The 55,992-nt window shown below is 67.9% G+C and carries 47 protein-coding genes and 1 rRNA gene; 33 read left to right on the forward strand and 15 right to left on the reverse strand.

Annotation, left to right across the window (positions count from 1 at the left end; all coding sequences use genetic code 11):
- Positions 1-138 precede the first annotated feature (138 nt).
- The 11 genes from rrf to HFGMBDPB_RS00055 all read left to right on the forward strand — a co-directional run bounded on the left by rrf (position 139) and on the right by HFGMBDPB_RS00055 (position 10,054).
- A 5S ribosomal RNA gene (rrf, locus tag HFGMBDPB_RS00005) occupies positions 139-251 on the forward strand.
- A gap of 297 nt (positions 252-548) precedes the next feature.
- The gene (locus HFGMBDPB_RS00010; RefSeq protein ID WP_013800379.1) at positions 549-950 is read left to right on the forward strand and encodes a MerR family transcriptional regulator; all 402 of its coding nucleotides are present in this window, start codon (positions 549-551) and stop codon (positions 948-950) included.
- Positions 951-986: 36 nt separating this feature from the next.
- A complete protein-coding gene (locus tag HFGMBDPB_RS00015; protein WP_016452801.1) occupies positions 987-1,445 on the forward strand; it encodes a PaaI family thioesterase in 459 nt (152 codons plus the stop codon).
- Positions 1,446-1,488: 43 nt separating this feature from the next.
- Positions 1,489-2,676 (forward strand): isovaleryl-CoA dehydrogenase, encoded by a 1,188-nt coding sequence (locus tag HFGMBDPB_RS00020; RefSeq protein ID WP_013800381.1) that lies wholly within the window; start codon positions 1,489-1,491, stop codon positions 2,674-2,676.
- Positions 2,677-2,732: 56 nt separating this feature from the next.
- Positions 2,733-3,395 carry a carbonate dehydratase gene (gene can / locus HFGMBDPB_RS00025; RefSeq protein ID WP_016450015.1) on the forward strand — a complete coding sequence of 221 codons (663 nt, stop codon included), beginning with the start codon at positions 2,733-2,735 and terminating at the stop codon, positions 3,393-3,395.
- 33 nt (positions 3,396-3,428) lie between these two features.
- Positions 3,429-5,216, forward strand: coding sequence for a bifunctional isocitrate dehydrogenase kinase/phosphatase (gene aceK / locus HFGMBDPB_RS00030; RefSeq protein WP_212644657.1), 1,788 nt, complete (start codon positions 3,429-3,431; stop codon positions 5,214-5,216).
- Between the two features lie 44 nt (positions 5,217-5,260).
- Complete coding sequence (locus tag HFGMBDPB_RS00035) at positions 5,261-6,448, forward strand: acetyl-CoA C-acyltransferase (protein WP_016450017.1); 1,188 nt, start codon at positions 5,261-5,263, stop codon at positions 6,446-6,448.
- A gap of 180 nt (positions 6,449-6,628) precedes the next feature.
- Positions 6,629-7,252 (forward strand): pyridoxamine 5'-phosphate oxidase family protein, encoded by a 624-nt coding sequence (locus HFGMBDPB_RS00040; RefSeq protein ID WP_016450018.1) that lies wholly within the window; start codon positions 6,629-6,631, stop codon positions 7,250-7,252.
- A gap of 28 nt (positions 7,253-7,280) precedes the next feature.
- The gene (locus HFGMBDPB_RS00045) at positions 7,281-7,943 is read left to right on the forward strand and encodes an SDR family oxidoreductase (RefSeq protein WP_016450019.1); all 663 of its coding nucleotides are present in this window, start codon (positions 7,281-7,283) and stop codon (positions 7,941-7,943) included.
- 47 nt (positions 7,944-7,990) lie between these two features.
- Positions 7,991-9,121, forward strand: a complete 1,131-nt coding sequence (locus HFGMBDPB_RS00050) for an acyl-CoA dehydrogenase family protein (protein ID WP_017406484.1) — start codon at positions 7,991-7,993, stop codon at positions 9,119-9,121.
- Between the two features lie 141 nt (positions 9,122-9,262).
- Positions 9,263-10,054: an alpha/beta fold hydrolase gene (locus HFGMBDPB_RS00055; RefSeq protein ID WP_212644658.1), complete on the forward strand. Its 792-nt coding sequence runs from the start codon at positions 9,263-9,265 to the stop codon at positions 10,052-10,054.
- Positions 10,055-10,056: 2 nt separating this feature from the next.
- On the opposite strand, the gene HFGMBDPB_RS00060 is transcribed toward HFGMBDPB_RS00055, so the two are convergent.
- A complete protein-coding gene (locus HFGMBDPB_RS00060) occupies positions 10,057-10,554 on the reverse strand; it encodes a DUF421 domain-containing protein (RefSeq protein WP_212644659.1) in 498 nt (165 codons plus the stop codon).
- Between the two features lie 157 nt (positions 10,555-10,711).
- Here HFGMBDPB_RS00060 and HFGMBDPB_RS00065 point away from each other — a divergent pair, with 157 nt between their 5' ends.
- Positions 10,712-11,125, forward strand: a complete 414-nt coding sequence (locus HFGMBDPB_RS00065; protein ID WP_043790439.1) for a YchJ family protein — start codon at positions 10,712-10,714, stop codon at positions 11,123-11,125.
- Complete coding sequence (locus tag HFGMBDPB_RS00070; protein ID WP_212644660.1) at positions 11,109-12,980, forward strand: hybrid sensor histidine kinase/response regulator; 1,872 nt, start codon at positions 11,109-11,111, stop codon at positions 12,978-12,980. The genes HFGMBDPB_RS00065 and HFGMBDPB_RS00070 overlap by 17 nt, the downstream gene beginning before the upstream one ends.
- Here HFGMBDPB_RS00070 and HFGMBDPB_RS00075 read toward each other — a convergent pair.
- A complete protein-coding gene (locus HFGMBDPB_RS00075; RefSeq protein WP_212644661.1) occupies positions 12,950-13,687 on the reverse strand; it encodes a response regulator in 738 nt (245 codons plus the stop codon). The genes HFGMBDPB_RS00070 and HFGMBDPB_RS00075 overlap by 31 nt on opposite strands.
- 187 nt (positions 13,688-13,874) lie before the next feature.
- Between HFGMBDPB_RS00075 and HFGMBDPB_RS00080 the strand changes: the two genes are divergently transcribed.
- Positions 13,875-14,924: a hypothetical protein gene (locus HFGMBDPB_RS00080; protein WP_016450026.1), complete on the forward strand. Its 1,050-nt coding sequence runs from the start codon at positions 13,875-13,877 to the stop codon at positions 14,922-14,924.
- A gap of 99 nt (positions 14,925-15,023) precedes the next feature.
- Positions 15,024-15,716 carry an HAD family hydrolase gene (locus HFGMBDPB_RS00085; protein WP_016450027.1) on the forward strand — a complete coding sequence of 231 codons (693 nt, stop codon included), beginning with the start codon at positions 15,024-15,026 and terminating at the stop codon, positions 15,714-15,716.
- Positions 15,717-15,729: 13 nt separating this feature from the next.
- Here HFGMBDPB_RS00085 and HFGMBDPB_RS00090 read toward each other — a convergent pair whose 3' ends face one another.
- Positions 15,730-16,395: a glutathione S-transferase family protein gene (locus HFGMBDPB_RS00090; protein WP_017405399.1), complete on the reverse strand. Its 666-nt coding sequence runs from the start codon at positions 16,393-16,395 to the stop codon at positions 15,730-15,732.
- 75 nt (positions 16,396-16,470) lie between these two features.
- Positions 16,471-17,547, reverse strand: a complete 1,077-nt coding sequence (locus HFGMBDPB_RS00095) for an AraC family transcriptional regulator (protein ID WP_212644662.1) — start codon at positions 17,545-17,547, stop codon at positions 16,471-16,473.
- A gap of 136 nt (positions 17,548-17,683) precedes the next feature.
- Here HFGMBDPB_RS00095 and HFGMBDPB_RS00100 point away from each other — a divergent pair, with 136 nt between their 5' ends.
- A complete protein-coding gene (locus HFGMBDPB_RS00100) occupies positions 17,684-19,402 on the forward strand; it encodes an AMP-binding protein (protein WP_212644663.1) in 1,719 nt (572 codons plus the stop codon).
- Between the two features lie 44 nt (positions 19,403-19,446).
- On the opposite strand, the gene HFGMBDPB_RS00105 is transcribed toward HFGMBDPB_RS00100, so the two are convergent.
- A complete protein-coding gene (locus HFGMBDPB_RS00105; protein ID WP_016450031.1) occupies positions 19,447-21,180 on the reverse strand; it encodes a Na+/H+ antiporter in 1,734 nt (577 codons plus the stop codon).
- Positions 21,181-21,272: 92 nt separating this feature from the next.
- Here HFGMBDPB_RS00105 and HFGMBDPB_RS00110 point away from each other — a divergent pair, with 92 nt between their 5' ends.
- From HFGMBDPB_RS00110 to HFGMBDPB_RS00130, 5 genes are all read left to right on the forward strand, one after another.
- On the forward strand, positions 21,273-22,880 hold the full coding sequence (locus HFGMBDPB_RS00110) for a carboxyl transferase domain-containing protein (protein ID WP_212644664.1): 1,608 nt from the start codon (positions 21,273-21,275) through the stop codon (positions 22,878-22,880).
- 34 nt (positions 22,881-22,914) lie between these two features.
- Positions 22,915-23,700: an enoyl-CoA hydratase/isomerase family protein gene (locus tag HFGMBDPB_RS00115; protein ID WP_212644665.1), complete on the forward strand. Its 786-nt coding sequence runs from the start codon at positions 22,915-22,917 to the stop codon at positions 23,698-23,700.
- Positions 23,701-23,766: 66 nt separating this feature from the next.
- On the forward strand, positions 23,767-24,516 hold the full coding sequence (locus tag HFGMBDPB_RS00120; RefSeq protein WP_034363214.1) for a DUF4126 domain-containing protein: 750 nt from the start codon (positions 23,767-23,769) through the stop codon (positions 24,514-24,516).
- A gap of 51 nt (positions 24,517-24,567) precedes the next feature.
- Positions 24,568-26,586: an acetyl/propionyl/methylcrotonyl-CoA carboxylase subunit alpha gene (locus HFGMBDPB_RS00125; RefSeq protein WP_016452785.1), complete on the forward strand. Its 2,019-nt coding sequence runs from the start codon at positions 24,568-24,570 to the stop codon at positions 26,584-26,586.
- 70 nt (positions 26,587-26,656) lie between these two features.
- A complete protein-coding gene (locus HFGMBDPB_RS00130) occupies positions 26,657-27,577 on the forward strand; it encodes a 2-hydroxyacid dehydrogenase (RefSeq protein ID WP_212644666.1) in 921 nt (306 codons plus the stop codon).
- A gap of 9 nt (positions 27,578-27,586) precedes the next feature.
- Here HFGMBDPB_RS00130 and HFGMBDPB_RS00135 read toward each other — a convergent pair whose 3' ends face one another.
- Positions 27,587-27,955 (reverse strand): Bug family tripartite tricarboxylate transporter substrate binding protein, encoded by a 369-nt coding sequence (locus HFGMBDPB_RS00135; RefSeq protein ID WP_080945436.1) that lies wholly within the window; start codon positions 27,953-27,955, stop codon positions 27,587-27,589.
- A gap of 142 nt (positions 27,956-28,097) precedes the next feature.
- Positions 28,098-29,060 (reverse strand): 3-hydroxyacyl-CoA dehydrogenase family protein, encoded by a 963-nt coding sequence (locus HFGMBDPB_RS00140; RefSeq protein WP_212644667.1) that lies wholly within the window; start codon positions 29,058-29,060, stop codon positions 28,098-28,100.
- A gap of 91 nt (positions 29,061-29,151) precedes the next feature.
- Between HFGMBDPB_RS00140 and HFGMBDPB_RS00145 the strand changes: the two genes are divergently transcribed.
- The 7 genes from HFGMBDPB_RS00145 (at position 29,152) to HFGMBDPB_RS00175 (ending at position 35,068) form a co-directional block, all read left to right on the forward strand.
- Positions 29,152-30,060 carry a LysR family transcriptional regulator gene (locus HFGMBDPB_RS00145; RefSeq protein ID WP_212644668.1) on the forward strand — a complete coding sequence of 303 codons (909 nt, stop codon included), beginning with the start codon at positions 29,152-29,154 and terminating at the stop codon, positions 30,058-30,060.
- A 109-nt stretch (positions 30,061-30,169) separates the two neighbouring features.
- Positions 30,170-31,111, forward strand: coding sequence for a hydroxymethylglutaryl-CoA lyase (locus HFGMBDPB_RS00150; RefSeq protein WP_016452781.1), 942 nt, complete (start codon positions 30,170-30,172; stop codon positions 31,109-31,111).
- 2 nt (positions 31,112-31,113) lie between these two features.
- Positions 31,114-31,617: a YbaK/EbsC family protein gene (locus tag HFGMBDPB_RS00155; protein ID WP_012207760.1), complete on the forward strand. Its 504-nt coding sequence runs from the start codon at positions 31,114-31,116 to the stop codon at positions 31,615-31,617.
- Complete coding sequence (locus HFGMBDPB_RS00160) at positions 31,617-31,859, forward strand: DUF1289 domain-containing protein (RefSeq protein WP_017404204.1); 243 nt, start codon at positions 31,617-31,619, stop codon at positions 31,857-31,859. The genes HFGMBDPB_RS00155 and HFGMBDPB_RS00160 overlap by 1 nt, the downstream gene beginning before the upstream one ends.
- A 33-nt stretch (positions 31,860-31,892) precedes the next feature.
- Entirely contained in the window at positions 31,893-32,528 is a 636-nt protein-coding gene (locus HFGMBDPB_RS00165; protein WP_016450041.1) for a DsbA family protein, read from the forward strand.
- A complete protein-coding gene (locus HFGMBDPB_RS00170) occupies positions 32,529-34,382 on the forward strand; it encodes a putative nucleotidyltransferase substrate binding domain-containing protein (RefSeq protein WP_212644669.1) in 1,854 nt (617 codons plus the stop codon).
- Complete coding sequence (locus HFGMBDPB_RS00175) at positions 34,379-35,068, forward strand: 3'-5' exonuclease (RefSeq protein ID WP_212644670.1); 690 nt, start codon at positions 34,379-34,381, stop codon at positions 35,066-35,068. Before HFGMBDPB_RS00170 ends, HFGMBDPB_RS00175 begins: the two co-directional genes overlap by 4 nt.
- Here the strand turns inward: HFGMBDPB_RS00175 and HFGMBDPB_RS00180 are convergent.
- The 4 genes from HFGMBDPB_RS00180 to HFGMBDPB_RS00195 all read right to left on the reverse strand — a co-directional run bounded on the left by HFGMBDPB_RS00180 (position 35,044) and on the right by HFGMBDPB_RS00195 (position 38,773).
- Positions 35,044-35,892, reverse strand: coding sequence for an AraC family transcriptional regulator (locus HFGMBDPB_RS00180; RefSeq protein WP_017407741.1), 849 nt, complete (start codon positions 35,890-35,892; stop codon positions 35,044-35,046). The two genes, HFGMBDPB_RS00175 and HFGMBDPB_RS00180, sit on opposite strands and share 25 nt — an antisense overlap.
- Entirely contained in the window at positions 35,889-36,524 is a 636-nt protein-coding gene (locus HFGMBDPB_RS00185) for a YbhB/YbcL family Raf kinase inhibitor-like protein (protein ID WP_016450045.1), read from the reverse strand. The genes HFGMBDPB_RS00180 and HFGMBDPB_RS00185 overlap by 4 nt, the downstream gene beginning before the upstream one ends.
- A gap of 210 nt (positions 36,525-36,734) precedes the next feature.
- A complete protein-coding gene (locus HFGMBDPB_RS00190) occupies positions 36,735-38,468 on the reverse strand; it encodes a cation acetate symporter (protein ID WP_016450046.1) in 1,734 nt (577 codons plus the stop codon).
- Positions 38,465-38,773: a DUF485 domain-containing protein gene (locus HFGMBDPB_RS00195; protein ID WP_012207753.1), complete on the reverse strand. Its 309-nt coding sequence runs from the start codon at positions 38,771-38,773 to the stop codon at positions 38,465-38,467. The genes HFGMBDPB_RS00190 and HFGMBDPB_RS00195 overlap by 4 nt, the downstream gene beginning before the upstream one ends.
- 303 nt (positions 38,774-39,076) lie before the next feature.
- Between HFGMBDPB_RS00195 and HFGMBDPB_RS00200 the strand changes: the two genes are divergently transcribed.
- The 3 genes from HFGMBDPB_RS00200 (at position 39,077) to uvrA (ending at position 48,556) form a co-directional block, all read left to right on the forward strand.
- Positions 39,077-40,759, forward strand: coding sequence for an MFS transporter (locus HFGMBDPB_RS00200; protein ID WP_016450047.1), 1,683 nt, complete (start codon positions 39,077-39,079; stop codon positions 40,757-40,759).
- Positions 40,760-41,171: 412 nt separating this feature from the next.
- A complete protein-coding gene (locus HFGMBDPB_RS00205) occupies positions 41,172-42,161 on the forward strand; it encodes a porin (protein WP_212644671.1) in 990 nt (329 codons plus the stop codon).
- Between the two features lie 431 nt (positions 42,162-42,592).
- Positions 42,593-48,556: an excinuclease ABC subunit UvrA gene (gene uvrA / locus HFGMBDPB_RS00210; protein WP_212644672.1), complete on the forward strand. Its 5,964-nt coding sequence runs from the start codon at positions 42,593-42,595 to the stop codon at positions 48,554-48,556.
- Between the two features lie 3 nt (positions 48,557-48,559).
- Here the strand turns inward: uvrA and HFGMBDPB_RS00215 are convergent, their stop codons facing one another.
- A complete protein-coding gene (locus HFGMBDPB_RS00215) occupies positions 48,560-49,738 on the reverse strand; it encodes an MFS transporter (protein WP_133073113.1) in 1,179 nt (392 codons plus the stop codon).
- A gap of 129 nt (positions 49,739-49,867) precedes the next feature.
- Here HFGMBDPB_RS00215 and HFGMBDPB_RS00220 point away from each other — a divergent pair, with 129 nt between their 5' ends.
- The gene (locus HFGMBDPB_RS00220; RefSeq protein ID WP_046984096.1) at positions 49,868-50,833 is read left to right on the forward strand and encodes a LysR family transcriptional regulator; all 966 of its coding nucleotides are present in this window, start codon (positions 49,868-49,870) and stop codon (positions 50,831-50,833) included.
- Positions 50,834-50,855: 22 nt separating this feature from the next.
- On the opposite strand, the gene HFGMBDPB_RS00225 is transcribed toward HFGMBDPB_RS00220, so the two are convergent.
- The 3 genes from HFGMBDPB_RS00225 to HFGMBDPB_RS00235 all read right to left on the reverse strand — a co-directional run bounded on the left by HFGMBDPB_RS00225 (position 50,856) and on the right by HFGMBDPB_RS00235 (position 54,926).
- On the reverse strand, positions 50,856-51,716 hold the full coding sequence (locus HFGMBDPB_RS00225) for a hypothetical protein (RefSeq protein WP_046237941.1): 861 nt from the start codon (positions 51,714-51,716) through the stop codon (positions 50,856-50,858).
- Between the two features lie 180 nt (positions 51,717-51,896).
- Positions 51,897-53,225, reverse strand: coding sequence for an MFS transporter (locus HFGMBDPB_RS00230; RefSeq protein WP_047218440.1), 1,329 nt, complete (start codon positions 53,223-53,225; stop codon positions 51,897-51,899).
- A 48-nt stretch (positions 53,226-53,273) separates the two neighbouring features.
- The gene (locus HFGMBDPB_RS00235; protein ID WP_212644673.1) at positions 53,274-54,926 is read right to left on the reverse strand and encodes a GMC family oxidoreductase; all 1,653 of its coding nucleotides are present in this window, start codon (positions 54,924-54,926) and stop codon (positions 53,274-53,276) included.
- Positions 54,927-55,091: 165 nt separating this feature from the next.
- Here HFGMBDPB_RS00235 and HFGMBDPB_RS00240 point away from each other — a divergent pair, with 165 nt between their 5' ends.
- Positions 55,092-55,892, forward strand: coding sequence for an IclR family transcriptional regulator (locus tag HFGMBDPB_RS00240; RefSeq protein ID WP_212644674.1), 801 nt, complete (start codon positions 55,092-55,094; stop codon positions 55,890-55,892).
- Positions 55,893-55,992 lie beyond the last annotated feature (100 nt).

The raw sequence follows: 55,992 nt of genomic DNA on the forward strand, positions 1-55,992 counted from the left end.
GAGGCTTGACCCTATAACTTTGATGACGTGATCATCAAGGTGGTTATGCCAAGTAAGGCGCAGTCAAAATACAAAGCTGATTACAGACTCTATGAATTCGTTGTGTTGCTCACAAGAGCAGCATGACAACAAGTTATGCCTGATGACCATAGCAAGTTGGTACCACTCCTTCCCATCCCGAACAGGACAGTGAAACGACTTTGCGCCGATGATAGTGCGGGTTCCCGTGTGAAAGTAGGTCATCGTCAGGCTCTTACAGCCCAAGAAACCCCGTAGCCCAAAGCTACGGGGTTTTTTGCATTGGGGTGCAGGAAACGGGGAAACAGGCTGAACCGCCAAAACGGACGGCTCAACGGAACATCCGAAAATGGACAACCCAAAAAAGAGAGCGCTGACGCGCTCTCTTTTTATTCCTGCCAGGCTTCTTCGTCGCACCCGGATGCAACATCCGGCGCAGTTTCCTGAGGACAATTCCGCTAGCATTGACGTTAACGTCAACGTCGCATTCCCATGGCCGCCGGCTGTGGATGCCGGCGGACTCTCCAGCCATGTCGACCACCTACACCATCAGCGATCTTGCCAAGGAGTTCGATCTCACGACCCGGGCCATCCGCTTCTATGAGGACATGGGCCTGCTTGAGCCCGAGCGTGCCGGGCCTGGCGGACGCAATCGCGTCTACAGCGCGCGTGATCGCACACGTCTTCGCCTGACCTTGCGGGCCAAGCGGCTGGGACTGTCTCTGAACGAAGCCAAGGAGATCATCGATCTCTACGACAGCCCCCGTGACACGGGCGTACAACTGCGCAAATTCCTGGAGGTGCTGGCTGTGCACCGCCGCCAGCTCGAAGACCGCCTGGCCGATCTGCAGGCCAACCTGGCCGAGGTGCGAGAGCAGGAATCCGAGGCCCGCACTTTGTTGAAACACCTGGATGGGAAAAATGCTTCATAATTGACGTTTACGTAAACGTAATTTGTGAGGCTTGCCTTGACCGTGCCCCGCCTGGAACCTGCCAACAGCGACTTTGCCCGCCGTGTGCAAGACAGTTTTGCACGCCAGGGCGCGATGCACACCCTGGGCGCCGAGCTGTCCTTGCTGGAGCCCGGTGCCGTCGATGTCTGCCTGGACTGGGCGCCCGGACTGACGCAGCAGCATGGCTTTTTGCATGCCGGCATGGTTTCCACGGCGCTGGATTCCGCCTGCGGCTACGCAGGGCTGACCCTGATGCCGGCCGATGCTGCCGTGCTCACCATTGAATTCAAGATCAACTTGCTGGCCCCTGCCAAGGGCCAGCGCTTTCGCATGGAAGGCCGTGTGCTCAAGCCGGGCCGCACCATCACCGTGACCGAAGGGCGCGCCTACGCCATCGACGAAGGCCGCGAGAAACTGATTGCCACCATGGGCTGCACGCTGATGTGCGTGCAGGGCCGCGATCTGGCCGATTGAGCCGGGCGGCGTTCTTTCCCCCAATTTCCACAGGAGACATGAGATGAGCCTTTCCAACCTGCCGGGCCTGAACTTCCAACTGGGCGAGGACATCGACGCGCTGCGCGATGCCGTGCGCGAGTTCGCACAGGCCGAGATTGCACCGCGCGCCGGCGAGATCGACCGCGACGACCAGTTCCCCATGGACCTGTGGCGCAAGTTCGGCGACCTGGGCGTGCTGGGCATCACCGTGTCCGAGCAGTACGGCGGTGCCGACATGGGCTACCTGGCCCACATGGTGGCGATGGAGGAAATCTCGCGTGCCAGCGCATCGGTGGGCCTGTCCTACGGCGCGCACAGCAATCTTTGCGTGAACCAGATCAACCGCAACGGCAATGAAGCGCAAAAGGCGAAGTACCTGCCCAAGCTGATCAGCGGCGAGCATGTGGGCGCGCTGGCCATGAGCGAGCCCGGCGCCGGCTCGGACGTGATCAGCATGAAGCTCAAGGCCGAGGACAAGGGCGGCTACTTCCTGCTCAACGGCACCAAGATGTGGATCACCAATGGTCCCGATGCCGACACCTTGGTGGTCTACGCCAAGACCGAGCCCGAGCTGAACGCCCGCGGCGTGACTGCCTTCCTGATCGAGAAGGGCATGAAGGGCTTTTCCATTGCCCAGAAGCTGGACAAGCTGGGCATGCGTGGCAGCCACACGGGCGAGCTGGTGTTCGAGAACGTCGAGGTGCCGGCCGAGAACGTGCTGGGCGGCTTGAACAACGGCGCCAAGGTGCTGATGAGCGGCCTGGACTATGAGCGCGCCGTGCTGACCGGCGGGCCGCTGGGCATCATGCAGTCGGTGATGGACAACGTAGTGCCCTACATCCATGACCGCAAGCAGTTCGGCCAGAGCATCGGCGAGTTCCAGCTCATCCAGGGCAAGGTGGCGGACATGTACACCGTGCTGCAAGCGGGCCGCTCCTTTGCCTATACGGTCGCCAAAAACCTCGATCTGCTGGGAACCGAGCATGTTCGCCAAGTTCGCAAGGATTGCGCCAGCGTCATCCTGTGGTGCGCCGAGAAGGCGACATGGATGGCCGGCGAAGGCGTTCAAATCTATGGGGGTAATGGGTATATCAACGAATACCCACTGGGTCGCCTCTGGCGGGATGCGAAACTCTATGAGATCGGCGCCGGCACCAGCGAGATCCGTCGCATGCTGATCGGCCGCGAGCTGTTCGCAGAGACCTGCTGATCTTTCGCCTGCCTGCTGCGCCGTTCTTGAGTTTGACCCCAACAAAAGGATTGTTTATGAGCACAACCTCCATCGAAGAGCTGTTTGTCCACAACCGCGAATGGGCCCAGCAGGTGGAGCGTGACCGGCCCGGTTTCTTCACTGGGCTGATGGCGCAGCAAAAACCCCGCTACATGTGGATCGGCTGTTCCGACAGCCGCGTGCCCGCGAACCAGATCACGGGCCTGGAGCCCGGCGAGGTGTTCGTGCACCGCAACGTGGCCAACGTGGTCGTGCCCAGCGACCTGAACTGCCTGTCCACCATCCAGTACGCGGTGGACCAGCTCAAGGTCGAGCACCTGATGGTCGTCGGCCACTATGGCTGCGGCGGCGTGCTGGCGGCACTGGAGGATGTGCGCGTGGGCCTGGCCGACAACTGGATCCGCCACGTGAAGGACGTGCGCGACAAGCACCAGGCGCTGCTGGCCAGCTTGTCACCGCAATGGCGCCATGACGCGCTGTGCGAGCTCAATGCCATCGAGCAGGTGATCAATGTGGCGCAGAGCACGGTGATGCAGGATGCCTGGGCGCGCGGCCAGAAGGTCACGCTGCACGGCTGGTGCTATGGCCTCAAGGACGGCCTGATCACCAATCTGCAGATGACCGTGCCCGGTGTCGGCGGCATCGCCAACATCCATGCCGAGGCTGTCGAGCTGGTCGCCAGCCGCCAGCGCGACTGAGCGGCCATGGCAGGCGGGACCCCGGGAGACTTCATGCCGATGCCTGCCCAGGACACCCTGCTTGCCCATGACATCGCGCGGGCGATGATGGATGGCTTCAACCGCCATTACCGCCTGTTCCGCGCCGAATCGGCCCGCGCCAAGCACCGCTTCGAAACTGCCGACTGGCTGGGCCAGCAGCGTGCCCAGCGCGAGCGCATCGAGTTCTACGACCTGCGCGTGCGCGAATGCGTGCGCCGGCTTGAAAAGGAATTTGCGGCCGGCGCCCAGCCCATGCCGGTCTGGCAGCAGATCAAGCGCCACTACATCGGGCTCATGGTCAACCACCTGCAGCCGGAGCTGGCCGAGACCTTTTTCAACTCGGTCACCACCAAGATCCTGCACCGTACGCATTTCCACAACGACTTCATCTTCGTGCGGCCGGCCGTCAGTACGGAATACATAGAGAACCAGGAGCCGGCCGCACGCCCGGCCTACCTGGCCTTCTATCCCACGCGCGAGACACTGTCGCAGACGCTGCGCGAAGTCGTGGAGCAGTTCGCGCTGCAGCGCCCCTTTGAAGACCTGGAGCGCGACATCGCCCGCCTGGCCGAGCGCCTGGAGCCCCAGCTGCAGGCCATGCGCCTGTACGCCAACTTCCAGATCCAGGTGCTGTCCAGCCTGTTTTTACGCAACAAGGGCGCCTACATCGTCGGCAAGATCATCAACGGCTTTGCCGAGCTGTCCTGGGCCGTGCCCATCCTGCATGGGGACAACGGCCGGCTGGTGCTGCATGCGGCCCTGTTCGGCGAGAAGGACCTGCACGGCCTCTTCAGCTTTGCGCGTGCCTACTTCATGGTCGATACCGACGTGCCCAGTGCCTACGTGCAGTTCCTGCGCAGCCTCATGCCGCGCAAGCCGCGCGCCGAGCTGTACAACGCCCTGGGCCTGGCCAAGCAGGGCAAGACGCTGTTCTACCGCGACTTCCTGCACCACCTGCGCCATTCGCGCGACCAGTTCCGCATCGCGCCCGGCATCAAGGGCATGGTCATGCTGGTGTTCGACCTGCCCAGCTTTCCCTATGTGTTCAAGCTCATCAAGGACAGGTTCGCCGCGCCCAAGGAGATCACCCGCGAGCAGGTCAAGGCCAAGTACCGCCTGGTCAAGCAGCACGACCGCGTGGGGCGCATGGCCGACACGCTGGAGTACAGCCTGGTGGCCTTCCCGCGCGAGCGCTTCTCGGAGGCGCTGATCGCCGAGATCCTGGAGCACGCGCCCAGCCAGGTCGAGATCAGCGACCGCGACGGCGATGGCCGGCAGGAGGTCATCATCTCCCACCTCTACATAGAGCGGCGCATGGTGCCGCTGAACCTGCTGCTGCAGGAGTGCTTCGATGACGGGCTGGACCTGCCGGGACCGCGGCAGCGGCTGGAGAGCGCCGTGATCGAATACGGAAATGCCATCAAGGACCTGGTGGCCGCCAACATCTTCCCGGGCGACATGCTGTGGAAGAACTTCGGCATCACGCGCGGCGGCAAGGTGGTGTTCTACGACTACGACGAGATCGAATACCTGACCGACTGCCATTTCCGCCAGGTGCCTGCGCCGCGCAACGAGGAAGACGAGCTCAGCGGCGAGGTCTGGTATCCCGTGGGCCCGCGCGATGTGTTCCCGGAAACCTTCGCGCCCTTTTTGCTGGGCAATCCGGCCGTGCGCGAAGTTTTCATGCGCCACCATGCCGACCTGCTCGATCCCGCCTTCTGGCAGGGGCACCAGCAGCGCATCCGCGAAGGCCACGTGCACGACGTCTATCCCTACGAGCGCAGCCGCTGGCTGGCCTGACCCGTTTGTTTTCCCCTCACCATCACCACATCCAGGAGATAAGCATGCAAGACCCCATCGTCATCGTCGGCGCAGCCCGCACCCCCATGGGCGCATTCCAGGGCGACTTCGCCGATCTCGCGGCCCACGATCTGGGCGGCGCCGCCATCAAGGCCGCCGTGCAGCGTGCCGGCGTGGCGCCGGAGAAGGTGGACGAAGTGCTGTTCGGCAACTGCCTGATGGCGGGCCAGGGACAGGCGCCTGCGCGCCAGGCAGGCTTCAAGGGTGGCCTGCCGCGCAGCACGGGCGCCGTGACCCTGTCCAAGATGTGCGGCGCCGGCATGGAGGCCACCATCCTGGCCCATGACCAGCTGGTGGCGGGCAGCCGCGATGTGGTGGTCTCCGGCGGCATGGAGAGCATGACCAATGCGCCCTACCTGCTCAAGAAGGGCCGTGGCGGCTACCGCATGGGCCACGACAAGGTCTATGACCACATGATGCTCGACGGTCTGGAGGACGCCTACGAGCCGGGCCGCTCCATGGGCACCTTTGGCGAGGACTGCGCCGCCAAATACCACTTCACGCGCGAGCAGCAGGACGCCTACGCCATCGAAAGCGTCAAGCGCGCCCAGGCGGCCACTGAAAGCGGCGCCTTCGCGGCCGAGATCACGCCCGTGACCGTCTCCACGCGCAAGGGCGATGTCACGGTCAGCATCGACGAAGGCCCGGCCAAGGCCAAGCTGGACAAGATCGCCAGCCTCAAGCCCGCCTTCAAGAAGGACGGCACGATCACGGCGGCATCGAGCTCCAGCATCAACGACGGCGCCGCCGCCCTGGTGCTGATGCGCGAGTCCACGGCCAAGGAGCTGGGCTGCAAGCCGCTGGCGCGCATCGTCGCCCATGCCACGCATGCCCAGGAGCCCGAATGGTTCACCACGGCCCCCGTGGGCGCCACGCAGAAGGCCCTCAAGAAGGCCGGCTGGACGGCGGCGGATGTGGACCTGTGGGAAGTCAACGAAGCCTTTGCCGTCGTGCCCATGGCCCTGATGGCCGAGCTGGGCGTGCCGCGCGACAAGGTCAACGTCAACGGCGGCGCCTGCGCGCTGGGCCACCCCATCGGCGCCAGCGGTGCGCGCATCCTGGTCACGCTGCTGCACGCCCTGCAGGCGCGTGGCGGCAAGCGCGGCCTGGCCACGCTGTGCATAGGCGGCGGCGAAGGAACAGCCATGGCGATAGAAATGGTCACCCCCTGAGGCGCTGCGCGCCCTCCCCCTGAAAGGGGGACAACACCCTCGGTGCGGGGCGGCGCGGCCGGCGTAGGCCCTTCCTCGGTGTCTCTGATTTGCATTGCGCCAGTTTTATGGGCAGCGCCACAGACGTCCAGAGAGCTAGACTTGGATCGGCCGATCCGCTATTACTTTGACCTCTCGACCATGATCACCAGCGAAGAACAGTTGCGCAGCCTGTATGCCATGCCGGCCGAAAGGGCCTTGCTCAAGCAGCAGGTGGACCTGGACCGGCATTGCCTGCGCTTCATTGCGCTGTCGCCGCTGTGCATCGTGGCCACGGGGGGCGCGGCGGGCTCGCTGATGGATGCCTCGCCGCGCGGCGGAAAGCCGGGCTTCATCAAGGCGCCCGACAACCAGACGCTGCTGATCCCCGACTCGGGCGGCAACAACCGCCTGGACAGCTTCAGCAACCTGATCGCCGATCCGCGCATCGGCCTGCTGTTCATGGTGCCGGGCTTCGACGAGACGCTGCGCGTCAACGGCGTGGCCAGGCTGCGCGACGAGGCCCACTACACGGCGCTGTTCGCCAACGAAGGCTTCCGGCCCAAGATCGTTCTGGAGATCCAGGTGCAGGAGGCCTATCTGCACTGCGCCAAGGCCCTCATGCGCGCCCGGCTCTGGAAGCCCGAGTCCCAGGTGCCGCGCAACGTCATGCCGTCGGTGAACCAGATGGTCCACCAGCAGATCGGCCTGCCTGCGCCCACCGAGACGCAGGAGGCCATGGTCGAGCGCTACGAAAAACAGATCGCGGGCGAGCAGGGCCGCTGACCGCATTCCATTTGAAAGGTCGAAAGACATGGCAGTCACTCTGGTGTTGGGAGCCTCGCGCGGGCTCGGTTTTGCCTTGGTAGAGGCCTATACGGCCCAGGGCCGCAGCGTGGTCGCCACGGTGCGCAGCGAGGCCGATCGCGAGCGCGTCGAAGCCACGGGCGCCAAGGTGCTGCTGGTGGATGTGGCCGATCCGGCCAGCGTCAGCGGCCTGGCCTGGCAGCTCGATGGCGAGAAGATCGAGCTGGCGCTGTACGTGGCCGGCGTGTGGGATGCCCACAGCTCGGCCACGCCGCCCACGCGCGAGCAGTTCGACCGCGTCATGCACACCAATGTGCTGGGCGCCATGCAGGTGCTGCCCCAGGTGGCGCCGATGGTCGAGGCGGCGGGCGGCGTGTTCGGCCTGTTCTCCAGCGAGATGTCGCTGCTGGCTGGCGCCGAATCCGACGCCTGGCTCTACCGCGTCAGCAAGGCCGCGCTCAACATGGTCGTGGCCAGCGCCCAGCCGCAATGGCCCGGCGCCACCGTGGTCGCGCTGGACCCGGGCTGGGTGCAGACCGACATGGGCGGCGAGTCCGCCACCTTCACCGTGGAGCAAAGCGTGCAGGGTCTGGTCCGCACCCTGGCCGGCGTCACGCCGGCTGATCGGGGCCGCATGCTGCGCCACGACGGGCAGCGCATCGCCTGGTAGCTGCGGCCGGGACAACGAACAACGAAACAAGAATCAGGAGACAAGACATGCTGCTCAACGCAGACCAGGAAATGATCCGTGACGCGGTGCGCGACTTCGTGCGCACCGAAATCACGCCCCATGCCGCACGCTGGGACAAGGAACACCACTTTCCCAAGAACGTGCACCAGGGCCTGGCGGCGCTGGGTGCCTACGGCATCTGCGTGCCCGAGGAATACGGCGGCGCCGGCCTTGACTACCTGAGCCTGGCCCTGGTGCTGGAGGAAATCGCAGCCGGCGACGGCGGCACCAGCACGGTGATCAGCGTCACCAACTGCCCCGTCAACGCCATCCTCATGCGCTACGGCAGCGAAGCGCAAAAGCAGCAATGGCTGGCGCCGCTGGCGCGCGGCGAGATGCTGGGCGCCTTCTGCCTGACCGAGCCGCATGTGGGCTCGGACGCCTCGGCGCTGCGCACCACGGCCACCCGCGACGGCAACGACTACGTGATCAACGGCGTCAAGCAGTTCATCACCAGCGGCAAGAACGGCGACGTGGCCATCGTCATCGCCGTCACCGACAAGGCGGCCGGCAAGCGCGGCATGAGCGCCTTCATCGTGCCCACCTCCGCGCCCGGCTACCAGGTGCTGCGGCTGGAGGACAAGCTGGGCCAGCACAGTTCGGACACGGCCCAGATCCAGTTCGAGGGCTGCCGCATCCCCGCCGCCAACCTCATCGGTGCCGAGGGCGAGGGCTACAAGATTGCGCTGTCGGCGCTGGAGGGCGGGCGCATCGGCATTGCCGCGCAAAGCGTGGGCATGGCGCGTGCGGCCTTCGATTGCGCGCTGCAGTACTCCAAGGAGCGCGAGAGCTTCGGCCAGCCCATCTTCAACCACCAGGCCGTGGGCTTTCGCCTGGCCGACTGCGCCACGCAGATCGAGGCCGCGCGCCAGCTGATCTGGCATGCGGCCAGCCTGCGCGATGCCGGCCTGCCCTGCCTGAAGGAAGCGGCCATGGCCAAGCTGTTCGCCAGCGAAATGGCCGAGCGCGTGTGCAGCGCCGCCATCCAGACCCTGGGCGGCTATGGCGTGGTCAACGATTTTCCCGTCGAGCGCATCTACCGCGACGTGCGCGTGTGCCAGATCTACGAGGGAACGAGCGACGTGCAGAAAATTCTCATCCAGCGCGCCCTGGCCTGAGGCCCCTCACTATGCTGCGGGTCGGGCCGGATGGCCCCGTCACCCGCAGGGCTTAGCATGGAGCGTCGCCGGGACGGCGCCCGGGAGAGGCGGGCACCGGACTCCGGCAGGTTTGTGACCACCTTCGCAGGAGATCCCGACATGCCCATTGCTTCCGTCAACGGCCAGAACCTTTACTACGAGGACACGGGCGGGCGCGGCCCGGTCCTGGTGTTTTCGCATGGACTGCTCATGGACCACACCATGTTCGCTCCCCAGGTCCAGGCGCTGCAGGATCGCTATCGCTGCATCATCTGGGACGAGCGTGGCCATGGCCAGACGGCGGACCCCGGGCATTGCGCTCCCTTCGACTACTACGACTCGGCCGACGACCTGGCCGCCCTGCTGGCGCACCTGGGCGTGGAGCGCGCGGTGCTGGTGGGCATGTCGCAGGGCGGCTATCTGTCGCTGCGCTGTGCGCTCATCCATCCCGAGGTCGTGCGTGCGCTGGTGCTGATCGACACCCAGGCCATGCTGGAAGACCCCGAGCAGATGCCCCACCACGAGGCGTTGCTGAGGGCCTGGATGGAGCATGGCCTCAGCGACGACATGGCGGCCACGGTGGAGCGCACCATCCTGGGCCAGGGCTGGAGCGGCGCGGCCGCCTGGCGCGCCAAATGGAAGAAGGCCACGCCCATCAACCTGGGGCAGAGCTTTCTGGCGCTGGCCCAGCGCGATGACATCAGCCCGCGACTGCCCGACATCCATGTACCGGCACTGGTCATTCATGGCACGGACGACATCGCCATCACGCTCGACCGTGCACGCGCCATGGCCAAGGCCTTGCCCAGGGCGCAGTGGGTGGAGGTGCCGGGGGCCGGCCATGCGGCCAACCTCACGCATCCGCAGCCCGTGAACCTGGCCATCGAGCGCTTCCTGGAGCAGCTCGACTAGGCTCAGACCGGCGGATCGCCGTCGTTCTTGCTGTCGCGGCGGCGAAGGACGACGGTGATGCTGCCGTCGGTCTCCAGCGTGGCGCGCTCCACCTCTCTGAGGTGCAGGCAGCCGCCCGCACGCAGCGCGGCCTCGATATCGTCGCGTGTGATGCGTTCCTCGCGCATCAGATCCTTGTTCAGGTGGCCGTCCGTGATCAGGGCCTGGGCCTTGCCGTCGATGAGCCGCTCCAGCGCGGGAAAACGGAAAGTCAGCCAGGACAGCAGCAGATGGCACAGGATCAGCGTGGAAGCCGAGATCATGCCGCCGATCAGCGAGTTGTCCCCGGCATTCATGGAGTTCTGAACGGCATTCGACAGGATGAGCAGCAGCACCAGGTCAAAGGGCGCGTACTGCCCCGTCTGGCGCCGCCCCGTCAGCCGAAGGAACACCAGCAAGAACAGGTAGACGGCCACGCCGCGCACCACGAACTCCCACCACGGGACCGACATTGAAAACATGGGCTCTCCTTACAGGCCCGAAGGCCCGCGGTCAGTATCATGGCCCGCCTGTCCTCCATCAAGAACCCGGTCGCAGCAAGGCGGCCGTGACTGACATGCACTCCTGCTCCCCCGCCGTCCTCTCCCAGGTTCCGCAAGTTCCGCAGGGCCAGCCGCTATGAGCGCGGCCGCCACCTCCCCGGCCTGTCCCTGTGGCCAGCACGATGCCAAGGGCCGGTCCCTGGCCTTCGATGCCTGCTGCGGCCGCTACCTGGACCATTTCGACGACTGCCCCGCACCCGATGCCCAGGCCTTGATGCGCTCGCGCTACAGCGCCTTCGTGCGTGAGGACGCCGCCTACCTGCTGGCCACCTGGCACGCCAGCCAGCGGCCCGCCACGCTGGACTTCGAGCCCTCGGCGCGCTGGCTGGGGCTGGCGGTCAGGGACTTCCGAAGCACCGGCGAGGACCGCGCCGAGGTGGAATTCGTCGCGCGCTACCGCGTGGCGGGCCGCGCCGTGCGCCTGCATGAGCGCAGCCGCTTCGTGCGCGAAGGCGGGCGCTGGTTCTACGTGGATGGCGACCAGTTCTGAACACGGCGGCGGCCCTGCGGAGCCGCTGTGGAAGCTGCAGCAGCGCCAGCGGCTGCTGCTGTCCATCGCATCGCGGGGCTCGTCCGAGGCGGCGGCCCTCATCATCCCCGGCATCGTGGTCTGGCTGCAGCGGCACGAAACGGGTGCCTTCCAGGTGCCGCTGCTGCTGTGGTGGCTGGGCATGGCGCTCATGGCCTGCGTCTTCGTTGGTTTGCGGCGCCAGTTGCGTCGGGACCTGGGCGCTGCCGTGCCCTCGGCCGAGTTGCCAGCGCGGCTGCAGCGCTGGGAGCGCGTGATGGGCCGCATGGCCTTGCTCAACGCCGGCTCCTGGGCGCTGGCCATACCGCTGACCCATGGCAGCGGCCATGAATTCCGGCTTTTCATCTACCTGGTGCTGTGCGGCGTCGTGGCCTCGGCCGCCACCTTCCTGGCGCCGGCGGCTGCCGTGTTCAAGCGCTTCTTCGGCGTGCTGTACGGCGCCATGCTGCTGGCCGTGGTCTGGTACTTCCCGAACAGGGGCCTGTACCTGCTGCCGCTGCTCATGCTGTATGGCGCCACCATCGCGCGCCATGCCTGGGGGGCGCGCCAGCTCATGCAGCAGCAATGGGCGCAGGAGCGTGACCGCCAGCTGCTGGCCGAGCGCTACCTGGCGGCCAAGGAGCAGGCCGAACAGGCGCTGGAGGCCAAGAGCCGCTTCCTGTCGGCTGCCAGCCATGACCTGCGCCAGCCCCTGCATGCCCTGGGCCTGCTGGTGGAGACCGCCCGCCAGCGCAATGCCGACGGCGCGCTGGCGGGCGTGCTTGACGATGCCCAGGCCTGTGCCCAGTCGCTGGGCACCATGTGCAACGACCTGCTGGACCTGTCGCGGCTGGAGAACGGCACCTGGGAGCTGCGCGCCCAGGTGATGGACCTGCGCATTCTGCTGGGCGATGCCACGCGCCTGTTCGCGGCCGAGGCCCGCCAGCGCGGGCTGGTGCTGCGCTGGCGCGTGGCGCGCGGCATGGATAGCCTGGTGCGTGCCGACGAGGCCCTGCTGCGCCAGATGGTGTTCAACCTGCTGCACAACGCCCTGCGCTACACCCAGCGCGGCGGCGTGCTGCTGGCCGCCCGCGTGCACGGCGGGGGCTGGCGCATCGAGGTCTGGGATACCGGCCTGGGCATTGCGGCCGAAGACCGGCCCCATGTCTTCGCACCGCACTTTCGCGCGCGTTCCGGCCAGGCGGCCCGGCGCGCGGCCCAGCCTGCGGCCGAGCACCTGCCCGGCGTGAGCAGCCAGGGCCTGGGCCTGGCCGTGGTGGCCGCAGCGGCGCGCCGCATGGGCGTGGAGCATGGTCTGCTGTCCACGCCGGGACGGGGTTCGTGCTTCTGGCTGCAGCTGTCGCCCAGCCTGAGCGTGCAAGCGGACCTGCCTCTGGGGCACGCGCAGGCGCAGGCAGGGGCAGGGGCCGAGGCTGCCGCGAATCCGCCAGGCCGCCCCCTGCTGCAGGGCAGGTGCTGGGTGGTCGATGACGATGTGCAGGTGGCACAGGCCCTGGCCGGCCTGCTGCGCGGCTGGGGGCTGACCGTGGACGTGGCGGCTTCGGGCCGCGAGGCGCAGGCCTGGCTGGCGGCGGGGCAGCATCCCGATTTCGTGCTGTGCGACCACCAGCTGGCCCAGGGCGAGAACGGCTTTGCGCTGCTGCAGAACGTGCTGGCGCAATCGCCGCAGGCGGCCGGTGCCCTGCTCAGCGGCGACCCTTCCGCTGCGCTGGAGCAGCAGGCGCAGGAACTGGGCTATCTGCTGCTGCGCAAGCCCGTGGATCCGCTGGCGCTGCTGGCCCTGCTTCAGCGCAGGCTGGCCGTGGCCGGCGCCTGAACCGTATCGGTCGGCGGTACGGAGGGCGGCAGCTCCAGCGCAATGCCCTGCATGCGCGTGATGGCGTCGATGCGGCTGTGCACGCCCAGGCGCTGCATGGCGCCTGCCACATGCTCCTTGACCGTGTGGGGCGACAGGTGCAGCAACCGGGCAATGCTGGGATTGGGCAGGCCGCGCAGCACCAGGTCCAGCACCTGGGCCTGGCGCGGGGTGAGGCCCAGCTCGGCCGCCGTCATGCGGATGGCATGGGCGCCGCCCGGCGGCTGCGGCGCCAGCGGGGCGGCGGGGAACCAGGTCTCGCCGCGCAGCAGGGCCGCCACGGCCTGCTGCAGCACCTGCGGCGGCTGCGACTTGAGCACAAAGCCATGGGCCCCCGCCGCGCGTGCCTTCAGGGCAATCGCGCCATGCGTGTCGCCGCTGGTCATGAGCACGCGGCAGGCGGGCGCCAGCGTGCGGATTTCGCGCACCACGTCCGTGCCTGCGCTGGCACCCAGCCAGAAATCCACGATGGCCAGATGCGGCGATCCCCTGGCGGCCATGCACTGCAGGCCTTCGCCCGCATCGGCCACGGCATGGACTTCGGACAGGCCGAATTGTTTCAGGAACTCGGACACGCCCATGGCCGTCAGCGGGTGGTCGTCGATCACCAGGGCATAGCGCCCCGATTGGAGACAGGAGGAATCGGTCAGGAGGGAATGGCTGTGCATGGTCCGCGCGAAGGCATGTCGAAAGGGCTGGAGCGCCAGGGCGCGCCCGGATACACCTTGCGCACATCGTAACGATTACCCCCCGGCCGGGGGGTGACCGGATGTCGGCCAACTCCCCAAAATCGCCGCCGATGCCCTGAGATTCCGCATGGAACGGGCATGTATTCAACGAGAAGGGGAGATAGTCATGAAGATGGTACAGCTCACGCGCCGCAGCGCGGCATTGATGCTTCTGGGAACCCTGGCCGCCTGTGGCGGCGGCGGTGGTGGTGGATCGGGAGAACCGGGCGGCGGAGATCCCGGCAATGGCGGAAATCCTGGCAACCCCGGTACGCCCGGCAACCCCGGCGGCACGCCCACGCCGGTGACCGGCCAGTACCGCATGGAGACCGGTGCGGAGAACTTCGACGCGGCCCTGTCCGCCATGAACGCGCTGGGGGCGCAGGGCTATGCCTTCACCTACAGCCTGGCCTCGGGCGGTACCGCCTTCCCCGTTCCCATCGGTGACTTCTACGTCACCGACACGGCCCACACCGGCACGCGCCTGGACTACCGCATGGTGCCGGACGTGGCGGGCGTCTCGGCCCTGGTGGCCCAGCTCAACGCACAGGGTGCGCAAGGCTACCTGTACAAGTCGGGCATGGCGTTCCCCAGCAGCACGCAGGACCTGCGCAACCTCTATGTGCGCAGCAGCAGCGCCGCCGCCACCTACAGCTACGAGACGCGCCCCGCCGTGGGTGCGCTGGACACGTCCGGCTTCACGCAGCAACTGGCCGAGATGAGCGGCCGGGGTTTCCGCTACATGGGCCCGCTGATCTCGGGCAACGAGATGTTCAACCTCTACGTCAAGGACTCCAAGGCGCCGGCCTTCGAGTACGCGGTGTTCGCATTGGCCGCGCCCTTCGGCATGGCCAACGGCACGGCGCTGAAGCAGCGCCTGGACGAGATGGGTGCCAAGGGCCACCTGCTGCGCGGCGCCCTGGTGCTGCGCGGCAATACCGAAGGCGTGCAGCTGTACGAAAAGAGCGGCGACCAGCAGGGCGCCATCGAGTACCGCGTCGAACCGGTGTCCCAAAGCGCCAGCCTCGCGCAGCGCCTGGAGCAGTTCAACCGCAATGCGGCCGAAGGCTTCTTCGCCTTCGGCGACGTGGTCACCGACGATGGCCGGTTCCATTCCATCTCGGTGCGCAACGTCCGCCGCATGGTGCATCCGCTGGCCGGTGCCTCCTTCCCCTGAGCAGGGCACAGGCATGCGCGGCCGGCGCATAATCCGGCCATTTTCCGCAGCAAGGGCGCCCCAGGGCGCCCTTGCTCAGTTTGTTTCGAGAATCCATCCATGACTGCTTTCGAGGCCGTGCTCTTCGACTGTGACGGCGTGCTCGTCGACAGTGAATCCATCACCAACCGCGTGCTGTGCACCATGCTCAATGAATCGGGCTGGCCCATCAGCACCGAGGAATGCCTGCGCGAATTCATCGGCAAGACCGTGCGCAGCCAGGCCGCGCTGATCGAGGCGCGCACCGGCAAGCCGCTGACCGACGCATGGATGGCCGCCTTCTACGAGCGCCGCAACGCCGCGCTGCGCGCCGAGCTGGTGGCCATTGACGGCGCGCTGTCCGCCGTCAGCCAATCCCATGCGCTGTGCGCTGGCCGCATCGCCTGCGCCTCGGGCGCGGACCGCGCCAAGGTGGAGATGCAGCTGGCCCAGGTCGGCATGGCCCCGTATTTCGAGGGCCGCGTCTTCAGCGGCCATGAGCTGCCGCGCAGCAAGCCCTTTCCCGATGTGTACCTGGCCGCCGCCGCCGCACTGGGCGTGGAGCCGGCGCGCTGCCTGGTCATCGAGGACACGGTGACCGGCGTCACCGCCGGCGTGGCCGCAGGCGCCACGGTCTGGGGCTACTTCCCGGCCGACCAGGGCCACGCATCGGCCGAGCAACTGCTCGAGGCCGGCGCCAGCTGCGTATTCGGCGACATGGGCGAGCTGCCGGCCATGCTGCGCGCCATCGGGCAGGCCAGCGCCAGCGCTTGAGCCTGAGCCGGCCCTAGCGCAGCCGCGGCGAAGGCGTCTCGTCCACGGCCTGCGCACGCGCGGCCTGCTGCTCGGCCTGCAGTGCCCGCTGGAAGGCGGGCCGCTGCTGCAGGCGCTGCCAGTAGGCCTGCGTGGCAGGCCCCCATTGCGGCTCCATCTCCAGGTGCGCCGACAGCATCAGCGCATAGCCCACGGCCACGTCGGCAGCGGTGAAGCGGTCTGCCGCGAGCCAGTGGCGCTGCTCCACGGCCTGCTCCACGGCGCGCAGCCGCGCGAGGAACCAGCGCTGGTAGTCCTGGGCCACCTGGGGCTGGCGCCGTTCGGCTGGCTCGAAGTGGGTGTAGCGCAGCACCAGGGTCTGCGGGAAGGTCAGCGTGGCATCGCTCATGTGCAGCCAGTTGAGGTAGGCGGCGAAGTCTGCCTCCTGCGGCTGCACGGACAGGCCCGCCCCGGGGTGCAGGGCGGCCAGGTATTCGCAGATGGCGGCTGACTCGGTCAGCCTGGCCTCGCCGTGGCGTAGCAGCGGCACCGTGCCCAGCGGGTTGAGTTCCAGGTAGCTGCGCTGCAGCACGCGCGGCGGAAACGGCAGCATGTGCAGCGTGTAGGGAAGCTGCAGTTCTTCGAGCATCCACAGCGCGCGGAAGGAGCGCGCGCTGACGCAATGGTGGAGATGGTGCATGCGCAAAGCCTAGGCCAGATGCGCTGACGGCGGCAGTCGCGCAGGATGCAAATCGCGCCAGGATGCGCACGGCCCTCACTCGGGCCGGGCTCGCGCGCTCTTGCGGAATTCGGAAGGCGACAGCCCCGTCCACAGCCGGAAGGCGCGGATGAAGCTCTTGTCGTTGAGAAAGCCGCAGGACTGGGCGATGCGCTTGATGGGCCGGCTGGTGCGCAGCAGCAGGGCCACGGCCCGCTCGCGCCGCACCTCGTCCTTGAGCGCCTGCAGCGAGGCGCCTTCTTCCTTGAGCTGGCGATGCAGGCTGCGCTGGGACAGGTGCAGCTGGCGCGCCAGCGTGTCGGCCGTCTGCAGGCATTCGGCGTCGGCCGCCAGCAGCTGGCGCACGCGCTGCACCAGCTGGCGCTCGCGCCGGTAGGGGCGCACCTGCAGCGGCAGGGCGCGCTGCAGCATGCGCTGCAGCGCGGGCTCGTCGCGCGTCAGCGGCATATCCAGAAAACGCGCGTCGAACTGGAGGCAGGCCCGGGCCGCGCCAAACTCCACCTCGCCCGGCGGGAACAGCAGCGCATACACGCCCGCATGCGGCGGGGGATCGAAGGGAAAGCAGGCGCGCCGCAGTGGCAGCGGCTCATCGATGAACCAGCTGGCCAGGCCGTGGATATTGCGCAGCACCGACAGCAGGCAGAACTCGCGCATGGCGCCCAGCGTGGACAGCTCCTCGATGGCCAGCGTGGCCAAACCGTCTTCCTGCGTCAGCGTGAGGCGGATGTCGTCGGCCAGCAGGCCATGGTGGCGGCACCAGCGCGCCAGCGCCAGGCCCAGCTGCTCGCTGCCCATGCTGGCGCGTGCCAGCATGCCGTAGCTGCCCCAGGGCAGGCGCCGGGAGAACCAGCCCAGGGACTCGTCGTCGAGTTCGCGCATGGCGGCATCGGACAGTGCCTCCATCTGCAGCGCCGTGATGCACTCGTTGCGCTCTTTGACGGAGTCTGGCGCAATTTGTGCCTTCTCCAGGGCGGACAGGGCGCTGATGCCCCGGCGTTCGTAGGCCAGCATAATGGCCTGCACAAAGGCCATGGGCGTGACTGCAGGGTGTGCGGAGGCCATGGTGGCGGCCGCCTGGGGCAGGGGGGTCTTGACCAGCGAGGGGGTGAACATGCTGGCAATTATTGCAACCTTCGTGGCCTGTTCTGCTCGGGGTTGGCCCTTATGCTGCCACGCAATAGCTGCCGTGACGGGGCAGGCCACTGCATTTGCCCGTCCCAGGCGCCGCCGACGACACAGGAGACAACGCATGCCCGCCCAGAACGCCCCGCTCGCTTCCAGCCATGCCCAAGGCCGCACCGATGTGCCGCTGATCGAGCAGACCATCGGCGATTTCTTTGCCGACATGGCGGCCCGCCAGCCCGATCGCGAGGCCCTGGTCAGCCGCCACCAGGGCCTGCGCTACAGCTATGCCGGCCTGCACACCGAGGCGCGCCGCCTGGCCAGCGCGCTGCTGGGCCTGGGGCTGGACAAGGGCGACCGCGTCGGCATCTGGTCGCACAACAACGCCGAATGGGTGCTGATGCAGCTGGCCACGGCCCAGGTCGGCCTGGTGCTGGTCAACATCAACCCGGCCTACCGCACCTCCGAGGTGGAGTACGCGCTCAACAAGGTCGGCTGCAAGGCCCTGGTGACCATGGCGCAGTTCAAGACCAGCGACTACCTGGGCATGCTGCGCGAACTGGCCCCCGAGCTGGCCACGGCCGAGCCCGGCCGCCTGCATTGCGCGCGCCTGCCCCAGCTGCGCAGCGTGGTCTGGATCGACGTGGAAGGGCAGTGCGAAGAGCAGCCCGGCATGCTGCGCTTTTCCAGCCTGCTGGCGCGCGGTGATGCGCAGGATGCGCGCATCGACGCCGTGGCCGCCACGCTCAAGAACACCGACCCCATCAACATCCAGTTCACCAGCGGCACCACGGGCTTTCCCAAGGGCGCCACGCTGACCCACCGCAACATCCTGAACAACGGCTTTTTCATCGGCGAGTGCATGCGGCTGACGCCCGAGGACCGGCTGTGCATTCCCGTGCCGCTGTACCACTGCTTCGGCATGGTGCTGGGCAACCTGGCCTGCTTCACGCATGGCTCGGCCATCGTCTACCCGAATGACGGATTCGATCCGCTGCTGGTGCTGGAGACCGTGCAGGCCGAGCGCTGCACGGGCCTGCACGGCGTGCCCACGATGTTCATCGCCGAGCTGGACCACCCGCGCTTCAAGGAGTTCGACCTGAGCACGCTGCGCACCGGCATCATGGCCGGCTCGCCCTGCCCCATCGAGGTGATGAAGCGCGTGGTCAGCGACATGCACCTGTCCGAGATCACCATCGCCTACGGCATGACCGAGACCAGCCCCGTCAGCTGCCAGAGCGATGCCGACACGCCGCTTCAGCGCCGCGTGTCCACCGTGGGCAAGGTGCAGCCGCACCTGGAGGTGAAGATCGTCGACCCGGCCACGGGCGAGGTGGTGGCGCCTGGGGTCTCGGGCGAGCTGTGCACGCGCGGCTACTCGGTCATGCACGGCTACTGGGGGGACGAGGCGCGCACGCGCGAGGCCATCGACGACGAGGCCTGGATGCACACCGGCGACCTGGCCACCATGGACGAGCAGGGCTACGTGAACATCGTCGGCCGCATCAAGGACATGGTGATCCGCGGCGGCGAGAACATCTACCCGCGCGAGATCGAGGAATTCCTCTACCGCCATCCGCAGGTGCAGGACGTGCAGGTCGTCGGCGTGCCCGACGCGCGCTATGGCGAGGAGCTGTGCGCCTGGATCATCGTCAAGCCCGGCCAGGCGCTGACCGAAGACGGCGTGCGCGACTTCTGCAAGGGCCAGATCGCCCACTACAAGGTGCCGCGCTACATCCGCTTCGTCGAGGCCTTCCCGATGACGGTGACCGGCAAGATCCAGAAATTCAAGATCCGCGACGAGATGATCGCCATGCTGGATCTGCGCCCGGCCAGGACCGCCTGAGGGCTGCTTTCATGCGCTGCCGCCAGCTGTCCACCGCGTGCCGCCTAGGGCGTGCCGCCCTCGGGCGCGGCCATGGCCGAGGCTGCAGCGCGGCGCGCCACGACCAGGCGCTTGCGCAGCGAGATCTCCTGCATGTCCAGCTCGCTGACCAGGCGGCGCAGCGACTCGTCGTTGATGCGGTGGGCCTGGCGCTCGGCGTAGAGCGCGTCGCGCTCCTGGTGGATGCAGCGCAGGCGCAGCTCGATCTCCAGCAGGTAGCGCAGCTTGCGCTGGCGCACGACTTCGGGCGCCTCGCGCTGGATCTCGATGCTGGAGGCCGTGCCGCTGCCGTCGTCCAGCAACTGGACGCGGTTGCGGTATTCCTGCGTCAGGTGGCCCATGACCTCCTGGTGCATGGCCACCCATTCGGGCGTGTGGCCCTGGATCTCTTCCTCGCTCAGCGTCAGCCCGCCAATGGCGGACTGGCAGGCGGCCACGCGCGCCAGGCGCTCCTCGCGCACCGTGGGCGATTCGCCGGGCTGGGGCATGCGGCGCAGGATCAGCGGCAGGGCGATGCTGCCCAGCACCAGGGTGAACAAGATGGTGCCCGTGGCCAGGAAGACCAGCATCTCGCGGCCGGGGAAGGGCTGGCCGTTGTTCAGCAGCATGGGCACGGACAGCGCGCCGGCCAGCGTCACGGCGCCGCGTATGCCGGCCATGGTGGTGGCCAGGTTCAGCAGGTGCGAGGGGCGCTCTGCCATCTTTCCCTGGAAGTGGGCGCGAGCCAGGCTGCGCTGCACGCCCAGCGTCAGCCAGATCCAGCGCATCAGCAGCAGCGCGCTGGAGATGATCACCACATAGCCCACCAGCACCCACCATTCGCTGCCCGCATCGTGCAGCGTCACGCCGATGATGGAGGGCAGCTGCAGGCCCAGCAGCAGGAAGATGGCGCCGTTGAACGAGGCTTCCACCATGCTCCAGGTGCCCTCGGTCTGCAGCCGCTCGCTGATGTAGCTGCTGCGCTCCAGGTCGGCGAAGTTGGTGGCAATGCCCGCGGCCACGGCCGACAGGATGCCCGACACGCCGATCTTTTCGCCCACGATGTAGGCGGCGAAGGGCAGCAGGATCAGCAGCAGCACCATCTGCGTGGCCGCCACGTCGCCCAGGCGGCGCGTGATGGTGCTGCGCGCATAGGAAAAGCCCCAGCCGATCAGCGTGCCCACGCCCAGGCCGCCCAGGGCCATCCACATGAAATCCTTGGCCACCTCGGTCCACGAGAACAGGCCGGTCAGCGTGGCCGCGATGGCGAATTTCAGCGCCACCAGGCCCGAGGCGTCGTTGAGCAGGGACTCGCCCTCGAGGATGTGCATGGTCTTCTCGGGCATGCCCAAGTTGCGCGTGATGGCCGAGACGGCCACGGCATCGGTGGGCGAGACCACGGCGGCCAGCGCAAAGGCCACGGTCAGCGGCATGCCGGGCACCAGCCAGTGGATCAGCCAGCCCAGCCCCACCACCGTGAACAGCACCAGGCCCAGCGCCAGGCGCAGGATGGGGCGGTACAGCGCAAAGAACTCGCGCTTGGGGATGCGCCAGCCGTCGGCGAACAGCAGCGGCGGGATGAACAGCAGCAGGAACAGCTCGGGATCGAAGGCGATGTGCAGGCCCTTTTGCGGCCAGGCCATCAGCGCTCCCAGGGTGATCTGGATCAGCGGCAGCGGGATGGCGCGCACGTAGCGCGCGGCAATGCCCGTCAGCGCTCCCAGCAGCAGGACGAGCAAGACGATTTCAACGGTGTGCATACGGCATTTTCCCCAGGCCGGACCGCCGTTCTTTGCAGGACATTCGGAAAAACCAAGCGCCCGCATCGGGCAAACACAAGAAGAGGCCACACATGAGCATTCTGGGCACCCAACTCAATCCGCGTTCGGCGGACTTCCTGGCCAATGCCGCGGCCATGCGCGCCGTGGTCGAGGACCTGCAGGCCCAGGTGGCCAAGGTCGCCGAGGGCGGCGGCGAGGCCGCGCGCGCCAAGCACGTGGCGCGCGGCAAGCTGCTGCCGCGCGACCGCGTGGCCATGCTGCTGGACCCGGGCACGCCCTTCCTGGAGATCGCCCCGCTGGCTGCGCTCAACATGTACCGCAACGATGCACCCGGCGCGGGCCTGATCGCCGGCATCGGGCGCGTCAGCGGCGTGGACTGCATGATCGTGTGCAACGACGCCACGGTGAAGGGCGGCACCTACTACCCGATGACGGTGAAGAAGCACCTGCGCGCCCAGGAGATCGCCGCGCAGAACCGCCTGCCCTGCATCTACCTGGTGGACTCGGGCGGCGCCAACCTGCCCAACCAGGACGATGTGTTCCCCGACCGCGAGCACTTCGGCCGCATCTTCTTCAACCAGGCCAACATGAGCGCCGAGGGCATTGCCCAGATCGCCGTGGTCATGGGCTCGTGCACGGCCGGCGGCGCCTATGTGCCGGCCATGAGCGACGAGTCCATCATCGTCAAGAACCAGGGCACCATCTTCCTGGGCGGCCCGCCGCTGGTGAAGGCCGCCACGGGCGAGGTGGTCAGCGCCGAGGACCTGGGCGGCGGCGACGTGCACACGCGCCTGTCGGGCGTGGCCGACCACCTGGCCCACAACGACACCCACGCGCTGGCGCTGGCGCGCCAGGCCGTGGCCAACCTCAACCATGCCAAGCAGCCGGCGGCCGGCGACCTGCCGCCCGAGGCGCCGCTGTTCGACGGCGGCGAGCTGTACGGCGTGATCCCCGTGGACACGCGCAAGCCCTTCGACGTGCGCGAGATCATCGCCCGCGTGGTGGACGGCAGCCGCTTCGACGAGTTCAAGGCCCGCTTCGGCGCCACCCTGGTCTGCGGCTTTGCGCGCATCGAGGGCATGCAGGTGGGCATCATCGCCAACAACGGCATCCTGTTCAGCGAATCGGCCGTCAAGGGCGCGCACTTCATCGAGCTGTGCTGCCAGCGCAAGATCCCGCTGGTCTTCCTGCAGAACATCACGGGTTTCATGGTGGGCCGCAAGTACGAGAACGAAGGCATTGCCCGCCACGGCGCCAAGCTGGTCACGGCCGTGGCCACGGCGGCCGTGCCGAAGTTCACCATCATCATCGGCGGCTCCTTCGGCGCGGGCAACTACGGCATGTGCGGCCGCGCCTACTCGCCACGCTTCCTGTGGATGTGGCCCAACGCGCGCATCTCGGTCATGGGCGGCGAGCAGGCGGCCAGCGTGCTGGCCACCGTCAAGCGCGACGGCATCGAGGCCAAGGGCGGGCAGTGGACGGCCGAGGAGGAAGAGGCCTTCAAGGCCCCCATCCGCCAGCAGTACGAGGATCAGGGCCACCCCTATTACGCGACGGCGCGCCTGTGGGACGATGGCGTCATCGACCCCGCCGACACGCGCCGCGTGCTGGCGCTGGGCCTGGCGGCCACGCGCAACGCGCCCATAGCGGACACGCGCTTCGGCGTGTTCCGCATGTGACGGCGGCTTCCCTTTCCTTGCAGCGAGGTACTTCATGAAAACCACCGCACTGACCCTCGAATTCCAGGGCCCCCTGGCCACCATCACGCTGACCCAGCCCGAAGTGCGCAATGCCTTCAGCGACGAGGTCATTGCCGACATCACCCACGCCTTCCACGCCGTGGGCAAGCGCAGCGACGTGCGCGCCGTGGTGCTGGCCGCCGAGGGGCCGGCCTTTTGCGCGGGCGCCAACCTCAACTGGATGCGCCGCATGGCCGACTACTCGCGCGACGAGAACCGCGAGGACGCCGGCCTGCTGGCCGAGATGCTGCGCGTGATCTACGAATGCCCGCAGCCCACCATCGCGCGCGTGCAGGGCGATGTCTATGCGGGCGGCATGGGCCTGGTCGCGGCCTGCGACATGGCCGTGGCCGCCGAGGGCGCGGGCTTTTGCCTGTCCGAAGTGAAGATCGGCCTCATCCCCGCCACCATCAGCCCCTACGTGATCCGCGCCATGGGCGCGCGCGCCGCCCACCGCTACTTCCTGACCGGTGAGCGCTTCGACGCGGCCGAGGCGCTGCGCATCGGCTTCGTGCACCGCGTGGTGGCGGCAGACGAGCTGGACAACGCCGTGGACGGCCTGCTCAAGCACCTGGTCAGCGCCGGTCCCGCCGCCGCCCGCGCCTGCAAGCGCCTGGTGATCGAGGTGGCCGAGCGCGAGATCAACGAGCAGCTGATCGCCGCCACCGTCGAAGGCATCGCCGACATCCGGGCCAGCGCCGAGGGCAAGGAGGGCGTGCAGGCCTTCCTCCAAAAGCGCAAGCCGGCCTGGCTGGCCTGACACGCGCAGGCTGCCCATTCATCGCGCCACCACCGAGCAACGCCGAGCCAACGCCGAGCCAACACCATGAGCACCCTGACCGACTCCCTCGTCCAGTGGCTGCAGTCCGTGGGCCTGTACCCGGGCCCGGCCGTGCACCACACGGTCAGCGAGGCGGCTGGCGAAGTGGCCGAGCGCGTGGGCCAGGCCACCAGCGGCATGGACATGGCCGGCCTGCTGGCGCTGGCCGCCGCACTGGGCTGGGCCAGCGGTTTCCGGCTCTACGCCGTGGTGTTCGTGACCGGGCTGCTGGGGGCGCTGGGCTGGGTGGTGCTGCCGGGCGGGCTGCATGTGCTGGAGCATCCGGCCCTGCTGTTCGCCAGCGGAGCGCTGCTGTTCGTGGAGTTCTTCGCCGACAAGATCCCCGGGGTGGACTCGGTCTGGGACCTGCTGCAAAGCGTGATCCGCATCCCGGCGGGCGCGGCGCTGGCGGCCGGTGTCTTCGGCGCCGACAGCGCGACCATGGCCACCATGGCGGCCCTGATGGGCGGCTCGCTGGCCCTGTCCAGCCAGGTGGCCAAAAGCACGACGCGCGCGGCCATCAACACCTCGCCCGAGCCGTTTTCCAACGTGGGCGCCAGCCTGGTGGAGGACGGCGCCTCGGTGGGCGCGATCTGGCTGGCGCTCACGCACCCGCTGGCCTTCGCCGCCGTGCTGCTGGTCGTGGTCATCGCGCTGTGGCTGCTGACCTGGGCGCTGTGGCGCTTTCTCAAGGCCGTGGTGCAGCGCCTGCGCGCGCTGTTCGGCGGGTCTCCCGCGATGAATCAAAAACCATAGCCGCCGGTCGCCGAATGACCGGGGCTGCAGAGAAAACACTGGAGATAACGCATGTTCAAGAAGATCCTGATCGCCAACCGCGGTGAAATCGCCTGCCGCGTCGCGGCTTCCGCCCGCCGCATGGGCGTGCGCACCGTGGCCGTGTACTCGGACGCCGATGCCCGCGCCAAGCATGTGCAGGCCTGCGACGAGGCCGTGCACATCGGCGGCAGCGCCCCCAAGGACAGCTATCTGCGCTGGGAACGCATCCTGGAGGCCGCCAAGGCCACGGGCGCCCAGGCCATCCACCCCGGCTACGGCTTTCTCAGCGAGAACGAGGAATTCGCCCAGGCCTGCGCCGATGCCGGCCTGGTCTTCATCGGCCCGCCGCCCTCGGCCATCCGCGCCATGGGTCTGAAGGCGGCCTCCAAGCAGCTCATGGAAAAGGCCGGCGTGCCCCTGGTGCCCGGCTACCACGGGGCCGACCAGGACCCGCAGCTGCTGCAGCGCGAGGCCGACCGCATCGGCTACCCGGTGCTGATCAAGGCCAGCGCCGGCGGCGGTGGCAAGGGCATGCGCCTGGTCGAGCGCAGCGAGGACTTTGCCGCCGCCCTGGCCAGCTGCCAGCGCGAGGCCATCAACAGCTTCGGCGACGACGCCGTGCTGGTCGAGAAATACGTGCTGCGCCCGCGCCATATCGAGATCCAGGTCTTTGGCGACACCCAGGGCAACTGCGTCTACCTGTTCGAGCGCGACTGCTCGGTGCAGCGCCGCCACCAGAAGGTGCTGGAGGAGTCCCCCGCGCCCGGCATGACGCCTGCGCTGCGCCAGAAGATGGGCGAGGCCGCCGTGGCCGCCGCCCAGGCCGTGAACTATGTGGGCGCGGGCACGGTGGAATTCATCGTCGAGCAGCCCGGCGGCTACGACCAGCCCGAGGCCATGAAGTTCTACTTCATGGAGATGAACACCCGCCTGCAGGTCGAGCATCCGGTGACCGAGGCCATCACGGGCGAGGACCTGGTGGACTGGCAGCTGCGCGTGGCCAGCGGCCTGCCCCTGCCCAAGCGCCAGGACGAGCTGCGCATCACCGGCCATGCCATCGAGGCGCGCATCTGCGCCGAAAACCCCGACAACGGCTTCCTGCCCGCCACCGGCACCCTGCATGTCTACCGCAAGCCCGACTGCGCCAGCTTCCATGTCGGCGACGTGCGCGTGGACGACGGCGTGCGCGAGGGCGATGCCATCAGCCCCTTCTACGACTCCATGATCGCCAAGCTCATCGTGCATGGCGACACGCGCGAACAGGCGCTGGCGCGGCTCGATGCCGCCCTGGCCGAGACACGCATCGTGGGCCTGGCCACCAATGTGCAGTTCCTGCGCCAGGTCATCGCCAGCGATGCCTTTGCAACCGCCAAGCTGGACACGGCGCTGATCGAGCGCGAGAAACAGCATCTGTTCCACCAGCAGCGCCTGCCGCAGGCCCAGGCCGTGGCCGCCGCCGTGGCCCAGGTACTGCAGGCCGAGCGTGCCCAGGAAACCGCCGACCCCTTCAGCCGCCGCGACGGCTGGCGCTCGCACGGCGTGGCCGAGCGGCGCTGGGACTTCCGCCAGGGCGAGGCCGCCGTGCCCGCGCGCCTGCGCTACCTGCATGACGGCGCGCTGCAGCTGGCCGTGGGCGAGGGCGAGTCACTCGCCGAGGGCCTGTTGTCCTGGCAACAGGCCGGGGACGGCGCCTTCGACGTGCAATTCGCGGGCCAGCGCCTGCGCGCCCAGGTCCATGTGCTGGGCGAGCAATGCCATGTGTTCGCTCCCCAGGGCGCGGCCGTGCTGGGCCTGGCCGATCCGCTGGCCCATGCGGGCGATGTGCATTCGGAAGGCGGCCGCCTGACGGCGCCCATGCCGGGCAAGGTGGTCTCCTTTGCCGTCAAGGCCGGCGACAAGGTCAGCAAGGGCCAGCCGCTGGCCGTGATGGAGGCCATGAAGATGGAGCACACCATCGCCGCGCCCGGCGACGGCGTGGTGGCCGAGCTGCTGTATGCGCCCGGCGACCAGGTGACCGAAGGCTCCGAGCTGCTGCGCCTGGAAAGCTGAGCCCGCAGACAAGACAGTTTTGCGCAAAAGTCGCGCGTGGGCGTCGCCAGGCCGTTAGGCTTGGCCACCTATGCGAGTGACTTTCTGCTGCGAAGACACCAGGCCCGACGCCTGGCTGCAAGGACTGCGCGCGGCCCTGCCGGGCGCCGAGGTGGACATCTGGTCGCCGGGCGCGCCGCAGGCCGACTACGCCCTGGTCTGGGCGCCACCCCAGCGCTTCATCGACGAGCAGCCGGGCCTCAAGGCCCTGTTCAACATCGGCGCTGGCGTCGATGCGCTGCTGCCGCTGCGCCTGCCGCCCGACCTTCCCGTCTACCGCCTGGAGGACGCCGGCATGGCCGTGCAGATGGCCGAATACGTCAGCCAGGCCGTGATCCGCTTCTTCCGGGGCCTGGACGGCTACGAGGCCGACATGGCCGCCGGCCTGTGGCAGCACCGGCCCAATCCCCGGCGCGCCGACTACCCCGTGGGCGTCATGGGACTGGGCCGCATGGGCGAGCGCGTGGCGCGCGCGCTGGCGGTGTTCGATTTCCCCGTCAACGGCTGGAGCCGTACGCCGCATGCCATCGACGGCGTGCGTGGCTTCTGCGGCCCGCAGGACTTCGACGCCTTTCTGCGCGCCACCCGCATCCTCGTCAACCTGCTGCCGCTGACCCCCGAGACCGACAGCATCATCGACGCGCGCAGCCTGGCCCTGCTGCAGCCGGGCGCCTATGTCATCAACGTGGGACGCGGCGGCCATGTGGCGGACGAGGACCTCATCGCCGCCATCGACGGGGGCCATGTGTCCGGCGCGTTGCTCGATGTGTTCCGCACCGAGCCGCTGCCTGACGGCCATGCCTTCTGGCGGCATCCGCGCATCACGCTCACGCCCCATACCTCGGCCCGCACCCTGGCGCGCGACAGCGTGGAGCAGATCGTGGGCAAGGTCGCGGCGCTGAGCCGGGGCGAGGCCGTGAGCGGCCGCGTGGACCTGCGGCGCGGCTACTGACGGGCGTGCTCAGTCCAGCGTCACGCCGGTGCTGCGCACCAGTGCACCCAGGCGCTGGGAGTCGCTCCTGATCAAGGCACCGAATTCGGCCGCCGTGCCGCCCACGGCCGGCGTGCCTATGGCCTCCCAGCGCGTGCGGAAGGCCGGGTCCTTGAAGATGGCGTTGACCGTGGCATTGAGTTTGTCGATGGCGGCGGGCGGCGTGCCCGCGCGCACGGCAATGCCATGCCAGCCCGTGATCTGGTAGCCGGGCGCGCCGGCCTGGGCCATGGTGGGCACATCGGGCAGCACCTTGCTGCGCTCTGCCGAGGTGACGGCCAGCGGGATCAGGCGCCCGCCCTGGATGTGCTGCAGCGAGCTGCCCACGATGTCGAACATCACGCCCACCTGGCGGCCAGCGCCTGCGGAGTGACCGGCAGGGCTCGGTGGTCGGCCGGCTGCTAGTAGGCGCCGTTGGGGGCCACGGTGATGATCAGTGGGTCGTTCCACTGCGACGTGTTTGACGTGGGGACCGGCGTGCTCATGGCGTGTCCTGTGCCTGCTCCGGCACCGGCAGCTCGCTGGCCAGCAGGGCCAGGCCCTGGCGCAGCAGCGCGTCGTAGCGTGCACGCTCGGCCAGGCGGCGGTCCTCGGGCCAGTCGAAGAAGCCCTTGCCGGTCTTCATGCCCAGATCGCCGCGCGCCACGCGATCGCGCAGGGCCTGGGCCGGCACATCGGTGTTGGACAGCGTGGGGTACATGGTGGCGGCGGCCGCGCAATGCACCTCGATGCCTGCATGGTCGCGCTGCAGCACGGGGCCGGCCGCCAGGAAGCGGAAGCCGAAGCCGAAGCGCACGGCGGCATCCACGTCCTCGGGCGAGGCAATGCCCTCGTCGATGAGGGCGAAGGCCTCGCGCGACAGCGCATGCTGCATGCGGTTGGCCAGAAAGCCGGGCTGGTCCTTCTTCACCAGCACCGGCACGCTGCCGCAGCCGCGCATGAAGGCGTGCAGCCACTGGCCCAGGGCCGGGTCGCTGCGCTCGCCCAGCACCACCTCCACCAGTGGCACCAAGTGGGCGGGCATGAAGAAGTGCAGGCCCAGCATGCGCTGCGCCGTGGGCAGGCCGCTGGCGATGGCGCTGATGGGAAAGCCCGAGCTGTTGCTGGCCAGCACGGCGTCGGCCGGCGCATGCGCCTCAAGTTCGGCGAACAGCGCCTGCTTGGCATCCAGCCGCTCGGTGATGCATTCCACCACCAGGGCCACGCCGTCCCAGGCCACATCCTCCAGCGCCGCGCAGACCGAGACCTGGGACGCGCACCGGGCAAAGCCGGCCGTGGCCAGCTCGATGGCAATGTGCTGCAGCAGCAGCTCGCGCCGTGCCGCGCCGGGGTCGACCACGGTCACCAGGGCGCCGCCCCGGGCCAGGACCACGGCCACATCGGCACCCATGGTGCCTCCCCCGACGACCACCGTGCGCGCGTGGCGCGGCGAACTGCTGTGCATGCTGTCTCCTGCTGATTTCATGGATTTGAGGCGCAGTCTAGGCAGACGTCATTGAACGGTAAAGACGCATTTTTCGATAAACTGATCGGCCATGAAGATCAATTGGTCGGCCCGCGAGGTCGATGTCTTTCTGGCGCTGGCCGATTCGCTGAGCTTTCGGCGCACGGCGCTGCAGATGCACCTGTCGCAGTCGGCCGTCTCGGGCACGCTGGCGCGGCTGGAAGAGATGCTGGGCGCGCGCCTGTTCGAGCGCACCACGCGCGCCGTGGAACTGACCCAGGCCGGCGAGGTCTTCGCCGAGCAGGCGCGCATCCTGCGCCACCAGATGGACGAGACCGTGCGCCGCGTGCAGGAGGTGGCCCAGGTGCAGGTGGGCCGGCTGGCGCTGGCGGCCCTGCCTTCGCTGGCCGCGGGCCTGCTGCCCCGCGTGCTGGCGCGCTTTGCGGCCGAGCATCCGGGCGTGCACCTGGAGCTGTTCGACAGCCTGGCCGGGCCGGCCTTCGACATGGTGCGCGCGGGCCGCGTGGACTTTGCGCTCACGGCGGCCAACCCCGCCTATGCCGACCTGGACTACCTGCCCCTGGCCTCCGACCGCTTCGTGCTGCTGCTGGGCCGCGGCCATGCGCTGGCGCGCGGGCGCGGCGATCTGGGCTGGGCCGACGTGGCCCATCTGCCCCACATCTCCATGCCGGCCGGCACCAGCGTGCGGCAGTACGCCGACGAGGCCCTGCTGGCCCACGGCATACGCTTTGCGCCCCAGTACGCCGTGGAGCACCTGGCCACCATCGCGGCCATGGTGGCTGCCGATCTGGGCGTGAGCGCGCTGCCGCTGCTGGCCGCGCAGGTGGTGCAGCGGCCGGAGGTGGTGGCGCGCCCGCTGGCACGGCCGGTGCTGCGCCGCCCCATCGGCCTGGTGCGCCTGAGCGGCCGCCGCCTGTCGCCGGCTGCCGCGCGCATGGTGGAGATGCTGCGCGATGAAATGGCGGCCCTGCCGGGCTGAACGGGGCGCTGGCAGCCGTTGTGCATGGCCCGGCAGGATATGGGGTGGTGCCCGGGCCTGCAAGCCTGGACAATAGGGGCCGTACCCGTCATCCCGGTGAGAACACCCCATGAGCATTCCTTCCCGCGTCAAACTCGTCGATGTAGGCCCCCGCGACGGCCTGCAGAATGAAAAACAGCCCGTGCCCGCCGCCGTCAAGATCGAGCTGGTGCACCGCCTGCAGGAAGCCGGCCTCAAGGAAATCGAGGTCACCAGCTACGTCAGCCCCAAATGGGTGCCGCAGATGGCCGACAACGCCGAAGTCATGGCCGGCATCGTCCGCCGCCCCGGCGTGCGCTACAGCGTGCTCACGCCCAACATGAAGGGCCTGGAGGCCGCGCTGTCGGCGCCGCGCGAACTGTGGCCCGACGAGATCGTGGTCTTCGGCGCAGCCAGCGAGGCCTTCAGCCAGAAGAACATCAACTGCTCCATTGCCGAAAGCATCGAGCGCTTCGCCCCCGTGGCCGAGGCCGCACGCGCCCAGGGCATCTACGTGCGCGGCGCCATGAGCTGCACCGTGGGCTGCCCCTATGAAGGCGAGATCGCCCCCGAGCGCGTGGCCTACCTGGCCGGCCTCATGAAGGGCATCGGCGTGCAGCATGTGGGCGTGGCCGACACCATCGGCGTGGGCACGCCCGTCAAGGTGCGCAAGGCCATCGAGGCCACGCTGCAGCACTTCGCCATCGACGATGTCTCGGGCCACTTCCACGACACCTACGGCCAGGCCGTGTCCAACACGCTGGCCGCGCTGTCGCTGGGCGTGTGGCAGTTCGACACCTCGGTGGCGGGCCTGGGCGGCTGCCCCTACGCCAAGGGCGCCACGGGCAATGTGGCCACCGAGGACGTGGTCTACATGCTGCAGGGCATGGGCATAGAGACCGGCATCGACCTGGACAAGCTGATTGACGCTGGCCAGTTCATCAGCGACCACCTGGGCCGCCCCACGCAGTCGCGCGTGGCCAAGGCACTGCTCACCAAGCGCGCCAGCGCGTCTGCATGCGAGGCGGTGTGAGCATGTGCGGATCTGAACTCCACCATCTTCCCGAAGGCGTGCAGCGCGTGGCGGCCTTCCTGCAGCAGGCCGGCCATGGCGAGGGGCCGCGCATGCTGGACGGCGCGGCGCGCACGGCCCAGGAAGCGGCCGACCAGCTGGGCATCCTCGTGGGCCAGGTGGCCAAGAGCATCATCTTCCGCCGCCGCAGCGACGGCGTGGCCGTGCTGGTCGTGGCCTCGGGCGACCGCCGCGTGGACGAGAAGAAGGTCGCTGCCCTGGTCGGCCCCGTGGGCCGTGCCGACGCCGATTTCGTCAAGGCGCAGACGGGTTTTTCCATCGGCGGCGTCAGCCCCGTGGCCCATGCCAACACGCCCGTGACCCTGGTGGACCGGGAGCTGCAGCGTTTCGACACGGTCTGGGCTGCCGCCGGCCATCCGCATGCGGTGTTCGCGGCCACGCCGGCCGCGCTGCAACTGCTGGCCGGCGCGCCCTGGGCCGACGTGGTGCAGGAGGTGGCGGCATGATGGGCCCCAAGGAAATGCTGGCCCACAAGGCCGGCGCAGCCTTCGCTGCGCGCGCTGACGACGAGCCCGTGCCATCGCCCTGCATCTCGGTCTGCCGCATGACGCCGGACCGCAGCCATTGCGAAGGGTGCTTTCGCACCATCGACGAGATCCGTGCCTGGTCCAAGTCCGATGCGTCCCAGCGCCTGGTCATCTGGAACGCGCTGCTCGAGCGTGCGGGCATCACGGTCGCCGTCCCCTAGACCCCCTGGACTGCACTGCAGGAGCCTGCCGCCATGAAGCAGATCACCTTCCATCTCGACTTCGTCTCGCCCTATGCCTGGCTGGCCTTCGAGCAACTGCCTCAGGCCCTGCAGGGCATCAGCCACCACATGCAGTACCGCCCCGTGCTGCTGGGCGCGCTGCTGCAGCGCCATGCCAACCCGGGGCCGGCCGGCATCGCGGGCAAGCGCGAGTGGACCTACCGCCATGTGAGCTGGCTGGGCCATGCCACGGGCGTGGGGCTGGACATGCCGGCCCGCCATCCGTTCAACCCGCTGCCGCTGCTGCGCCTGGCGCTGGAATGCAGCGACGACGGCACGGTCAACCGCTTCGTCGCGGGCGCGGTGCTGCGCCATGTCTGGCAGGGCGGCGCCGACGCGCTGGACCCGGCGCGGCTCGACGCCCTGCGCGCCACGCTGGCGCCACAGCTGCGCACGGATGCGGCGGACAACGCCAAGCGCCTGCTGCGCGAGAACACCGACGCCGCGGCCGCGCAAGGCCTGTTCGGCGTGCCGGCCTGGGAAGTCGACGGCCGCCTCTTCTGGGGCCTGGACAGCCTGCCCATGCTGCGCGCCTACCTGGAAGGCGACAGCTGGTTCGACAGCGGCTGGGACGCGGCTGCAAGCGTGGAGCAAGGCCTGAAGGTTTGAATGGCGGGGCTGGAACAACGGCCCCGCCCCATGCCCAACGCCTTCAACTTCGCCGCCTCGCCCTTCGACTGCCTCACGCCCGACGAACAGGCGCTGGTGCGCGATGGCGTGGACATCGCCTACTTCCCCGAAGGCGCCGTGGTGCTGGACGCGGGCTCGGCGCCCACCCACCTCTTCGTCATCATCAAGGGCCATGTGGTGCAGACCGAGGGCGACGAGGTGCTGGCCAGCTACGGCCCCGACGACAGCTTCGACGGCCGCGCCCTGGTGGCCGGCCGCACGGGCAGCCGCTTCACCGTGGCGGAGGAGCTCATCGCCTACCAGCTTGCGCGCGAAACCGTGGGCGAGCTGATCGCGCGCAACACGGCCTTTGGCGCCCTGCTGTTCTCCGACCTGGGCCACAAGCTGGGCACATTGGCCCAGCGCGCCGACCGGCACGAATTGCAGTCGCTGACGCTGGCGCGCGTGGACCAGGCCTATCTGCGTGCCGCCCATGTGGTGGATGCGGCCACCGACATCGTCTCCGTGGTGCGCCTGTTCCATGCAGAGCGCACGACCAGCGTGCTGGTCTCGGGACTGCCGCAGGGCGGCCTGGGCATCTTCACGGGCACCACGCTGCAGCGCGCCATCCTCGACGGCCGCCCGCTGGAGCGGCTGGCCGTGGGCGAGTTCGCCAGCCAGCCCGTGTTCACCGTGCGCGCCGACGACCAGCTGGGCGACGCCCTGGTCGTGCTGCTGCGTGCGCGCGTGCACAGGCTGGCCGTGCTCGATGCACAGGGCCAGGTGCTGGGCATCCTGGAGGCGCTGGACCTGTTCAGCTTCCTGGCCAACCACTCCCACCTGATCACCGTGCAGATCGAGCAGGCCGCCGACCTGCAGGCGCTGGAGCAGGCCGCCGCCCAGATCACGCGCCTGGTGGCCGCCCTGCACCGGGGCGGCACGCGCATTGCCCTCATGGCGCGCCTGGTGCAGCAGCTCAATGCCCGTTTGTTCGAGCGTGCCTGGCAGATGCTGGCGCCGCCGGACCTGGTGGCCCACAGCTGCCTCTTCGTCATGGGCAGCGAGGGGCGCGGCGAGCAATTGCTCAAGACCGACCAGGACAACGGCCTGCTGCTGCGCGACGGCTATGCGCCGCCCCAGGACCTCGATGCGATCTGCGCGCGCTTTTCCGCGCAGCTGCAGCGCTTCGGCTACCCCGAGTGCCCGGGCGGCATCATGCTCAGCAATCCGCTGTGGCGCGGCACGGTGGCCGACTTTGGCCGTCGTGTGCGCGAATGGCTGATCCTGCCCAGCCCGCCAGGGCTGATGCACCTGGCCATCTTTCTGGACGCCCACGCCGTGGCAGGCGATGCAGCCTTGCTGGCGCAGGTTCGGCGGGACCTGATGGCGCTGGCCCTGGACAGCGACGCCCAGGTGGCGCGCTTTGCCTCGGCCGTCGACGCCTTCGCGCACGAGCCGGGCAGCTGGTGGGAGCGGCTGCTGGGCCGTGGCGACGAGGGGGCGCCCGTGCACCTCAAGAAGGCCGGCATCTTTCCCATCGTCCACGGCGTGCGCAGCCTGGCGCTGGCCCACCACATCGCCGCCACGGGAACGGCCGAGCGCCTGGCGGCCCTGGTGGCCGAAGGCGTGCTCGATGAAGTCCAGGGCCGCGAACTGCTTGAAGGACTGCACTTTCTCATGGGCCTGCGCCTGCAGGCGGGACTGGCCGAGATCGACCTGGGCCGCCCCGTCACCGGCCATGTGGACCCGGCGCGCCTGAGCAGCCTGGAGCGTGACCTGCTCAAGGACACGCTGGCCGTGGTGCGGCGCTTCCGCGAACTGCTGCGCCAGCGCCTGCGGCTGGACGCCGTATGAGCGCGGCGCCCTTGCAGCGCTGGGTGGCGGGCCTGCGGCGCAACTGGCAGCGGCGCAGGCTGGCGGAACCCGCCTATGACTTCCTTTTCGGTGCGCCGCCGCCCGGCGAATGGGTGGCGCTGGACTGCGAGACCACGGGCCTGGATGTGCGCTGCGACCAGATCATCTCCATCGGCGCCGTGCGCATCTTGGGAGATCGCATCCTGTCCAGCGAGCGCCTGGAGCTGCTGGTGCGCCCCTCGCGCAGCGTGCCAGCGGACAGCGTGCGCATCCACCGCCTGCGCGAGCGCGACCTGGCCCGGGGCCTGGCCATCGAGGACGCGCTCGCGCAGCTGCTGCGCTTCATCGGCAGCCGCCCGCTGGTCGGCTACTACCTGGAATTCGACGTGGCCATGATCGAGCGCGTGCTGCGCCCCTGGCTGGGCACGGGCCTGCCCAACGAGCGCATCGAGGTCTCGGCCCTGTACTACGACCACCGCTTCCGGCAGCTGCTGCCCTGGCAGCAGCAGGCGCCCGAGATCGACCTGCGCTTTGCCACGCTGATGGCCGATCTGGGCCTGCCCCGGCGCGAGGCCCACGACGCGCTCAACGACGCCGTGATGGCGGCGCTGGCCTTCATCAAGCTGCGCAGGCTGGCTGGCGGGACGCCGGCCGCGCTGCATCAGCGCAAGGCGGACGGCGAATAGCCGAAGCGCGCACGGAAGCGCTCCGAAAAGCGCGCACGCGACTGGTAGCCACAGGCCTGGGCGATGTGTTGCAGGCTCCAGCCGGTGGTCTGCACCAGCAGCATGGCGTGGTGCATGCGCGTGTCCACCAGCAGTTCCTCGAAGCGGACGCCCTCGCCGGCCAAGCGCCGGCGCAGCGTGGCCTCGCTCATGGCCAGCGCGCTGCCGGCGCTGTGCGCTGTCCAGTGCTGCTGGGGCGCCTGGGCAATGAGGGTGCGCAGGCGCGAGGCCGTGCCGGGCGGGCCCGCGCGGCGCAGGATGTGGCCGCGCTCCGCGAGCGCGGCGAGCAGGTCCATCAGCCGGTAGCGCAGCCGTTCGTCGCTGAGAGTCGGCGACGGCACGCTGGCCAGCACCTGCCGCAGAGCGTCTTGCAGGTCGTCGTCCAGCGGCAGTTGCCGAAAGGCCTGCTCGTCCAGCGGCAGCGCTGCGGGCTGGGCGCGTGTGCGGTGGAACGCCTCCAGCAGCTCGGGCGACAGTGCCAGCAGCACGGAGCGAAAGGGCTGTCCGCCGCTGCCCGGTGTCTTCATCAGATCGGCGCTGGTATGCGCCTGCACCAGCAGCAGGCAAGAGGGCGTGTCCACCGTGGTCTGGTGGCTGCCGTCGTGCAGGTCCAGCCTGCCTGCCGCCACCAGCAGCAGGCAGGCTTCATGGAACAGGAAGCGCGGCGTATGCCGGGCCTGGCGCAGGCTGGGCTGCGCCAGGCTGCACAGGCCGGCCCGCACCACGGGGGCGGCAGAAGGCAGCAGCCAGTGGCTGCCGGGCACCGGGTCGCCGTTCAGGTTCAAGCGGCGCAGACCGCAGGGTTCAGGCTGTACAGGCCGGTGATGCTGGCCTTGCCCAGCACCTGGCCGGCTTGCAGCGCCGCGCGCACATTGGCGCCGGTCAGTTCGCCGGAGACCGCCAGCGTGGGCGTGGCCAGCGCATAGACGGTGAAGACGTAGTGGTGGACGATGCTGTCGTTCCACGGGGGGCAGGGGCCGTCGTAGCCGTAGTAGTCGCCCTTCATCTGCTCGTCGCCCGCGAACCAGCCCGTGTAGTCGTTGATGCCGTGGCGCAGGCCGCCGGGGGCGGCGGGGCCGCTCTTGCCGCGCGGCGTGACGCCGTCGGACTGGGCACCTGCCGCGATCTCGGTGGTGGCGGCCGGAATGTCCAGCAGCAGCCAGTGGAAGAAGTCCACGCGCGGCAGGCTGGCCGGCACTTCGCGGCCTTCCTGGTTCACATCGTCGCCGCGGCTGGGCACGTCGGGATCGTGGCAGACCACGACGAAGGACTGCGTGCCCGCCGGTGCGCCGCTCCAGGCAAGGTGCGGATTGCGGTTGGACGACAGCGCCACGTGGGATGCCGCATCGGGCACGGCGAACGCGAATTCGCCGGGGATGGCCTGGCCGTCCTGGAAGCTTTGGCTGGTGAGTTGCATGTCGGATGGATCCTGTGCGTTGAAGAGAGAAGTCATGCTGCACGAAGCGCTCGGCAGACCCCCGAGTCTAGGGGCGGGGAAAACGCAGGACATCGCCCATCCGCTCAAAAGGCTTCTCCAGCCGATCAAACTGAGTGTCTCTGGTGTGGCGAGGGATGAAAAAAAGCCGGGCGCATGGCCCGGCTTGTGCGTGGTTGCCGCTTCGGCAGCTCAGTGGCCGGAGGCGCCCGAAGCTCCCAGACCCGTTTCCGAACGCACCTGCTGCGCGGGGAACACGGCGCGTTCCCTGGCGGCCTGGGCACTCTTGTCGAGCACCGAGAACAGCCACACGCCCACGAAGCCGATGGTCATGGAGAACAGCGCGGGCGATGCATAGGGGAACCATGCCGAGCCTGCGGGGTTGCCCAGCGTGGCTTCCCAGACCGGGGGCGAGACGATGGTCAGGCCCACCGAGGACGCCAGGCCCATGAAGCCGCCGATCACGGCGCCCTTGGTCGTGCAGTCCTTCCACAGCACCGACAGCAGCAGCGGGGGGAAGTTGGCCGAGGCCGCGACCGCGAAGGCCAGCGACACCATGAAGGCAATGTTCTGCTTCTCGAACACGATGCCCAGCAGCACGGCGATGGCGCCCAGCGTCAGCGTGGTGATGCGCGAGACGCGCAGCTCGGCGGCGCTGTCGGCCTTGCCCTTCTTGATCACGGTGGCGTACAGGTCATGCGACACGGCCGAGGCGCCCGACAGCGTCAGGCCCGCGACCACGGCCAGGATGGTGGCGAAGGCCACGGCCGAGATGAAGCCGTAGAACACGTCGCCGCCCACGCTCTTGGCCACCAGCACGGCCGCCATGTTGGCCGTGCCCGCGCCGCCGTGGATCACGCCCTTGACCGTGTCGGCCATCTCGGGGTTGGTCAGCACCAGGGTGATGGCGCCGAAGCCGATGATGAAGATCAGCACGTAGAAGTAGCCGATCCAGGTCGTGGCCCAGAACACGCTCTTGCGCGCTTCCTTGGCGTCGGGCACGGTGAAGAAGCGCATCAGGATGTGGGGCAGGCCCAGCGTGCCGAACATCAGCGCCATGCCGAAGCTGATGGCCGAGATCGGGTCCTTGATGAAGCCGCCCGGGCCCATGATGGCCAGGCCCGCCTTGGCGGCGGCCGAGGGGTCGGCGCCGTTGTTGGCAGCGATCTCGGAGCGCACGCGCACGCCTTCGGCGAACAGCGCCTCGGGGCTGAAGCCGTACTTGGCCAGCACCATGAAGCCCATGAAGGTCACGCCGGCCAGCAGCATGCAGGCCTTGATGATCTGCACCCAGGTCGTGGCCGTCATGCCGCCGAACAGCACGTAGATCATCATCAGGCCGCCCACCAGCACCACGGCGATCCAGTAGTCCAGGCCGAACAGCAGCTTGATCAGCTGGCCCGCGCCCACCATCTGCGCGATCAGGTAGAAGGCCACCACCACCAGCGTGCCGCTGGCCGCGAAGGCGCGGAACGGCGTCTGGGAGAAGCGGTAGCCGGCCACGTCGGCGAAGGTGAACTTGCCCAGGTTGCGCAGGCGCTCGGCCAGCAGGAAGGTCAGGATGGGCCAGCCCACCAGGAAGCCGATGGAGTAGATGAGGCCGTCATAGCCGCTGGCCATGACCGAGGCCGAGATGCCCAGGAAGGAGGCGGCCGACATGTAGTCGCCCGCAATCGCCAGGCCGTTCTGGAAGCCCGTGATGCCGCCGCCGGCCGTGTAGAAATCGGCCGCCGACTTGGTGCGGCCCGCGGCCCATTTGGTGATCCACAGCGTGGCCACGACGAAGGCCGTGAAGAGAATGATGGCGGTCCAGTTGGTGGCCTGCTTGGCGGCCACGCCGACATCGCCGCCGGCGGCCAGCACGGGCCCCGTCAGGGCCAGCGCCACGGCGGGCGCCAGCAGCATGCGTTGTGCGGAATTCTTCATTTCGTGGCGTCCTTCAGGATGTCCTGGGTGAGCTTGTCGTACTCGCCATTGGCACGGCGCACGTAGAGGCCGGTGACGATCACCGAGAACACGATCACGCCCATGGCGATAGGAATGCCCAGCGAGGTCACGCCCGCGCCAATGGGCTGGGCCAGAAAGGATTTGTCGAAGGCAATCAGCGCGATATAGCCGTAATAAACGACCAGCATCAGCAGCGTCAGAAAAAGGCCCAGGCGATTGCGTCTGGACCGCAGCTCCTGGTATTTGGGATGGCGCTGTATCTTGTCTACCACCGGATCGGTCATGGTTTGTCTCCTGAAGTTGGAATCGCGGCGGCAGCCCCATGGATCTGCAGCCTTGCGGCGCATTCTGGAAAGCGCTTCTGACCGAGTGCTTACGCAGTGCAGCATGGTTCGCCAGGGTTTTTACGGTGCTTTTCACATGGAAAAAGACGGCATCAGGGTTGCTGCTGAGTTAGTAAGAAATCGTTCAGTTCGCCGTCAATTTCTGTAAGAGGTGAGTCAGATTCGCGTCAGCAGGCAGGCGGATAGTGAATCGGCGGGCCTATGGCAAGCCCGCTAAATATTCAATAAATCAAGGAGACAGACATGGCTATCAACGCATCGCAAGGCGCGGGGGTCAAGGCGACCCCGCGGCCCATGACTCCGGAAGAACGCAAGGTGATCTTTGCCTCGTCGCTAGGCACGGTATTCGAGTGGTACGACTTCTATCTCTACGGATCGCTGGCGGCCATCATCGCCAAGCAATTCTTCAGCGGGCTCGATGCGGGATCGGCCTTCATCTTCGCGCTGCTGGCCTTCGCGGCCGGCTTCATCGTGCGGCCCTTCGGCGCACTGGTGTTCGGGCGGCTGGGCGACATGATCGGCCGCAAGTACACCTTCCTCGTGACCATCCTGATCATGGGCCTGTCGACCTTCATCGTCGGCATCCTGCCCACCTACGCCAGCATCGGCGTGGCGGCGCCGGTGATCCTCATCGGCCTGCGCATGCTGCAGGGCCTGGCCCTGGGCGGCGAGTACGGCGGTGCGGCCACCTATGTGGCCGAGCACGCGCCGCACGGCAAGCGCGGCGCCTACACCTCGTGGATACAGACCACGGCAACGCTGGGCCTGTTCCTGTCGCTGCTGGTGATCCTGGGCGTGCGCACCTCCATCGGCGAGCAGGCCTTCGCGGACTGGGGCTGGCGCATTCCCTTCCTGCTGTCCATCGTGCTGCTGGGCATCTCGGTGTGGATCCGCATGACGCTGTCCGAGTCGCCAGCCTTCCAGAAGATGAAGGCCGAGGGCAAGGTCTCCAAGGCTCCGCTGTCCGAGTCCTTCGGCCAGTGGCGCAACCTCAAGATCGTGATCCTGGCGCTGATCGGCCTGACCGCCGGCCAGGCTGTCGTCTGGTACACGGGCCAGTTCTATGCGCTGTTCTTCCTGACCCAGCAGCTCAAGGTCGATGCGGTGACGGCCAACCTGCTGATCGCGGCGGCACTGATCATCGGCACGCCGTTCTTCGTGATCTTCGGTTCGCTGTCCGACAAGATAGGCCGCAAGCCCATCATCATGCTGGGCTGCGTGCTGGCCGTGGTGACCTACTTCCCCGTGTTCAAGGCGCTGACCGAGGCGGCCAACCCCGACCTGGCCGCGGCCCAGGCCAAGAGCAAGGTGGTGATCGTTGCCGATCCCAAGGAATGCTCGTTCCAGTTCAATCCCACGGGCACTTCCAAGTTCACCAGTTCCTGCGACGTGGCCAAGCAGCTGCTGGCCGCCGGCTCGGTCAGCTATGACTCCGAGGACGCAGCGCCCGGCAAGACGGCCTTCATCCGCATCGGCAGCACCGAGATCCCCTCGTTCTCCGTCAAGGGCCTGAGCCCCGAGGAAGCCAAGGCCAAGGACGCCGAGTTCAAGAAGACCGTGGCCAAGGTGCTGGCCGAGGACGGCTATCCCACCAAGGCCGACCCCGCGAAGATGAACAAGGTGATGATGGTCGCCATCCTGACCTACCTGGTCATCCTCGTGACCATGGTCTACGGCCCCATCGCCGCCATGCTGGTGGAGCTGTTCCCCACCCGCATCCGCTATACCTCCATGAGCCTGCCGTACCACATCGGCAATGGCTGGTTCGGCGGCCTGCTGCCCACCATGTCGTTCGCCATCGTGGCCCAGACCGGCAACATGTACAGCGGCCTCTGGTATCCCATCGTCATTGCCGGCGCCACGGCCATCATCGGTACGCTGTTCCTGCGCGAGACCAAGGATGTGGATATCTACGCGAATGATTGAGGGCTCCCCCTGAGGCGCTGACGCGCCTTCCCCCGTATGCACGGCGCCTTCTCTCGCTTCGCGGGAGGGGGACGACGCCATCGCCGCGAGGCGGCTCTTGCTCGGCGTCTCTGAGTTGGGCCGCGCCGGTTGCATGCGGTGTGCGCAGTATCCGACTGTGTTTTGTGGCGCTGCATTGACGAAAGCCCATGGCGGTTTGCCATGGGCTTTTTTCGTATGGCGCTTCTACTGGTTTTCCATGTCATGCCTGTGGCAGCAAAGCATCAGATCGCGCATTTTCAGAGGCGGCCGTACATTTTTTGACATGCCCGCACCTAGAATTCGCAGCAGCCGCAAATGGCACTGATCTAGAGCCGGAGTCGGCCCTGAGATTTCAAGAATACCCACTCAACAATCCCAAGGAGATGCCGAGATGATCAAGATGAACCGCGTTGCCCTGGCCGTGCTGGCCGTGCTGGGTTCCACCACCGTGATGGCGCAAAGCAGCGTCACGATCTATGGCCGTATCAACACCACGATCGAGCGCCAGAAGATCGGTGACGAAAGCGTCAGCAAGATGGAGAACAACTCCTCGCGTTGGGGCATGCGCGGTGTCGAAGATCTGGGCGGCGGCCTGAAGGCCGGCTTCGTGCTGGAAAGCGGCTTCGCTTCCGACACCGGCATGGGCTCCTCCTCCACCGGCGCGCTGACCTTCGGCCGCCAGAGCGAAGTGAACCTGTCGGGCAACTTCGGTATGCTGCGCCTGGGCAACTTCTTCCCCGGCTCGTACTTCGCCACGGCCGACTACGTGAGCATGCACAACCATGACACGGGTTCGTCCTCCGACGCGCTGTACTTCGATCCCGTCTGGTTCGCCAGCGGCCTGGGCACCGCCAACAAGATCTCCTACACCACGCCCAACTTCGGCGGCCTGACGGTGGAAGGCTCTGTCTCCATGCACGAGAAGGCCACCGCCCTGGCCAAGAAGAAGAACGGCTACGACCTGGCCGCCAACTACAACGTGGGCCCCCTGGCCCTGGGCGCCGGCTACAGCCAGTTCGACGAAGACAAGCAGCTGGCCTTCCGCGCTGCCTACACTCTCGGCCAGTTCGTGCTGGGCGGCTACTACCAGCGCAACGACGAAGAAATCCGCGGCACGCGCAACAACTTCCGTCTGTCGGGCATGTACACCCAGGGCGCTTCCGAGTTCCACGTGAACCTGGGCCACGCCAACAAGTGGAGCAACATTGCCGACTCCGGCGCCAACCAGTGGACCCTGGGCTACAACTACAACCTGAGCAAGCGCACCAAGGTCTACGGCTACTACACCAAGGTGGACAACAAGGCCGGCGCCAACTACATGACCGGCGTGAAGGGCGCGGACTTCTCGTCCTTCGCCGTCGGCGTGCGCCACGCATTCTGATCGCCGCGCGGCGTAAGCCGCGAGCAAAGCAGGTCTGTTCCAATCAGCACCTGCCTGCCATCAGGCCTCGTACCGAAAGGTGCGGGGCCTTTTTGTCTGGGCCCGTCTTTTCACAGCCTGATCAAGGAAATACCCATGAGGATCATCGCGGCCGGTTGCCTGGCCTTTGTTGTCGTGTCGCTGCTGGCCATCACCCAGGTGAAGGGCGTGCCGGACGGGCAGGCCATGCCTGCCTCCGTGCAGATGGCCAAGTAAGACCTTGAAAGAGGCACGAGCCCCGGACTGGTTCCGGGGTTTTTTTATGGTCGCGCGGATGCGTTGAGGAGGCGTTTTTTGTTTAACCTGTATGAAAATACAGGTATTGAGAAGCGTCCGATGCCTGACGCATGGACTGCCTAGAATGTTTGGCTCCCACTGACCACACAACATCCATGACGCACGGTCTGATTCGAATTCGCGGCGCACGCCAGCACAATCTCCAGAACCTGGATCTCGACATCCGTACCGGCGAGCTGACCGTGGTCACGGGGCCCAGCGGCTCGGGCAAGTCCAGCCTGGTGTTCGATACCCTGTATGCCGAAGGCCAGCGCCGCTATGTCGAGACCTTCTCGGCCTATGCGCGGCAGTTCCTGGACCGCATGGACAAGCCGGCCGTGGACCGTGTGGAAGGTGTGCCGCCGGCCATCGCCATCGACCAGACCAATCCCGTCCGCAACTCGCGCTCCACCGTGGGCACGATGACCGAGCTCAACGACCACCTGAAGCTGCTGTTCGCGCGCGCAGCCCAGCTGTTCGACCGCGACACCGCCGTGCCCGTGCGCCACGACACGCCCGACAGCGTGCTGGAGGAGCTGGCCGAGCGTTGCCGGCAGGCCGGTGATCCGCGCATCGCCATCACCTTCCCCGTCGAGTTGCCCGCCAACACCACGGCTGCAGAGGTGGAGCAATGGCTGTCGGCCAGCGGCTTCACCAAGGTCCAGGCCGAGCGCGAGGCCGAGAAGGCCGGCGCCGTGGAACCTGCCGCCAACGCCAACGCCAAGGGCAAGAAGGCCAAGGCGGCGGCGCCGCTCAAGGTCAAGATGCTGGACGTGGTGGCCGACCGCTTCCGCCTGGGCAACGTCGAGCGCGCCCGCGCCTACGAGGCCATCGAGGTGGCACTCAAGCGCGGCAGCGGCCACATGACGGTCTATGTGCTGCCTGAATCCGCCGTGGAAGCCGCAGGTGCCCAGCCCACCGAGCCCCAGCTGTGGAAGTTCTCGCTGGGCCTGCACTGCCCCGAAAGCGGCCTGAGCTACCAGGAGCCGATTCCCTCGCTGTTCTCCTTCAACTCCGCCGTGGGCGCCTGCGAGGCCTGCCGGGGCTTTGGCCGCGTGATCGGCGTGGACTGGGGGCTGGTCATCCCCAACGACAAGCTCACCCTGCGCACGGGCGCCATCAAGCCCGTGCAGACACCGGCCTGGAAGGAGATCCAGGACGACATGATGCGCCACGCCGAGGCCGAAGGCATCCCGCGCGACACGGCCTGGGCCAAGCTCACCGACGCGCAAAAGAGCTGGGTGCTGGACGGCTCGCCCAACTGGAATGGCAAGTGGACCCAGACCTGGTACGGCATCAAGCGCTTCTTCGAATACCTGGAGAGCAAGGCCTACAAGATGCACATCCGGGTGCTGCTGTCCAAGTACCGCAGCTATACCGAATGCCCCACCTGCGGCGGCGCGCGGCTGAAGACCGAAAGCCTGCTGTGGCGCCTGGGCGGCAAGCAGGCCGCCGATGCCGTGCTGCCGCCCGGCGACGAAGGCCGCTACCGCCGCTTCATGCCGAAGGGCGTGGCCTGGAGCCGCGAGCAGCTGGACGCGCTGCCGGGCCTGTGCCTGCACGACCTGATGCAGCTGCCCCTGGTGCGGCTGCGTGATTTCTTCCAGCAGCTGGCGCCGGCTGCCGATGCCCCGCTGCATGACGGCGAGGCCCAGGCCCTCAAGATGCTGCACGCCGAAATCATGGCGCGCGTGCAGTACCTGTGCGACGTGGGCATCGGCTACCTCACGCTGGACCGCCAGAGCCGCACGCTGTCGGGCGGCGAGGTGCAGCGCATCAACCTGACCACGGCCCTGGGCACCTCGCTGGTCAACACCCTGTTCGTGCTCGACGAGCCCAGCATCGGCCTGCACCCGCGCGACATGGAACGCATCACCGAGGCCATGCAGCGCCTGCGCGATGCAGGCAACACCCTGGTCGTGGTCGAGCACGACCCGGCCGTGATGTTCGCGGCCGACCGCATGATCGACATGGGCCCCGGCCCCGGCGCGCGCGGCGGCCAGATCGTCTTCGACGGCACGCCCGACGACCTGCGACATGCCGACACGCTGACCGGCGCCTACCTGGGCGGCCGCAAGCAGGTGGGCTTCGGCCTCAAGCGCATGGTGACCGAGTCCACGCCGCGCCTCATCCTCGAAGGCGCGCGCGAGCACAACCTGCGCAGCATCGACGTGGACTTTCCGCTGCAGCGACTGGTCACCATCACCGGCGTCAGCGGCTCGGGCAAGTCCACGCTGATCCAGGACGTGCTGGTGCCCGCGCTGATGCGCCACTTCGGCAAGCCCACGGATGCGGCCGGCGCCTTCGAGCGCCTGCTGGGCGCCGACCACCTGAGCGACGTGATGTTCGTGGACCAGTCGCCCATCGGCAAGACGGCGCGCTCCAACCCGGCCAGCTACGTGGGCGCCTGGGACTCCATCCGCGAGCTGTTCGCCATTGCGCCGCTGTCGCGCCAGCGCGGCTACACGGCCGCCAAGTTCAGCTTCAACAGCGGCGACGGCCGCTGCCCCACCTGCGGCGGCTCGGGCTTCGAGCATGTGGAGATGCAGTTCCTCTCCGATGTCTACCTGCGCTGTCCCGACTGCAACGGCACGCGCTACCGCCCCGAGATCCTGGAAGTCATGATCGAGCGCCACGCGGCCGGCGAGTTGCAGCCGCGCAAGCTCAACGTGGCCGATGTGCTGGAGCTCACCGTGGCCGAGGCGGCCCTGCTGTTCGCCCAGGACCGCGAGGTCATCCGCGCCCTGCAGCCCATCGTCGATGTGGGCCTTGAATACGTGAAGCTGGGCCAGCCCGTGCCCACGCTGTCGGGCGGCGAGGCCCAGCGCCTCAAGCTCGCGGGCTTCCTGGCGGAGGCCGCCAAGTCCCAGGCCAAGTCGAAGCAGGCGCTGGCCAAGAAGGGCACATTGTTCCTGTTCGACGAACCCACCACGGGCCTGCACTTCGACGACATCGCCAAGCTCATGCGCGCGCTGCGCAAGCTGCTGGAGGCCGGGCACTCGCTGATCGTCATCGAGCACAACCTCGACGTGATCCGTGCCAGCGACTGGCTGATCGACCTCGGTCCCGAAGGCGGCGACGGCGGCGGCGCCATCGTGGCCCAGGGCACGCCCGAGGAGGTGCGCCAGGTGCCTGGCTCGCACACGGCCCAGGCGCTGCGCGAGTACGACCTGGCCATGGGCGTGGGCGGCGAGGCCGTGCGCGAGGTCGCCCCCATGCTCTACAAGAGCCAGCGCAAGGCGCATGCCATGTCGGGGGCGGCCGCCAGGAATGCCATCGAGATCGTCAACGCCAAGGAGCACAACCTCAAGCAGCTGTCGGTGGAGATCCCGCGCGGCAAGTTCAACGTGGTGACGGGCGTCTCGGGCTCGGGCAAGTCCACGCTGGCCTTCGACATCCTGTTCAACGAAGGGCAGCGACGCTACCTGGAATCGCTCAACGCCTATGCGCGCTCCATCGTCCAGCCTGCGGGCCGGCCCGAGGTGGATGCCGTCTACGGCATTCCGCCCACCGTGGCCATCGAGCAGCGCCTGTCGCGCGGCGGGCGCAAGTCCACCGTGGGCACGACCACCGAGGTCTGGCACTTCCTGCGCCTGCTCTACGTCAAGCTGGGCACGCAGCACTGCATCCACGACGGCGCCGCGGTGCAGCCGCAGACGGAGGAAAGCATCGCGGCCCAGCTGCTCACGCAGTTCCGGGGCCAGACCATCGGCCTGCTGGCACCGCTGGTGGTCAACCGCAAGGGCGTCTATACCGAGCTGGCCGACTGGGCACGGCCGCGCGGCTACACCCATCTGCGCGTGGACGGCGAATTCCTGCCCACCACGGGATTCCCGCGCATCGACCGCTTCAAGGAACACACCATCGAGCTGCCCGTGGCCAGCATCACCGTCACGGCGGCCAGCGAGCGCGAGCTGCGCGGCCACCTGGTGCAGGCGCTGGAAACAGGCAAGGGCGTGCTGCATGTGCTGTCCGGCCTGGACAACCTGGCCGATGCCATGGCCGGCGGCCGGAGCACGGCCGGCATCGGCAGCCTGCAGGTGTTCTCCACCCAGCGCGCCTGCCCGGTCTGCGCCACCAGCTATGCCGAGCTGGACCCGCGCCTGTTCTCCTACAACAGCAAGCATGGCTGGTGCCCCGACTGCGTGGGCACGGGCGTCAAGCTCACCAAGGACCAGCGCAAGGTCTATGACGACACCCTGCTGGTCGAGGACAACCGGGGCCGCGAGGTCAAGTTCGAAGGCCAGGAAATCGAGGACCTGGCCGAAGTGACCTGCCCCACCTGCCAGGGCACACGCCTGAACGCCACGGCGCGTGCCGTGCGTTTCCATGGCGTGGGCATTGCCGAGATCGCCCAGCTGTCGGTCAACGACGTGCGCCAATGGGTGCAGGCGCTGGCGATGTCGGGCCGCGAGGCCGATATTGCGCGCGACCTCATCCCCGAGATCCAGAGCCGCCTCGAATTCCTCGAGGAAGTGGGCCTGGGCTACCTGACGCTGGACCGTGGCGCGCCCACGCTGTCGGGCGGCGAGGCCCAGCGCATCCGCCTGGCCGCGCAACTGGGCAGCAACCTGCAGGGCGTGTGCTATGTGCTGGACGAACCCACCATCGGCCTGCATGCGCGCGACAACCAGATCCTGCTCAACGCCCTGCACAAGCTGGGCGACAAGGGCAACACCCTGGTCGTGGTCGAGCATGACGAAGACACCATCCGCCGCGCCGACCACATCATCGACATCGGCCCCAGCGCCGGCATTCGCGGCGGCCGCCTCGTGGCCCAGGGCACGGCGGCCGACATCATGGCGGCCGAGGACTCCATCACGGGCCGCTACCTGCTGCATGCCATGCGCCACCCGTTCCAGCCGCGCCGCTGGGTGGGCGAAGGCCAGCCGCCGCAGGCGGCCGCCGAGCTTGCCGCCGTGGCCGAACCGGTGCCGGAACCCGCGCCTGTCAAGGTATCCAAATCCAAAAAGAAGGCCGCGCCTGTCGTTGTCGAAGCCGAACCCGCCTCCGACGCATTGGGCTGGCTGACCGTGCGCGGCGCCCATTTGCACAACCTGCAGAACGTGGATGCGCGCGTGCCGCTCAAGCGCCTGGTGGCCGTCACGGGCGTCAGCGGCTCGGGCAAGTCCACGCTGGCGCGCGACGTGATGCTGGCCAATGTGGCCGCCTGGGTGGGCCAGCGCGCCACCAAGGCCGGGCGTGATGCCATGGACGCGGGCAAGGCGCCTGCGCTGTCGGGCTGCAAGGGCCTGCAGGGCTTCGAAGGCATTGACCGCGTGCTGGAAGTGGACCAGACCCCCATCGGCAAGACCCCGCGCAGCTGCCCGGCCACCTACATCGGCTTCTGGGACACCATCCGCAAGCTCTACGCCGAAACGCTGGAGGCCAAGGCGCGCGGCTACGCGGCCGGCCGCTTCTCGTTCAACACCGGCGAAGGCCGCTGCCCGGCCTGCGAGGGCCAGGGCATGCGCACCATCGAGATGAGCTTCCTGCCCGACGTGAAGGTGCCCTGCGAGGTCTGCCACGGCGCGCGCTTCAACCCCGAGACCCTGGCTGTCTCCTGGCGCGGCAAGAGCATTGGCGACGTGCTGCAGATGGAGGTGGACGAGGCCGTCGAGTTCTTCGCCAGCATGCCCAGCATCGCCCACCCGCTGCAACTGCTCAAGGACGTGGGCCTGGGCTATCTCACGCTGGGCCAGCCCTCGCCCACGCTGTCGGGCGGCGAGGCCCAGCGCATCAAGCTCGTCACCGAGCTGACCAAGGTGCGCGACGACGTGACCCGGCGCGGCAACAAGGCGCCGCACACGCTCTATGTGCTGGACGAACCCACGGTGGGCCTGCACATGGCCGACGTGGACAAGCTCATCCGCGTGCTGCACCGCCTGGTCGATGCGGGCCACAGCGTGGTCGTCATCGAGCATGACCTGGACGTGATCGCCGAGGCCGACTGGATCATCGACCTCGGCCCCGAAGGCGGCAAGGACGGCGGCCGCATCATTGCGGCCGGCACGCCCGAGGATCTGGTGGCTGCGGGCACGCACACGGGCAAGGCGCTCAAGCCCGTGCTGGCCCGTTGAGCCTCAAGCGCAGGCCACGCCTGCGCTGCGTGCGGAGCCTGCGGGCAGGCGGCTGCTCCAGAAGACCAGCACCAGGCCCACGGCCGTCAGCGCGGCGGCGGCCCAGCCCAGGTTGACCAGACCCAGGCCACCGGCCAGGGCCAGGCCGCCGACCCAGGCACCCAGGGCGTTGCCCAGGTTGAAGGCCGCAATGTTCAGGCTGGAGACCAGGTTGGCGCCCTGGGGGCCGGCCTGGTCCAGCACGCGCATCTGCATGGGTGCCACCGTGGCGAAGGCCACGATGCCCAGCACGATCACATAGGCCATGGCCACGGCCTGGTTCCCGAAGGCCCAGCGGCCTGCCGCCAGCACCACCATCAGCGCCGCAATGCTCCACACCAGGGCGCGCATCACGCCCCGGTCGGCCAGCTTGCCGCCCAGCAGATTGCCTGCGGCCAGGCCCGCGCCGAACAGCAGCAGGGTCAGTGCCACCAGGCTGTCGCCCATGCGGGTCACCTGGGTCAGCAGCGGCTCCACATAGGTGTAGAGCGCAAACACGCCCGCAAAGCCGAAGGCCGTGATGCCCAGGCCCAGCCAGACCTGGCCGTTGGCCAGCACGGCCAGCTCCTGTGCCAGCGGCGTGACCTCGGGGCGGCCCTGGTCGCGCGGCACGAAGGCGGCCAGGATGGCAAAGGCCAGCACGCCGATCGCGGCCACGGCCAGGAAGGCGCTGCGCCAGCCGAACATCTGGCCGATCCAGGCACCGGCAGGCACGCCCAGCAGGGTAGCCAGGGTCAGGCCCGAGAACATCAGCGCAATCGCCGACGCCTTCTTGTCCACCGGCACCAGGCCCGTGGCCACCACGGCGCCCACGCCGAAGAAGGTGCCGTGGGTCAGCGAGGTCAGCACGCGCGCCGACATCAGCCATTCATAGCTGGGCGCGAACGCGGCGGCCAGGTTGCCGGCGATGAAGATCAGCATCAGCGCCAGCAGCAGGCGCTTGCGCGGCCATTGGCGCGTCAGCAGCGTGAGCACCGGCGCGCCCACGGCCACGCCGATGGCGTAGCCCGAAATCAGCGAGCCCGCCGTGGGAATGCTGATGTGCAGATCCTGGCTGACCTGTGTCAGCAGGCCCATGATGATGAATTCCGTGGTGCCGATGCCAAAGGCACCGGCCGCCAGGGCGAGTAGGGAAAGAGGCATGGACGGATTCCTTGTGATCCTTGGTGTGATGTCCAGTAATGTCGCACTGCAACATACCTTTGTGTAGATGGAATAATGGAAACGGATCTGTTCCTGTGTGGAATAGATGATCCTTTTCTCGGAGACACCATGCCCGCACTTGTTCCTCTCGCCGCCGCCGACACGGGCAGCGCCGATGCCAACCGCTTTGCCGAGCTGGAAATGCTGATCCTGGTCGCCGAGCGCGGCAGCCTCTCGGCCGCTGCGCGCCACCTGGGCATCTCCCCCTCGGCCGTGAGCAAAAGCATGTCGCGGCTGGAGGCGCGCCTGGGCGTGCAGCTGCTGCAGCGCAGCACGCGGCGCCTGCATCTCACGCCCGAAGGCTGCCAGCTGTTCGAGCGCGGCAAGCGCGTGCTGGCCGACCTGGAGGAACTGGAGGCCTGCGTGGCCGTGCGCAGCGAACCACGCGGCCTGGTGCGCATCAACACCAGCTCATCGACCGGAAAAATGCTGCTCGTGCCCCTGGTGCCGCAATTGCTTCAGCGCCATCCCGGGCTGAGCCTGGAACTGAGCTTCACGGACCAGATCGTGGACCTGGTCGAGGCCGGCACCGACATCGCCGTGCGCTGGGGCCAGCTTCCGCCCTCGGACATGGTGGCGCGGCTGCTGGGCCACACGCGGCAGGTCATCCTGGCCTCTCCGCAGTACCTGGCCCGCATGGGCCGGCCCACCCATCCCGATGAGCTGGGCCACCATGTGCGCCTGGGCTGGAGCTACCAGCGCGCCATACCGCACTGGCCGTTTCTGGTGGACGGCCAGCGCGTTGCCGTCGATATCGGGGAGGTGGTGCGCGTCAACGACGGCGACGTGATGCGCGAGCTGGCGCTGCACGGTACGGGCCTGGCCCGCCTGTCGCTGTACCACGCCTGGGCCGACGTGCTCGCCGGCCGGCTGGTGCCCGTGCTGGAGGAATTCAACACGGGCGACCTGGAACCCATCCACGCCGTCTACCTGGGCAAGCCCGACCGCCTGCCCCCGCGTACGCGCGCCGTGCTCGACTTCCTGCAGGCGCATGTGGACCTGCGGCATGCTGAGCAGCTGCCGGCGCTGCCCTGAGGGGTGGCCGGCAGCGAGGGCGTCACTCCTGCTCGGCTGGCAGAGGTGCGGCGTTGAAGGACAGGTTCTCGATGATGTCGTGCAGCACGGTGGGCACTGGGTCCACGGGTGCGTCGGCCGCGTAGACGATGCCTGTACCCACGCCCTTCGGGTCAAGCAGGCGTTTGACCACCAGCACCTGTTCGGGGCGGGTGCCATTGGTGCGGGAGCTGCCTTCACCCTCGTTCACGCTGTAGACGAAGTAGTAGGAGCGCAGCAATTGGCCGTAGTTGTTGACCTTGACGCACAGGACGCCGCCCGCCAGATTGCCCCGGATCTGGTGTTCGCAACCAAACAGCCTGTCCGCCGTTTCCATCAGGCCATTGCCGTTCGCGGTGGCAGGCGTTTGCAGCTGCATATTCACCACTTCGGAAGCAACGCCTTCGCTGCCGAACGAAGTCAGCGCCCAGAGTCCCCTCAGGCTGGATGCCACGGCGGGGTAACCGAAGTTGAAACGCGAAATCGCCACTTCCTGTTCGCCGGGCAGCGTGATGAAACCCGACACGCCGCTGGTGAAGCGCATGCTGACCTGGCCCATGTTCCGGTCTTCGGAGCCCGACATCGGGCCGCTGCCCAGAAAGCGGCCGCCCTTGTAGCGGATCAGCGGAGCGGCAAAGCGGTTATTGGTCAGCGCGCCCGAGGTCATGTAGAAGGTGGGCTGGCCGCTGGGCTCGTAGGCATACATCTGCATGACCAGCGTGCCGTTCTGTGCATCGATGGCCAGCCCGCGACCCGGCTTGCCGTTGAGTTCGGAAGTCACGACCCAGGTGCCATTGCTGGGCATGAATGCGTGCGCCAAGCCGCAGCCCAGCAAGATGGCTGCTGCCAATGCTTTCTTGAACATGGTCCCTCTCTGTCTGATTAAGAAAATGCATGGGCATTCTAGCCATCGTCTTTACAAAGAGAAACAGTGCGATGGTTTTGAGTGGCTTTTGCTGGAGTCCCTGAAATGGGTTCGTACGCCGGCAATGTGTTTTCCAGCGTGCGTATTCAAACTTCTTGAAAGCGCCCGAGTTCCATCCATTCACAGGCCTGCCCTGGCATTGCCCACGGGCCGAAAGGCGCGGGCACCCTGTCCATCCCGCCCGATCGCCCAGGCACACCACGCCGATACCGCTCCCGCAAACACCACATACAGGCACACCAGCCACGGGCTGCCACCGGCTGTCTTGACCAGCGCCGTCGCAATGATGGGCGTGATGCCGGACGCGAAGATCCCCGAGAACTGGTAGACGAAGGAAATGCCGGTGTAGCGTACCTTGGCGTCGAACAGGTCGCAGAAGAGGGCGGCTTCGGGACCGTAGACCGCCGCGTAGAGAATGCCGAAGGGCACGACGATGGCGATCCATATCAGCAGCACATTGCCGCCGCTGTGGGCCATGAGCCAGAAGGCCGGGAAGGCCGAGACCGCGGTGATCAGCGATCCCCACAGATACACGCGGCTGCGGCCCATGCGGTCGGACAGGCGGCCGAACAGCGGAATCGTGAAGCACATCACCACGGCGGCGACCATCACGCCGATCAATGCGTCGGTGCGGCTGATCTGCAGGGTAGAGGTCAGGTAGCTGATCGAGAACACGCCGAAGACGTTGAAGAAAACGCCGTCGATATAGCGTGCGCCCATGCCCTTGAGCACATTGCCCGGATAGCGCCGCATCATGTCCATGAAAGGGATGGCCGTTTCCGCATTGCGTGCCTTGACGGCTGCGAATTCGGGCGTCTCCTTCACATGCAGGCGGATGTACATGCCCACGGCCACCATCAGGCCCGAGATCAGGAAGGCGACGCGCCAGCCCCAGGCCATGAATTGCTCTTCGGTACACAGCCAGGACAGCAGGGCCACCACGCCTGAGGCCATGAACAGGCCGATGGCCAGGCCCACCTGGGGCAGGGAGGCGTAGAAGCCCCGCTTTTCCTTGGGCGCGTATTCATAGGCCATGAGTACGGCGCCGCCCCATTCGCCGCCCAGTCCTATGCCCTGGGCCACGCGCAACAGCAGCAGCAGGATGGGCGCGGCCACGCCGATCTGCGCATGCGTGGGCAGCAGGCCGATCAGGAAGGTGGACACGCCCATGATCATCAGCGTGACCACCAGGATGCTCTTGCGTCCCACGCGGTCGCCGAAGTGCCCGAAGATCACCCCGCCCAGCGGCCGCGTGACAAAGCCCACGGCAAAGGTGGTGTAGGCCAGCAGCGTGGAGATCAGCGGATCGTCGCTGGGAAAGTACAGCTTGCTGAACACGATGCCGGCGACCACGCCGTACAGGAAGAAGTCATACCACTCGATGGTTGCGCCGATGAGCGCGGAGGTCACCACCTTGCGGATGACCCTGGGATCGGTTGCCGTCGTCATGCTGTCTCCTGGTTGTCTGTCGCATTGCCGGGATGCAGGAACGGGCAGTCATGCGACCTTGAGCTGCCCTGTCTCTCCGTGCCTGTCTTCGCGAACCATGTCGGCGGCCTTCTCGGCCATCATCACCACGGGCGCATTGGTGTTGCCCGAGACCAGGGTTGGCATGACCGAGCAATCGACCACGCGCAGCCCGGCCATGCCGTGCACGCGCAGCCGCGCATCGACCACGGCCAGGGCATCGCTGCCCATGCGGCAGGTGCCGCTGGGGTGGAAGATGGTGGCGCCGTGGTTGCGGCAGAACTCCAGCAGCTCCGCATCGCTGTGCGCATCGGGGCCGGGCTTGACCTCGCGCTTCACGAAGGGGCGCATGGCCGGCGTGTCGGCAATGGCGCGTGCCGCGCGCACGGCCGCCACGTTGGTGCGGCGGTCCAGGTCGGTGGCCAGGTAGTTGGGCTGGATGGAGGGCGGCTCGAAGGCATCGCGCGAACGGATGCGCAACTGCCCGCGTGACTCGGGCCGCAGCTGGCAGACCGACATGGTGAAGCCCGAGTACGGATGGACCTGCCCGCCTGCCATGTCGGCCGACAGCGTGGAGACGTGGAACTGGATGTCGGGCGTGGCGGCCACGGGCCGGCCCTGCGCGTCCCTGAGCGCACGCATGAAGCAGCCGCCCTGGTTGATGCCCACGGCCAGCGCGCCCGAGCGGAACAGCAGCCATTCCAGCCCCAGCTTTGTCCTGCCCACCCAGGAATTGAGCTGGTCATTGGTGGTGATGGGCTGGCTGCATTCGTAGCCCAGGCGGATCTGAAGATGGTCCTGCAGGTTCTCGCCCACGCCCGGCAGATCGTGCACCACGGGAATTCCCAGGGACTGCGACAGCGCGGCCGGGCCTATGCCCGACAGTTGCAGCAGCTGCGGCGACTGGATGGCGCCTGCCGACAGAATCACCTCGGCCCGCGCCTGGGCCTGGCGCTCCTGCCCGCCTTGCCGGTAGCGGATGCCGGTGGCGCGCCGGCCGCGCAGCACCAGCTGCGTGGCCATGGCGTCGGTTTCAATGCGCAGATTGGGGCGGCGCCGGGCCTCGCCCAGATAGGCCTTGGCCGTGCTGCAGCGCAGGCCCTTGTGGGTGGTGAGCTGGTAGTAGCCTGCGCCCTCCTGGTCGCGGCCGTTGAAGTCCTCGGTGCGGGGCACGCCGACCTGGCCTGCACCGGCAATGAAGGCCTCGATCAGCGGATGCTGTGCGCCGATGTCCGAGACCTTGAGCGGCCCGTCCGCGCCATGGTCCGGGAAGGCGCCGCGCGCATTGCCTTCGGACTTCACGAAGTAGGGCAGCACCTCCTCATACGACCAGCCCGCATTGCCCAGCGCGGCCCAGTGGTCGTAGTCCTCGCGCTGGCCGCGCACGTAGATCAGGCCGTTGATCGAACTGCTGCCGCCCAGCGTGCGGCCGCGTGGCCAGTAGATGCGCCGGCCGTTCATGTTGGGGTCCGGGTCGGTCTCGAACTTCCAGTTGTAGACGGGGCTCCACATGGTCTTGCCGTAGCCGATGGGCAGGTGGATCCAGGGCGAGCGGTCCGGCGGGCCGGCCTCCAGCAGCAGCACCCGCGTGGCCGGGTCCTCGGACAGGCGCGCGGCCAGCACGCAGCCGGCAGAGCCTGCTCCCACGATCACGTAGTCATAGCTGTCGATGGGGTCCGGCATGCAGTGGCTCCTTTTGAGTTTCTTTTTAAGGAACTATTTGTTCCTTTAAGTGAAACTTATTCGTTGCCGACGTGGACTGCAACCCCGCGCAAACCCTTGCCGCCTCCTGGCGATCAGGCATGATCGAAAGCGTTTCCGGCCTTCCACACGACACGACACCGCCCCATGCCGCCATCCCTTGCCAGCGCTGCCCCGGACCCCACCCCTGCACGGCAGGACGAAGCGAACTCGGTCTCCGATCGCTCCCTGGCCGTGCTCGATTTCGTGACCCAGGCCGAGGCCCCGCCGGGCCTCATGGACATCGCAGCCGCGCTCAACCTGCCCAAGGCCACGGCCTCGCGCCTGTGCTCCCACCTGGAGGCGCGGCAATGGCTGCTGCGCCACGAGGGTGACCGCAGCTTCTCGCCAGGCCCCAAGCTGCTGAGCCTGGCCGTGCGCGCCCTGCAAGCCGACCCGCGCCAGGCCCTGCGCCATGAGCTGCTGTCCCAACTGGTGGCCCGTCTGGGCGAGACCTGCAACCTCACCGTGCTGGACGGCACGCGCGTGCGCTACCTGGACCGTGTCGAGACCCACTGGCCGCTGCGCATCCAGCTGGAGGCCGGATCGATGGTGCCCATCCACGCCACGGCCAGCGGCAAGCTGTTCCTGGCCCATATGCCTGCGGCCCGGCGCGCCGCCATCCTGGACAGCGTGGAACTCACCGCCTGCACGGCCAACACGCTGACCACGCCCGAGGCGCTGGCACAGGAGTGCGCGCGCATCGTGCGCGAAGGCCACTCCTGCGACCGCGAGGAATTCATGCGCGGCATGATCGCCGTGGCCGTGCCCGTGCGCGATGCCAAGGGCCAGTGCCGCGCCACGCTGGCCGTGCATGCGCCGGAGGTGCGCATGCCGCTGGCGCAGGCGCTGGAGGGCCTGCCGCACCTGAAGGAAACGGCCCAGCGCATGGCCGGCCTGCTCTTCTGAGGCGCTGGGCACCCCGGAAAAAAGGCCCCCACGCTGCCCTTGCTGCGCAAGGTCCGCTGCCCCCAGGGGGCGCTTTTTGCCTTGGGGCGGCCCGGCGGCA

Source organism: Delftia sp. PE138 (assembly GCF_018320755.1).
Classification (GTDB): domain Bacteria; phylum Pseudomonadota; class Gammaproteobacteria; order Burkholderiales; family Burkholderiaceae_C; genus Comamonas; species Comamonas tsuruhatensis.

Excerpts from the sequence above, each read along its gene's own strand:
- HFGMBDPB_RS00010 (WP_013800379.1), top strand. The coding sequence starts at position 549 with ATGTCGACCACCTACACCATCAGCGATCTTGCCAAGGAGTTCGATCTC.
- HFGMBDPB_RS00020 (WP_013800381.1), top strand. The coding sequence starts at position 1,489 with ATGAGCCTTTCCAACCTGCCGGGCCTGAACTTCCAACTGGGCGAGGAC.
- can (WP_016450015.1), top strand. The coding sequence starts at position 2,733 with ATGAGCACAACCTCCATCGAAGAGCTGTTTGTCCACAACCGCGAATGG.
- aceK (WP_212644657.1), top strand. The coding sequence starts at position 3,429 with ATGCCGATGCCTGCCCAGGACACCCTGCTTGCCCATGACATCGCGCGG.
- HFGMBDPB_RS00035 (WP_016450017.1), top strand. The coding sequence starts at position 5,261 with ATGCAAGACCCCATCGTCATCGTCGGCGCAGCCCGCACCCCCATGGGC.
- HFGMBDPB_RS00040 (WP_016450018.1), top strand. The coding sequence starts at position 6,629 with ATGATCACCAGCGAAGAACAGTTGCGCAGCCTGTATGCCATGCCGGCC.
- HFGMBDPB_RS00045 (WP_016450019.1), top strand. The coding sequence starts at position 7,281 with ATGGCAGTCACTCTGGTGTTGGGAGCCTCGCGCGGGCTCGGTTTTGCC.
- HFGMBDPB_RS00050 (WP_017406484.1), top strand. The coding sequence starts at position 7,991 with ATGCTGCTCAACGCAGACCAGGAAATGATCCGTGACGCGGTGCGCGAC.
- HFGMBDPB_RS00055 (WP_212644658.1), top strand. The coding sequence starts at position 9,263 with ATGCCCATTGCTTCCGTCAACGGCCAGAACCTTTACTACGAGGACACG.
- HFGMBDPB_RS00060 (WP_212644659.1), bottom strand. The coding sequence starts at position 10,554 with ATGTTTTCAATGTCGGTCCCGTGGTGGGAGTTCGTGGTGCGCGGCGTG.
- HFGMBDPB_RS00065 (WP_043790439.1), top strand. The coding sequence starts at position 10,712 with ATGAGCGCGGCCGCCACCTCCCCGGCCTGTCCCTGTGGCCAGCACGAT.
- HFGMBDPB_RS00070 (WP_212644660.1), top strand. The coding sequence starts at position 11,109 with ATGGCGACCAGTTCTGAACACGGCGGCGGCCCTGCGGAGCCGCTGTGG.
- HFGMBDPB_RS00075 (WP_212644661.1), bottom strand. The coding sequence starts at position 13,687 with ATGCACAGCCATTCCCTCCTGACCGATTCCTCCTGTCTCCAATCGGGG.
- HFGMBDPB_RS00080 (WP_016450026.1), top strand. The coding sequence starts at position 13,875 with ATGAAGATGGTACAGCTCACGCGCCGCAGCGCGGCATTGATGCTTCTG.
- HFGMBDPB_RS00085 (WP_016450027.1), top strand. The coding sequence starts at position 15,024 with ATGACTGCTTTCGAGGCCGTGCTCTTCGACTGTGACGGCGTGCTCGTC.
- HFGMBDPB_RS00090 (WP_017405399.1), bottom strand. The coding sequence starts at position 16,395 with ATGCACCATCTCCACCATTGCGTCAGCGCGCGCTCCTTCCGCGCGCTG.
- HFGMBDPB_RS00095 (WP_212644662.1), bottom strand. The coding sequence starts at position 17,547 with ATGTTCACCCCCTCGCTGGTCAAGACCCCCCTGCCCCAGGCGGCCGCC.
- HFGMBDPB_RS00100 (WP_212644663.1), top strand. The coding sequence starts at position 17,684 with ATGCCCGCCCAGAACGCCCCGCTCGCTTCCAGCCATGCCCAAGGCCGC.
- HFGMBDPB_RS00105 (WP_016450031.1), bottom strand. The coding sequence starts at position 21,180 with ATGCACACCGTTGAAATCGTCTTGCTCGTCCTGCTGCTGGGAGCGCTG.
- HFGMBDPB_RS00110 (WP_212644664.1), top strand. The coding sequence starts at position 21,273 with ATGAGCATTCTGGGCACCCAACTCAATCCGCGTTCGGCGGACTTCCTG.
- HFGMBDPB_RS00115 (WP_212644665.1), top strand. The coding sequence starts at position 22,915 with ATGAAAACCACCGCACTGACCCTCGAATTCCAGGGCCCCCTGGCCACC.
- HFGMBDPB_RS00120 (WP_034363214.1), top strand. The coding sequence starts at position 23,767 with ATGAGCACCCTGACCGACTCCCTCGTCCAGTGGCTGCAGTCCGTGGGC.
- HFGMBDPB_RS00125 (WP_016452785.1), top strand. The coding sequence starts at position 24,568 with ATGTTCAAGAAGATCCTGATCGCCAACCGCGGTGAAATCGCCTGCCGC.
- HFGMBDPB_RS00130 (WP_212644666.1), top strand. The coding sequence starts at position 26,657 with ATGCGAGTGACTTTCTGCTGCGAAGACACCAGGCCCGACGCCTGGCTG.
- HFGMBDPB_RS00135 (WP_080945436.1), bottom strand. The coding sequence starts at position 27,955 with ATGTTCGACATCGTGGGCAGCTCGCTGCAGCACATCCAGGGCGGGCGC.
- HFGMBDPB_RS00140 (WP_212644667.1), bottom strand. The coding sequence starts at position 29,060 with ATGCACAGCAGTTCGCCGCGCCACGCGCGCACGGTGGTCGTCGGGGGA.
- HFGMBDPB_RS00145 (WP_212644668.1), top strand. The coding sequence starts at position 29,152 with ATGAAGATCAATTGGTCGGCCCGCGAGGTCGATGTCTTTCTGGCGCTG.
- HFGMBDPB_RS00150 (WP_016452781.1), top strand. The coding sequence starts at position 30,170 with ATGAGCATTCCTTCCCGCGTCAAACTCGTCGATGTAGGCCCCCGCGAC.
- HFGMBDPB_RS00155 (WP_012207760.1), top strand. The coding sequence starts at position 31,114 with ATGTGCGGATCTGAACTCCACCATCTTCCCGAAGGCGTGCAGCGCGTG.
- HFGMBDPB_RS00160 (WP_017404204.1), top strand. The coding sequence starts at position 31,617 with ATGGGCCCCAAGGAAATGCTGGCCCACAAGGCCGGCGCAGCCTTCGCT.
- HFGMBDPB_RS00165 (WP_016450041.1), top strand. The coding sequence starts at position 31,893 with ATGAAGCAGATCACCTTCCATCTCGACTTCGTCTCGCCCTATGCCTGG.
- HFGMBDPB_RS00170 (WP_212644669.1), top strand. The coding sequence starts at position 32,529 with ATGGCGGGGCTGGAACAACGGCCCCGCCCCATGCCCAACGCCTTCAAC.
- HFGMBDPB_RS00175 (WP_212644670.1), top strand. The coding sequence starts at position 34,379 with ATGAGCGCGGCGCCCTTGCAGCGCTGGGTGGCGGGCCTGCGGCGCAAC.
- HFGMBDPB_RS00185 (WP_016450045.1), bottom strand. The coding sequence starts at position 36,524 with ATGCAACTCACCAGCCAAAGCTTCCAGGACGGCCAGGCCATCCCCGGC.
- HFGMBDPB_RS00190 (WP_016450046.1), bottom strand. The coding sequence starts at position 38,468 with ATGAAGAATTCCGCACAACGCATGCTGCTGGCGCCCGCCGTGGCGCTG.
- HFGMBDPB_RS00195 (WP_012207753.1), bottom strand. The coding sequence starts at position 38,773 with ATGACCGATCCGGTGGTAGACAAGATACAGCGCCATCCCAAATACCAG.
- HFGMBDPB_RS00200 (WP_016450047.1), top strand. The coding sequence starts at position 39,077 with ATGGCTATCAACGCATCGCAAGGCGCGGGGGTCAAGGCGACCCCGCGG.
- HFGMBDPB_RS00205 (WP_212644671.1), top strand. The coding sequence starts at position 41,172 with ATGATCAAGATGAACCGCGTTGCCCTGGCCGTGCTGGCCGTGCTGGGT.
- uvrA (WP_212644672.1), top strand. The coding sequence starts at position 42,593 with ATGACGCACGGTCTGATTCGAATTCGCGGCGCACGCCAGCACAATCTC.
- HFGMBDPB_RS00215 (WP_133073113.1), bottom strand. The coding sequence starts at position 49,738 with ATGCCTCTTTCCCTACTCGCCCTGGCGGCCGGTGCCTTTGGCATCGGC.
- HFGMBDPB_RS00220 (WP_046984096.1), top strand. The coding sequence starts at position 49,868 with ATGCCCGCACTTGTTCCTCTCGCCGCCGCCGACACGGGCAGCGCCGAT.
- HFGMBDPB_RS00225 (WP_046237941.1), bottom strand. The coding sequence starts at position 51,716 with ATGTTCAAGAAAGCATTGGCAGCAGCCATCTTGCTGGGCTGCGGCTTG.
- HFGMBDPB_RS00230 (WP_047218440.1), bottom strand. The coding sequence starts at position 53,225 with ATGACGACGGCAACCGATCCCAGGGTCATCCGCAAGGTGGTGACCTCC.
- HFGMBDPB_RS00235 (WP_212644673.1), bottom strand. The coding sequence starts at position 54,926 with ATGCCGGACCCCATCGACAGCTATGACTACGTGATCGTGGGAGCAGGC.
- HFGMBDPB_RS00240 (WP_212644674.1), top strand. The coding sequence starts at position 55,092 with ATGCCGCCATCCCTTGCCAGCGCTGCCCCGGACCCCACCCCTGCACGG.